Here is a 57,671-nt window from a genome sequence, read left to right on the forward strand (position 1 = left end):
TGGCGCCGCACCCCGGAATCGGAACGGCGTGGGCCGGGACGGGCCGGGGCCGGGCCGAACCGGGGCCGGAGTCGGGCGGCGCGGGAGCCGGGGCCCGACCGGGGCCAAGGCGGACCGGGGAGCCGGGGCCCGACCGAGGCCGGGGCCGAGCCGCGCGGGAGCCGGGGCACGACCGGAGCCGGACCGGACCGGGGAGCCGAAGCCCGACCAAGGCCGGGTCCACCGGGGGCCAGGGACGAACCGGGGCCGCACCGACCAGGGCCGCGTCCGGGCCTCAGCCTTTCGTGGCGCCGCACCCCGGAATCGGAACGGCGTGGGCCGGGACGGGCCAGGGTCGGGCCGAACCGGGGCCGGAGTCGGGCGGCGCGGGAGCCGGGGCACGAGCGAGGGCGGGCCGGAGCAGGGGGCCGGGGTCGACCAGGGGCCAGGGGCGAACCCGGCCGAGTCGGGCCGGGGCCGGAAGCCCAGCGGCACGGAGCCGGACCCGACCAGGACCGCGTCCTGACCTCAGCGCTCCGTGGCCCGCCCCCCGGACTCGGACGACGCGGCCCGGTCAGTGCACCCGCCCTACCCAGGAGCCGAGGGATGCCGAGGAATGCCAAGGGATGCCGAGGAACACCCGCACCCGCTGTGCAGCTTCGCCCGGCTCGACACCCGCGCGCGGTCCGCCCCACCGCACGCCGAGGCCGCACACCAGGACCACCCACGGCACACCTCGGGGCCACGCCGGCTCAGTTCGCCGTGCGGGAGACCGCCGCCGGCTCGGGACCGGTCGCCCGCTCGGCGCGGCTCGGTACCCGGACGCCCCGGGGGACCGCCACCGCCGCCAGGGCCAGCGCACCCGCCACGGTCCCGACCCCGCCGACGGCGGTGCCGATCCCCGCCGCGTCCGGGCCCCGTGCGCCCAGCACCGTCTGGACGACGGCCAGTCCGAAGGCGCCGCCGATCTGCTTGGCCAGCATCGCCCCGGCGGTCGCCGCGCCCATGTCGGAGCGCGGCACACAGTTCTGGGTCGCGATCATCAGCCCGCCCATCGCCGGGCCCGACCCCAGCCCCGCCACCAGCAGCCGACACGTCAGGGGCACGGCGCCGGTCGCCGGGTCCAGCCACAGGAAGCCCGCCGTCCCGCCGAGCAGCAGGCAGGCGCCGGTCACCAGCGCCGGTTTGGTGCGCCCGGTGCGGAGCGCGGCGGCGGCCGTCAACCGGTTGCCGACCACCGAACCGATGAGGAACGGCAGCAGCGACAGCCCGGAGACGGTGGCCGTCTGGCCGCGTACGTGCTGGAAGTACAGCGGCAGCAGGACCCCGACGGGCAGCGCGGCGAGCTGGAAGAAGAACCCGGCGAGCAGCAGTGAGCCGTACGTCGGCCGCCGGAACAGGCGCAGCGGGAGCACGGGCACGGCCGCGCGCCGCTCGACCGGCAGCAGCGCCCCGAGCAGCGCCACCCCCGCGACGAGGCTCCCGGCCACCGCGGGGTCCGCCCAACCCGCGCCGCCGTCCGGCGCGTTGCCCCGCAGACTGAACGCGACGAGCACCAGCGACAGCCCGGCGGACAGCAGCAGCAGACCGGCCACGTCGAGCCGTCCGCCCCGCGCCCGCTCCGGCCGGCGTTCGGGCAGCAGCAGCCACAGCACAGCGGCGGCGGCCGCACCGAGCGGCAGGTTCATCCAGAACGCCCAGCGCCAGTCCGCGTGGTCGGCCAGCACCCCGCCCAGCAGCGGCCCGCCCACCATGCCGAGCACGAGCATGGCGCCCATCGCCGTCTGCATCCGTACGAGCCCGCCGCCGCGCTCGGGCGGATGCAGATCCCGCACGAGTGCCATGCCCAGCGTCAACAGGGCGCCACCGCCGAGCCCCTGGACGGCGCGGGCCACGATCAGCACCGGCATGGACCCGGCGAGCCCGCAGGCCAGCGAGCCCGCCAGGAACACCCCGAGCCCGCCGAGCAACAGCAGCCGCCTGCCGTACAGATCGGAGAACCTCCCGTACACCGGCACGCTCACCGACGAGCTGAGCAGATAGGCGGTGACGAGCCACACGTACCAGGAGTCGTCGCCTCCGATCCGCTCCACGATGCGCGGCAGCGCCGTCCCGACGACGGTGCCGTCCAGCATCGCGAGGAACGCGCACCCCAGCAGCGCGACGGTGGCCGCCCGCCGCCGCACCGCACCGAGTCCCTCGTACGGGTCGGCGTGCCCGCCGCCCGTCACGCGCCCCCCTCGGGCGCCCCGGGCGCACGCACCGCCCCGTGCAGGAAGAGCCCGACCAGTTCGTCGTTGTCCAACGGCTCGGCCGTACCCGGGCGTCCGCTCGCCAGCAGCATCATCTGGAAGACGGCGGCGAGCCGTTCGGGCGGCTGCCGCAGCGCATCCCGGTCCGGCTCGAACAGCGCGGCCAGCGCCGCCCGCGGCCCGGCCAGCCCGGCCTCCCGGTCGGGCATCTCCCCCTTGGCGCCCGCCTCCGGACGCCGCATCCGATCGAGCTTGCCCACCGCGGCCAGCGCCCCCGCGACCTGCCCGATCCGGTTCATGTGCCCCCGCAACACCTCGCACGCCTGGTGCAACCGTTCCTCCAACGGCTGCTCCAGCGCGATGGCTTCGAGGTGCGCGACGGTGTCGTCCGGCCGCACGGCGGCATCCATGCACGCCGCCAACAGCGCGTCCTTGTCGGAGAAGACCCGGAATATGGTCCCCTCCCCGATCCCGGCCGCCCGCGCGATCTGCGCCGTGGTGACGGCGGCCCCGTACTCGACGACCAGCGGCAGCGCGGCCGAGACGATCATCTCCCGCCGCCGCCCCGCCTCCATGGCAGGCGCCCGCTTCCGCCCCGAACTCCCCTGCTTCTCCGCCTTGTTGCTGTTCTCATCCATACCCGCACAGTACGGAGTGAGCACTCACTCCGTCAATGAGTGAGCACTCACTCCGCTCAGCGCCCTCTCGACGGCCACCCGTCACGTGCTGTTGCTTACCGAGCGGGGAACGGGAAACGGTCCCCTTCGCCTTGTTGATCCGGGCCCGGCTGCCCCACGCTTCTGGGTGCCGGCTGCTGCCCGGAGCGAGAGCCATGGAGGTCCCAGTGGATCAGCAGCCGCTCCTGTTCGGTCCCGAACTGCGTCGACTGCGAGTGGCCTCGGGGTACACCCTGGGCCGCTTCAGCGATCGCGTGCACTACAGCAAGAGTCACCTCAGCCAGGTCGAACGGGGCCTGAAACCCGCGGGCCCCGAACTGGCCCGTCTGTGCGACTCCGCTCTGGGTGCCGGTGGCCGGCTGGCCCGGCTCGTGCCGCAACGCCCCTCCGGAACAGCTCCGGAAACGCTCCCCGACCCCTGCGACGAAGGTGAGGAATGGCACATGCACCTCTCCCCCGACGGCGACAGCTGGTTCCGCCCCGTCGACCGCAGGACGCTGGTGGCCGGCGGCGCCGCGTCCGTCGTGGCCCTGGGACTGGGGTCGGGACCGGCACACACCCAGGCTCCCCACGCCCTCCGCAGCGCCCGGCTCCTCTTCGACCAGTACCGCGCCCTGGGGCAGTCCGCCCCGCCCGGAGCCCTGCTGCCCACGCTCGTCGCCCAGACCCACACGCTACGGACCCTGGCCCGGCGCGCGGCCGCCCCGCTCCGCGCGGAACTGCTCCAACTGGCCTCCCGCTACGCCGAGTTCGTGGGCTGGCTCGTCCAGGAGAACGGGGACGACACCGGCGCCCTGTGGTGGACCGAGCGCTCCGTACGGCTGGCCCAGGCCGGCGGCGACCACGACCTCGCGGCCTACGCACTGGTGCGCAAGGCGCTGATCGCCTTCTACCGGGACGACGCCGCACACACCGTGGAGCTGGCACGGCGGGCACAGGAAGCGCATCCCCCGCCGCGCATCGCCGGGCTGGCAGCACAACAGGAGGCGCAGGGCCACGCGTTGGCCGGGGACCACTCCGCCTGCATGCGGGCACTGGAGCGGGCACGCGAACAGCTCGCCACGGCGGATTCCCCGGACGGCCCGGTGATCGGCACCGTGCACCTTCCCGACCCGGTCTCCATGATCACCGGCTGGTGTCTGCACGATCTCGGCCGGCCCCGCGCCGCCGCCGCGGTCCTGGACGAGCAGATCGCGCGGCTGCCCGAACACGCCCTGCGCAACCAGGCGCGCTACGGGACGCGGCGCGCGCTCGCCCACGCGCAGGCGGGCGAACTGGACCACGCCTGCACCCTGGCCGGCCCCCTGCTGGACCACGCGGAGGCCGTCGGCTCGGCCACCATCCGCACCGACCTCCGCAAGCTCAAGCGCACTCTCGCCCGCCACACCACACACCGCGCGGCCCGGGAACTGGACCAGCGGCTGACGGCCGTACTGCACCCGGAGCCGCACGGCTGACCACCACCGACCACCGCTGATCACGGCGGGCCACAGCTGACCACGGCCGAGCACCGCGGAGCGCCGGCCGACGCCGGTCGACGACCCCGGCACGGGATCCGACAACCCCGAGACCAGAAAGGTGAAGATTCATGGCAGATCCGGATATTTTCGTCAATTACCGCACAGATGACGAAGGTTCGGCGGCAGCACTCATCGCGGACGGCATCGCGGCGGCGTACGGCCCGGAGCGCGTCTTCTACGACCACGGTTCGATCAGCGGCGGCCGGCACTACCCGGAGCAGCTGGAAACCGCCGTCGGACGCTGCACCGTACTCCTCGCGGTCATCGGCGACCGCTGGCTCGACGCCCGGGACGCCCGGGGCCGACGCAGGCTGGACGACGAGGAGGACTGGACACGGCGGGAGATCATCTCCGTGCTGCAACGCGGCGCCCATGTGATCCCGGTCCTCGTCGCACCCCGGCAGCAGCCGCTCCAGCGCTCCGAACTCCCCGAGGCACTCGGCGAATTGGCGGAGCTCCAGTTCCGGACGTTCAGCCCGCGCACCAAGGACAGCGACCTGGAGGTACTCTTCCGCGACCTGGCGGAGCTGGTGCACGCGCCGCCCGCGCTGCCGGGCTCCCGCACGGAGGGCGCGGCGCCGGCACCGCCCACGTACGCCACGCACAACACCTCGCACGGCGACCACGACGGCCACATCGTCCAGGCCCAGGACATCTCCGGGAACATCGGCCCGCTGATCAGCAACCCCACCGGCAACCTCCACACCGGCTCCGGGCCGCAGAACAACACGACGCACAACACCCACATCGCGGGCGACCAGCACAACGCGACCACCCACGTGGCCGGCGACCAGCACACGGCCGGCCCCAGCCACACGACGAACACCTTCTCCGGCGGCGTCGGCAACTACCTGAACGGCAGCAACAGCGGCGGCATGCACCAGACGACGCAGCACGCCCCGGCAGCCGAGCGGGCCGCGGACCCCGAGGAGGACGGCGGCCGGTGACCACCGAGAACCACACCACCCTCGGCGGCCCGATCGGCGCCACGCACACCGGGTCGGGCCCGCAGACCAACCTCAACTTCCTTCTCGGGGCCGAGAACCTGCTGGATCCGGCCGCACTGCTCACCGGCCGCGCGACCCGCCGCTTCCGCACCTTCACGGACGACGAACCCGCCCGGCTCCGCGCACGGTTCGCGGCACCCCCCGGGCTCCAGGCCGCCCGGCGCCGGCTCGGCGAGCACGGCACCGTCCTGCTGCACGGAGCACCGGGCACGGGCAAGCACACCGCCGGCGTGGCCCTGCTGTCCGAGAACCCCTCCGCCACCGGCCGGCTGCACCGGCTGGACGGCCAGGCCAGCGGCGACGAACGGGCCCTGGATCCCGGGCTGGTGGAAGAGGGGGACCGGCTGCTGCTCGACCTCACCGGCGTCGACACGGCCCGCAAGGAGAGCCTCCTGACGGCGCTTCCCTCCTTCCGTGCCGAGGTCCGGTCGAAGTCCGCGATCCTGGCCGTCGCCCTGCCCGATACGCCGCAGCGCCTGATCCCGTCGGCGCTGCTGCCCTGCCTCGCGCCGCTGCAACGGCCCGACCCCTGGCGCGCGCTGCGCATGCACCTCCGCGCGGACGGCATCCACCCCGGGCCCGACGATCTGCGAGACGCCTGGCTGGCGGACTTCCTGGCCCACGCCGCCATGGCGGACGTCGCCGCGCTCGCGGCCGGTGCCCTCCACGCCCGGGAGCGCCCCGGTTCCGGAACCACGCACTGCGCGCAGTGGCTGCGCGAGGCACTCGACACGCTCACACCCGGCAGCGCGGACATCCGACCCGTCCTCGCCGGCCTCCCGGACGCGGGCTCCCTGTCGCTGTACCTGTGCACGGCCCTGCTGGAGGGTGCCCGCTCCGACGTCGTCGAGCGGGCGACGGAACGGCTGCTGTCGGCCGTCGGTCATCCCCGTCTCGACACCCCGCTCCTGCACCGCCGGGCGCTCAGCGACCGGCTGGCCGACCTCAAGGGCACCGTCCACGCCGACGGCACCGTCCACCTGCCCGACGGCCACGCGGCAGCGGTCCGGGAATACTTCTGGACCAACTACCCCGCGTTGCGGGACACCTTGGGCACCTGGGCGGAGAAGACGGTCGACGCGGACCGGGTCGGCCCCGCCGACCGTTACGCGCTGATCGAGCGCTTCGCCGAGCAGACCCTGCGCACGGACCGGCCCGACGTCCTCGTCCGGCTCGTCGAGTCCTGGACGGAGTCGCGGGAGTCCGCAGAGCCGCGGTACACCACCGCACGGGCCTCCAGCGCCGGCAAGGCCCTCACCCTCGGCCTCCTCGACGAGCGCCACGGAGGCTACTTCCGCCGCCGGACGTACGAGTGGTCCCGCTCGTCGGGAACCGGCCCGAGGCTGGCCGAGGTGCTCGTCGAGGTGTGCGCACGGGTGCTCGCCGCCGACTACCCCCACCAGGCGCTCGTCCGGCTCCTGCACCTCGCCCGCAGACAGCGCGGCCCGGCCGGCCGCAAGGCACAGGAGGCGCTGGCGCGGCTCACCGCCGACGACCACCGGCTGTTCCGCCGCCTCCTGGCCCAGCTCACCGACGCGCACGGCGCGGACCGGGCATCCGACATCCGGCTCTTCCTCGCGCTCGTCGCCCCGGAGAGGCCCACGGACACCGCTCCGCGCTACCGGACCCTGCTGTCCGACGGCGACGTACGCCGCCGGCTGACCGACGGCTGGGACACCGTCTGGCGGCTGCTTCCCGAACGCGACCGGGCCGGAGCGCTGCGCACCTGGCTCGACACCGCGCTGGAGGAACCGGACACGACCGGGGACCGGCTCCTCGGCATCCTCGTCAACTCCTGCCGGGGCCGGGGCACGGACCTGAGCCGGCTCCATCTCCAGGTACGGCAGCGGTCGGCCGGCCATCCACGAGGCCCCGCCCTGTTCGAGAAGTTCTGGGAGCGGTGCGCCGTCGCACTGGGCCTGGAGCCCGCCCCGAGGGAGAAGGTGCCGTCATGACCTACGGACGCCGGACGGTGGCGGCCTTCGCGACCGTGCTCACCGCCTTGCTCACCACCGTGATCGGGCTGGCCTTCCACTGGCCGCTCCCCCTGTGGTTCTTCGCCACCTCCGCGCTGGGATCGCTCGCCCTGCTCCTGGTGCGGGCCACCGGCTCCCGACCGGATCCGCTCGCCCGGGAGTTCACCCCCGAACCGGATCTGCCCATTCCGCCACCGGAGATCCGGGCACACGACGTCCGGGACGTCGCCCTGCCCAGCGCGTGGCCGGACTACGACTTCCGGTTCTCCGCGACCGTGCGCTGGCACCCGCTCGCCGCACCACCGCACGCGCCCTCGGTCAACCCGGCGGGGCTCGCGGTCCAGGCGGTCCTCGAACGGGCGGCAGAACTGACCGAGGACCTGGAACCGCACCGTTTCGCCCTGGCCCAGTACCGGTTGAGCGGCGAGCTGGGCACGATGCGCCCCGACCCGGCCGGCCGGCTCGACGTGATGGCGGAGAACGTGACGCTGACGCTGACGGACCAGGACAGCGCCCGGCTGGACGACCTCTCCACCGTCCGCAAGGAGAAGGACGTCTGGGAGCACAAACGCCGGCACGAACAGAACCTTCGCGAATACCTCAGCGACGACGTGCTCAAGACGCCGGGCAGCGCCGTCGTCTGGTGGCTGGCGCAGAACGAGAACGAACCGAAGCGTGCCGTCGACGACATCGGCATGCTCGCCCAGCTCTCGTCCGTCGCACACGACACGGACGTCCCCGACCGGCTCAAGCACCTGATCCCCTACCCGGAGCCGCCCACCGACCCCGGGGAGCCCCCGGAACCCTCCGCTCCCGGTCCGTTCGATCCGGACCCGTTCGATCCGGACCCGTCCAACGGCAGCGGCCCCACCGGTGCTCCGCCCTTCGCCATGCCGATGAACGACGGCGCCGCCTCCGCCGAACCTCCGGAGGAGGACGCGGCCGATCTGTTCCGGCGCTGGGTGGCCCGCCTGAAGCTCGACCCCGACGGTCCCGAGGCCGCCACGCTCGCCCAGAGCCTCGTCCACGTCGCCCAGCGGTGCGGAGCCGACGCCGAGGCGGCCCGGTATCTGCTCTCCCGTATGGGGATCCATGTGCCCGGCGGCGACACCGGCCCACAGCCGGCCGAAGCCGGGAGCACGGAGGCAGAGGACGGCGCACGGCACCGCACCGCGCCCTCCGACGCCCCCAACGGGTCGCACCCCGGGCACGACGACGCACCCGGACCGTTCGTCGCGCCCGAGCCGCCGCCCATGCCCACCCGTCCCCCGACCGTGCCCCCACCCGGCACACCGCCGGCCTGGAACGGAGCGGCCGACGGCCACGGCACCGCCTGAACACGCCGCGGGCCCGGCACCCTGCCAGCGTGGGGTGCCGAGCCCGCGGGCCGGAGATGGGGGATTACAGGCCGACGGCCTTACGCAGGGCGTCGACGCGGTCCGTGCGCTCCCAGGTGAAGTCGGGCAGCGCGCGGCCGAAGTGGCCGTAGGCGGCGGTCTGCGCGTAGATGGGGCGCAGCAGGTCGAGGTCGCGGATGATCGCGGCCGGGCGGAGGTCGAAGACGTCCGAGATGGCCTGCTCGATCTTCTCGACGTCGACCGAGGCCGTGCCGAAGGTCTCGACGAACAGACCGACCGGCTCGGCCTTGCCGATGGCGTAGGCGACCTGGACCTCGCAGCGGGAGGCGAGCCCCGCGGCGACGACGTTCTTGGCGACCCAGCGCATGGCGTACGCGGCGGAACGGTCCACCTTGGACGGGTCCTTGCCGGAGAACGCGCCGCCACCGTGGCGGGCCATGCCGCCGTAGGTGTCGATGATGATCTTCCGGCCGGTCAGGCCGGCGTCGCCCATGGGGCCACCGATCTCGAAGCGGCCGGTCGGGTTGACCAGCAGCCGGTAGCCCTCGGTGTCGAGCTTGATGCCCTCGTCCACGAGGGCCTTCAGCTCCGGCTCGACGACGAACTCGCGGATGTCGGGCGCGAGCAGCGAGTCGAGGTCGATGTCGGCGGCGTGCTGGGAGGAGACCACGACGGTGTCCAGCCGCACGGCCTTGTCGCCGTTGTACTCGATGGTGACCTGCGTCTTGCCGTCGGGCCGCAGGTAGGGGATGGTCCCGTTCTTGCGGACGGTGGAGAGCCGCTCCGAGAGCCGGTGCGCCAGCGTGATCGGCAGCGGCATGTACTCGGAGGTCTCGTCGCAGGCGTAGCCGAACATCAGGCCCTGGTCGCCCGCGCCCTGCTCGTCGAGCTCGTCGACGTCCTTGCTGTCGCTCTCGACGCGGCGCTCGTAGGCGGTGTCCACGCCCTGCGCGATGTCGGGCGACTGGGCGCCGATGGACTCGGAGACGCCGCAGGAGGCGCCGTCGAAGCCCTTCTTCGACGAGTCGTAACCGATGTCGAGGATCTTGTTGCGTACGAGCGTCGAGATGGGCGCGTAGGCCTTGGTGGTCACCTCGCCCGCGACGTGCACGAGGCCGGTGGTGATCAGCGTCTCGACGGCGACCCGGGAGTGCGGGTCCTCCTTGAGGAGGGCGTCGAGAATGGTGTCGCTGACCTGGTCAGCGATCTTGTCAGGGTGACCCTCGGTCACGGATTCCGAGGTGAACAGACGGCGCGACACATCGCTCCCTGGGGTTGCAGCGGCTGCTGGCTGAGCATGGGGCGGACCGTCGGGGCTGCGCCCGGAGCACGGTCCGCGGCCAGTTTATCCATCTCCACCGGCATCCAATCACGGACTCTCGAACTCCGAGACGACCATGCGGACCTCGATTCGAACTCGCGTGCCACTTGGGGGGCGGAGCGTATCCGGCAAAATCCCGCCGTGTCGGTCACCGTCGATCACGGTCAAGAGTGCGATCCCGGCCCCGTTCGACCGCGTACGACGAAATCCGGCCCCGTGCTCATCGCGCACGGGGCCGCCCGCCCGGCCACCGGCTCAGCCCTGTCCCGCCGCCGGCATCCGCTGCGCGATCAGATCCCACACGGTGTCGGCAAGCGCTTCCTTCGGCCCGTACGGCACCGGTGTCTCGCTGCCGTCGGCACCCAGAACGACCGCTTCGTTCTCTTCCGCGCCGAACGTCCGCTTCTCCCCCACCTCGTTGACGACGAGCAGGTCACAGCCCTTCGCGGCGAGCTTGGCCCGTCCATTGGCGAGGACGTCGTCGGTCTCGGCGGCGAAGCCCGCGACGACGGTGCCGGGGCGCGGGCGGTCCGCCGACAGCTCGGCCAGGACGTCCGGATTGCGCACCAGCGTCAGCGGCTCCGGCTCCTGGCCGGCCCGCTTCTTGATCTTCCCCTCCGCGTACACGGCAGGCCGGAAATCGGCCACGGCCGCCGCCATGACGACCGCGTCCGCGTCCCGCGCCGCCTCCACGACGGCCTCCCGCAGCTCCCGCGCCGTCCCCACCGGCACGACGTCCACGCCTGCCGGGGCGGGCAGGGCGCTGTTCGCGGCGACGAGCGTGACCCGAGCGCCCCGCGCGGCGGCCGTGCGCGCCAGCGCGTACCCCTGCTTGCCCGAGGAGCGGTTTCCCAGATACCGCACCGGATCGAGTGGTTCCCGGGTACCGCCCGCGCTGACGACGACGTGCCGTCCGGCCAGATCGGTGTGCGCCCCGGTGGCGCCCCGGGCGAGCACCCGGCGGCAGAACTCGAAGATCGCGTCCGGGTCCGGCAGCCGGCCCTTGCCCGTGTCGACACCGGTCAGCCGGCCGACGGCGGGCTCGATGACATGGGCACCGCGCTCACGCAGCGTGGCGACATTGGCACGGGTCGCCGGGTGCTCCCACATCTCCGTGTGCATGGCGGGCGCGAACACCACGGGACAGCGGGCGGTCAGCAGGGTGTTGGTCAGCAGGTCGTCGGCGAGCCCGTGCGCCGCCTTGGCCAGCAGGTCCGCGGTCGCCGGAGCCACGACGACGAGATCCGCTTCCTGCCCGATACGGACGTGCGGCACCTCGTGCACGGACTCCCACACCTCGGTGGCCACCGGATGCCCGGTGAGCGCGGACCAGGTGGCGGCGCCGACGAAGTGCAGCGCCGCGTCCGTCGGGACGGCGCGTACGTCGTGGCCGCTCTCGGTCAGCCGGCGCGCCAGCTCGCACGCCTTGTACGCGGCGATACCGCCGCTCACGCCCAGCACGACCTTCGGCCGCGCCCGGCTCACCTGCTGGTTCGTCACTCGTCTCTCCCCACTGCCACCGCGCCGGCCGGCGCTCCGGTACCGGATCCATGACACACCAAGGGCCCGGCAGCCGCGCTGCCGGGCCCTGTGAAGCGGTGTGCGCCGTTACGGAGTGACGGCCGCGGGGGCCTCGACGGACTCCGAGGTGAGCAGACCGGCGTTGATCTCCCGGAGGGCGATCGACAGCGGCTTCTCGTGCACGTGCGTGTCCACCAGCGGGCCGACGTACTCCAGGAGGCCCTCACCGAGCTGGGAGTAGTACGCGTTGATCTGGCGGGCGCGCTTGGCCGCGTAGATCACGAGGCTGTACTTCGAGTCGGTGGCCTCGAGCAGCTCATCAATCGGCGGGTTGATGATGCCCTCGGGCGTGGTGATGGAAGAGGACACTCTCTGCCTTCCGAAGGGGTAAGAAGTGGGATCGTCCGTTGCCGGGTCCTGCCCGGAAGTGTTCCGTTCCGGTTCCCGGCCGGACCGTACCGGGACGGAGGCGGGGAGGAATCAGCAATCGATACGCATCAAGGCTAGCAGCTCGGCGCTGACCTCCTCGACGGAGGTGTTGACGAGGCTCACATCGAACTCCGCCTCGGCGGCCAGCTCCGTGCGGGCCGCCTCCAGCCTCCGCTCGATCACCTCGGGCGCCTCGGTGCCCCGGCCGGTGAGCCGGCGGACCAGCTCCTCCCAGGAGGGCGGCGCGAGAAAGACGAGCCGGGCCTCGGGCATGGACTCCTTGACCAGACGGGCGCCCTGGAGATCGATCTCCAGCAGGACGGGTTCGCCCTGGTCCAGATGTTCCAGCACCGCCTGGCGGGGTGTGCCGTAGCGGTTGCCGGCGAACTCCGCCCACTCCAGCAGCTCGCCGTTGGCGATCAGCTTGTCGAACTCCTCGTCGTTGACGAAGAAGTACTGCACCCCGTGGCGCTCGCCGGGGCGGGGCTTTCGGGTGGTGGCGGAGACGGAGAGCCAGACCTCGGGATGGGCCTTGCGCATATGTGCGACGACCGTGCTCTTGCCGACCCCGGAGGGGCCGGAGAGCACGGTCAGTCGCGACGTGGCGACCGGGGGTACCGGGGTCTCCCCCCGGGGAACTGCGGAACTCATGCAGCGATTATCCCGGTTCACGTGAGTGCCTGAGACCGTCAGGCGTTGGCGCCGCCGAACTCGCGCTCAAGGGCAGCGATCTGGTTGGAACCGAGGCCACGCACACGGCGGCTCTCGGAGATGCCCAGCCGCTCCATGATCTGCTTGGCGCGGACCTTGCCGACGCCGGGCAGGGACTCCAGGAGTGCGGAGACCTTCATCTTGCCGATGACATCGTTCTCCTGGCCCTGCTTGATCACGTCATGGAGCGAAGCGCCGGAGTGCTTCAGCCGGTTCTTGACCTCGGCGCGCTCCCGGCGAGCCGCGGCGGCCTTCTCGAGCGCGGCTGCGCGCTGTTCAGGGGTAAGGGGCGGAAGAGCCACGCCTACGTCACCTCGGATGTCGAACTGTCGGATACGGACCGGTGAGGAACCTAGTAGCCCTACACCTGCGGAGCAACGAGCAACGCGCCTGTTCGCGCTGCTCTCGACGGAGACTAGCGTCCGGTCGCTCCACAGTCAGCGAGAACAGACGAAAAGTCCAGGTCAGCCTCCGTGCAGGCCCGACGTTTCAGGGCAATTGCGACGCTTTTCCCCGGCTACTCGGGAGTTGGCACGGGCCTAACCGAGAGCCGTACGGATCTCGTCGGCGAAACGCGCGGCGGAATCGCGAAGTCCGGTTGTATCGGGACCGTGCAGAAGCACCCCGCGGCTCACGCTCGGTACGACGTTGTGCACCGCGTCGCCGAACACGGCCGGGAGATCGGCGGGTGTCGCCCCCTGGGCACCGATCCCCGGGGCCAGCAACGGCCCGTTGACGGACAGCGGGAAGGCCGACAGATCGCCGAGCGTCGCCCCGACCACCGCGCCGAAGGAACCCAGCGGTTCGGCGCCCGCGTTCTCCTCGGCCAGGTGGTGCAGCACCGTCTCCGCGACCGTCCGGCCGTCCGCGTCCGCCGCGCGCTGCACCTCGTGGCCCTCCGGGTTGGACGTCAGCGCCAGCACGAACAGTCCGGCGCCGCTCTCGCGGGCCGCCGCGAGCGCCGGTGACAACGCTCCGTATCCCAAGTAGGGGCTCACGGTGAGCGCGTCGCTGAACAGCGGGCTGCCGGCATCGAGGAAGGCGGAGGCGTAGGCGGCCATCGTGGAACCGATGTCGCCGCGTTTGGCGTCCATCAGCACCAGGGCGCCCGCCTGCCGGGCCTCGGCGACCGCCGTCTCCAGGACGGCCAGACCGCGCGAGCCGAACCGTTCGAAGAAGGCGGCCTGCGGCTTGAGTACGGCGACCCGGTCGGCCAGCGCCTCGACGGTGGTCCGCGCGAACCGCTCAAGACCGGCGACGTCGTCGCTCAGCCCCCACGCGGTCAGCAGGGACGCGTGCGGGTCGATGCCCACGCACAGCGGGCCGCGGGCGTCCATGGCCGCGCGCAGCCGGGCGCCGAACGGGACGGGATCCGGGGCGTGCGAGGTGTGGCCGGCGTCGGCCGGGGGTCCGGGGTGGTGCGTCATGCTGCCGCCTTCCGGTCGTGGGGGCCGCCGTCCGGTGTGCGGTGTTCGGCGCCGACCGCCTCGGCGAGGGTCGCGTACGGGCTGGCCTCCAGCAGTGCGGCGAGGCCGCGGTGCATCCGGCGCATCCAGCACGGGCCCTCGTAGAGGAAGGCGGTGTAGCCCTGGACGAGGGTGGCGCCGGCCAGGATGCGGCGCCAGGCGTCCTCGGGCGTGGTGATGCCGCCGACGCCGATCAGCGTGATGCGGTCGCCGACGCGGGCGTGGAGACGGCGCAGCACCTGAAGGGAGCGGTCGGCGACGGGTGCGCCGGACAGCCCGCCCGTCTCGGCGGTCAGCACGGCGGGCGAGGTCAGGCCCAGGCCCTCGCGGGCGATGGTGGTGTTGGTGGCGATGATGCCGTCCAGGCCCAGCTCCAGGGCGAGATCGGCGACGGCGTCGACGTCCTCGTCCGCCAGATCCGGGGCGATCTTCACCAGCAGCGGGACGCGGCGGCCGGTGACCGCGCGGTCGGCGGCCTCGCGCACCGCGGTCAGCAGCGGCCGCAGATGCTCGGTCGCCTGGAGGTCGCGCAGGCCGGGGGTGTTCGGCGAGGAGACGTTGACGACGAGGTAGTCCGCGTGCGGGGCGAGCGCCTCGGCGGAGGTCACGTAGTCGTGCACCGCCTCCGCCTCGGGCACCGCCTTGGTCTTGCCGATGTTGACGCCCAGCGTCGTACGGAAGGCCGGGCGGCGGGCGGCGAGGCGGGCCGCGACGGCGGCCGAGCCCTCGTTGTTGAAGCCCATCCGGTTGATGAGGGCCCGGTCCTGGACGAGCCGGAAGAGGCGCTTCCGCGGATTGCCGGGCTGGGCGCGTCCGGTGACGGTGCCGACCTCGACGTGGTCGAAGCCGAGCATGGCGAGGCCGTCGATGCCCTCGGCGTTCTTGTCGAAGCCGGCGGCCAGGCCGACGGGTCCGTGCATCCGGCGGCCCAGTGCCTCGACGCGGAGCGCCTTGTGGCGGGGGGCCAGGACGGCGGCGGTCAGGGTGTTGACCACCGGGGTGCGGGCGGCCGCGCGGATCCAGGAGAAGGCCAGGTGGTGGGCGCGCTCCGGGTCCATCCGCGCGAAGAGGGTGCGGAAGAGGAGTCCGTACATGGGGTGTTGGGCTTCCGTGGTGGGTCGGGCCCCGGTGCCGCCCCCGCCCTCCCCGGTCGGGAGGAGGGCGGGGGCGGGGCGGTCAGCGGGCTCGGGCTGCGGTCAGGTGGTGGGCGTGTTCCTGGAGGGAGCGGACACCGACCTCGCCCCGGGCGAGCGCCTCGATGCCCTGCACGGCGGCGGCCAGCGCCTGGACGGTCGTCAGGCAGGGCACCGCGCGGGCGACGGCGGCGGTGCGGATGTCGTACCCGTCGAGCCGGCCGCCGGTGCCGTAGGGCGTGTTGACGATGAGGTCGACCTCGCCGTCGTGGATGAGCTGGACGATCGTCCGCTCGCCGGACGGGCCGGTGCCCTCGCTCTGCTTGCGCACCACGGTGGCGTTGATGCCGTTGCGCTTGAGGACCTCGGCGGTGCCGGAGGTGGCCAGCAGTTCGAAGCCCATGGCGACCAGTTCCCGGGCCGGGAAGATCAGCGAGCGCTTGTCCCGGTTGGCGACCGAGACGAAGGCCCGCCCCTTGCCCGGCAGCGCCCCGTACGCCGCGGCCTGCGACTTGGCGTAGGCGGTGCCGAACACCGAGTCGATGCCCATGACTTCGCCGGTGGAGCGCATCTCCGGGCCCAGCACGGTGTCCACGCCCCGGCCCTGGACGTCGCGGAAGCGGTTCCAGGGCAGCACGGCCTCCTTGACGGAGATCGGCGCGTCCATCGGGAGGTCGCCGCCGTCGCCGTCGGCCGGCAGCATGCCCTCGGCACGCAGCTCGGCGACGGTCGCGCCCAGCGAGATCCGGGCCGCCGCCTTGGCGAGCGGGACGGCCGTGGCCTTGGAGGTGAACGGGACGGTCCGGGAGGCGCGCGGGTTGGCCTCCAGGACGTAGAGGATGTCGCCGGCCATCGCGAACTGGATGTTGATCAGGCCGCGGACGCCGACGCCGCGGGCGATGGCCTCGGTGGAGGCGCGCAGCCGCTTGATGTCGTAGCCGCCCAGGGTGATCGGCGGCAGGGCGCAGGCCGAGTCGCCGGAGTGGATGCCGGCCTCCTCGATGTGCTCCATGACGCCGCCGAGGTACAGCTCGTGGCCGTCGTAGAGGGCGTCCACGTCGATCTCTATGGCGTCGTCGAGGAAGCGGTCGATGAGCACCGGGTGCTGTTCGATCAGCCCGGCGTGCCGCTCCAGGTACGCCTCCAGCGACGGCTCGTCGTAGACGATCTCCATGCCGCGGCCGCCCAGCACATAGGAGGGGCGGACCATGACCGGGTAGCCGATCTCGGCGGCGATGCCCTTGGCCTGCGCGAAGGAGAAGGCCGTGCCGTACTTGGGCGCGGGCAGGCCGGCCTCGGTGAGCACCCGGCCGAACGCGCCGCGCTCCTCGGCCAGTTCGATGGCCTCGGGCGAGGTGCCGACGACGGGCACGCCCGCGTCCTTGAGGTCCTGGGCGAGCCCGAGCGGGGTCTGGCCGCCGAGCTGCACGAGGACACCGGCGACCGGGCCCGCCTGCTGCTCGGCGTGCACGATCTCCAGGACGTCCTCCAGGGTGAGCGGCTCGAAGTAGAGCCGGTCGGAGGTGTCGTAGTCGGTGGAGACGGTCTCCGGGTTGCAGTTGACCATGACGGTCTCGTAGCCGGCCTCGCGCAGCGCGAAGCAGGCGTGGACGCAGGAGTAGTCGAACTCGATGCCCTGGCCGATGCGGTTGGGGCCGGAGCCCAGGATGATCACCGCGGGCTTCTCGCGGGGCGCGACCTCGGTCTCCTCGTCGTAGGAGGAGTAGAAGTACGGGGTGCGCGCGGCGAATTCGGCGGCGCAGGTGTCGACCGTCTTGTAGACGGGGCGGACGCCCAGGGCGTGCCGCACCTCGCGGACGACGTCCTCGCGCAGCGAGCGGACGGCGGCGATCTGTGCGTCGGAGAAGCCGTACCGCTTGGCCTCGGCGAGGAGTTCACCGCTCAGCTCGGGCGCCTCGGCGATCTCGTCCGCGATCTCCTTGATCAGGAAGAGCTGGTCCACGAACCAGGGGTCGATCTTCGTCGCCTCGAAGACCTCCTCCTGGGTGGCGCCGGCGCGGATGGCGGCCATGACGGTCTCCAGCCGGCCGTCGGTGGGCCGCCGGGACTCGGCGAGCAGCGCGTCCTTGTCGCCGAGGTCGCCGGCCGGGGTGCCGAAGTCGAACTGGCTGCCCTTCTTCTCCAGCGAGCGGAGCGCCTTGTTCAGCGCCTCGGGGAAGTTGCGCCCGATGGCCATGGCCTCGCCGACCGACTTCATGGTGGTGGTCAGCGTGTTGTCGGCCGCCGGGAACTTCTCGAAGGCGAAGCGGGGGGCCTTGACGACGACGTAGTCGAGCGTCGGCTCGAAGGAGGCCGGGGTCTGCTCGGTGATGTCGTTGGGGATCTCGTCCAGCGTGTAGCCGACGGCGAGCTTGGCCGCGATCTTCGCGATCGGGAAGCCGGTGGCCTTGGACGCGAGCGCCGAGGAGCGGGAGACCCGGGGGTTCATCTCGATGACGACGACGCGGCCGTCGGCCGGGTTCACCGCGAACTGGATGTTGCAGCCGCCGGTGTCGACGCCGACCTCGCGGATGACGGCGATCCCGATGTCCCGCAGGACCTGGTACTCGCGGTCGGTGAGCGTCATCGCGGGCGCGACGGTGATCGAGTCGCCGGTGTGCACGCCCATCGGGTCGAAGTTCTCGATGGAGCAGACGACCACGACGTTGTCGTTCTTGTCGCGCATCAGCTCCAGCTCGTACTCCTTCCAGCCGAGGATGGACTCCTCCAGGAGCACCTCGGTGGTCGGCGAGAGCGTCAGGCCCTGGCCCGCGATCCGGCGCAGCTCCTCCTCGTCGTGTGCGAAGCCGGAGCCGGCGCCGCCCATGGTGAACGAGGGCCGCACGACGACGGGGTAGCCGCCCAGCTCCTCGACGCCCTTGAGTACGTCGTCCATGGAGTGGCAGATGTAGGAGCGGGCGGACTCGCCGTGCCCGGTCTTCTCCCGGACGACCTCGACGACCTCCTTGAACCGGTCGCGGTCCTCGCCCTTGTGGATGGCGTCGACGTTGGCGCCGATCAGCTCCACGCCGTACTCGGCCAGCGTGCCGGCCTCGTGCAGCGAGATCGCGGTGTTCAGCGCCGTCTGCCCGCCGAGGGTGGGCAGCAGCGCGTCGGGGCGCTCCTTGGCGATGATCTTCTCGACGAACTCGGGGGTGATCGGCTCGACGTAGGTGGCGTCGGCGATCTCCGGATCGGTCATGATCGTCGCCGGGTTGGAGTTGACCAGAATGACGCGCATGCCCTCGGACTTGAGGACGCGGCATGCCTGGGTGCCGGAGTAGTCGAACTCGGCGGCCTGCCCGATGACGATCGGTCCTGAGCCGATGACCAGGACGGACTGGATATCGGTGCGCTTAGGCACGCTGCTCCTCCATGAGGTTCACGCTGTGCTGGAGGTTGTCGCGCATGAGCGCGACGAACCGGTCGAACAGGTAGGCGGCGTCGTGCGGGCCGGCCGCCGCCTCGGGGTGGTACTGGACGCTGAACGCGGGCCGGTCGAGCAGCCGCAGCCCCTCGACGACACCGTCGTTCAGGCAGACGTGGGAGACCTCGGCCCGGCCGTAGGGCGTCTCGCTGACCTCGTCCACCGGGGCGTCGACGGCGAAGCCGTGGTTGTGCGCGGTGATCTCGACCTTGCCCGTGGTCCGGTCCTGGACGGGCTGGTTGATGCCGCGGTGGCCGTACTTGAGCTTGAAGGTGCCGAAGCCCAGCGCCCGGCCGAGGATCTGGTTGCCGAAGCAGATCCCGAACAGCGGGATGCCGCGGTCGAGGACGCCGCGCATGAGCGCGACGGCGTCGTCGGCGGTGGCCGGGTCGCCCGGCCCGTTGGAGAAGAACACCCCGTCGGGCCGGACCGCGTCGATGTCCTCGGGCGTCGCGGCGGCCGGCAGGACGTGCACCTCGATGCCGCGCTCGGCCATGCGGTGCGGGGTCATGCCCTTGATCCCGAGGTCGACGGCGGCGACGGTGTAGCGCTTCTCACCGATCGCGGGCACCACGTACGGCTCGTCGGTGGCGACCTCGCCGCACAGATCGGCGCCCTGCATCGCGGGGACCTCCCGCACCCGGGCGAGCAGCTCCTCCTCGCCGGCCTCGGCGGCCGGGCCGGAGAAGATGCCCACGCGCATCGCCCCGCGCTCGCGCAGGTGCCGCGTCAGCGCCCGGGTGTCGATGCCGCTGATCCCGACGACGCCCTGGTCGGCCAGCTCCTCGTCCAGCGAGCGGCGGGAGCGCCAGTTCGACGGGACCCGGGCGGGGTCGCGGACGACATAGCCGGCCACCCAGATCCGCTTCGACTCGGGGTCCTCGTCGTTGACACCGGTGTTGCCGACGTGCGGCGCGGTCATGACGACGACCTGCCGGTGGTAGGACGGGTCGGTCAGCGTCTCCTGGTAGCCGGTCATGCCGGTGGAGAACACGGCCTCTCCGAAGGTCTCCCCCACCGCCCCGTAGGCCCGGCCGCGGAAGGTGCGGCCGTCCTCCAGGACGAGCAGAGCGTGCGGTGCCGTCCGGCGGACGGCTCCCCTGGCGGCGGTCGTCATGATGCGCCTTCCTGAGTGTGGTGCGAAGTGGCGACGGCGTCGTCGTCACGGGTACTGCTCATCGCGTTGACGCGCTCGACCCAGGCCGCGTGGTCGGCGGCGCGGTCGGAGCGGAAGCCGGAGTCGAGCGTGCGCCCGCCGAGCTGCCAGGTGACGACCAGCAGCCCGCCCTCGGTGAGGACCTTGCCGGCGATACCGGTGTCCAGCCGGGCCCCGCGCAGCCGCGCGGCGGGGACGAAGAAGTCCCGGGCGCCGGGCCGCAGCACGGTCAGCCCCTCCTCGGTGAGGGTCAGCTCGGCACGGCTGCGGGTGCCCAGGCCATGCGCGACGATCCGGTCCAGCCACTGCCCGGCACCGGTCGAGCCGTGGTAGCGGCCGGTCAGGGTCAGCAGCGGCTTCCCGGCCGTCCCGGGCACGGGTTCCGGCTCGGGCAGATCGCCCTGGAGGGTGCCGCGCCACTTCCAGCCCTGGCGCATGAGCCAGTACAGCAACGCGATGAAGAGGATCAGTCCGACGACCCAGCCGATGCGGGCGGCCCAGTCGGTGACTTCCTGGGATTTCTGTGCGGCCGCGAGTGCGACCGCGGGGGTGGTCTCAGTGCTCACTGCAAGTTCCCGTCGACAACCGTCGCGCGGCCCCGCAGCCAGGTGTGGCTGACGCGTCCGGGCAGCTCACGGCCCTTGTAGGGGGTGTTGCCGCTGCGGGAGGCGAAGCCCGCGGGGTCCACCTGTCCACGGTAAGCCGGATCGAGAAGGACCAGGTTGGCGGGCTCGCCGGGGGCGACGGGCCGCCCGTGCCCGGCCAGCCGGCCGATCTCGGCGGGGCGGTGGGCCATCCGGTCGGCGACCTGGGACCAGTCCAGCAGCCCGGTGTCGACCATGGTGTGCTGCACGACCGACAGCGCCGTCTCCAGCCCGACCATCCCCATGGCGGCGGCGCCCCACTCGCAGTCCTTGTCCTCGTGCGGGTGCGGGGCGTGGTCGGTGGCGACGCAGTCGATGGTGCCGTCGGCGAGCGCCTCGCGCAGCGCCATGACGTCGGCCTCGGTACGCAGCGGCGGGTTGACCTTGTAGACGGGGTCGTAGGAGCGGACCAGCTCGTCGGTCAGCAGCAGATGGTGCGGGGTGACCTCGGCGGTCACGTTCCAGCCCTTCGACTTGGCCCAGCGCACCAGCTCCACCGAGCCCGCCGTCGACAGATGGCAGATGTGCACCCGGGACCCGACGTGCGCGGCCAGCAGCACATCCCTGGCGATGATCGACTCCTCGGCGACGGCGGGCCAGCCGGCCAGCCCCAGCTCGGCGGAGACGACGCCCTCGTTCATCTGCGCGCCCTCGGTCAGCCGCGGCTCCTGGGCGTGCTGGGCGACGACACCGTCGAACGCCTTCACGTATTCCAGGGCACGCCGCATGATCACGGCGTCGTCCACGCACTTGCCGTCGTCGGAGAAGACCCGCACACCGGCGGCCGACTCGTGCATGGCGCCCAGCTCGGCGAGCTGCTTGCCCTCCAGCCCGACGGTGACGGCGCCGACCGGGCGCACATCGCAGTAGCCGTACTCCTTGCCCAGGCGCCACACCTGTTCGACGACGCCCGCGGTGTCGGCCACCGGGAAGGTGTTGGCCATCGCGTGCACCGCGGTGTACCCGCCCCGGGCGGCGGCCCGCGTGCCGGTCAGCACCGTCTCGGAGTCCTCCCGGCCGGGCTCGCGCAGATGGGTGTGCAGATCGACGAGGCCCGGCAGCAGCACGGCGCCCTCCGCCTCGACGACCTGTGCGCCGGGCGCCTGGACACCGCGGCCCACCTCCTGGATCGTGCCCTCGGCCAGCAGCACGTCCTGCGGTTCACCGCCGAGCACCCGGGCGCCCCGGATCAGCGTCTTGTCCGATGCGGTCATCTCAGTTGTTCTCCTCGCTGCTGCCGGCGCGGTGCTGCATGCCGGGCTCCTGGGTGGTGGACGGCGACGGTCCGGACGGCGACGACCCGCCGAGCAGCAGGTACATCACCGCCATCCGGATACTGACCCCGTTGGTGACCTGCTCGACGGCGGTGCAGCGGGGCGAGTCGGCGACCTGCGCGGTGATCTCCATTCCCCGGTTCATCGGCCCGGGGTGCATGACGACGGCGTGCTCGGGCATCCGGGCCATCCGCTCGCCGTCCAGCCCGTAGCGGCGGGCGTACTCGCGCTCGGTGGGGAAGAAGGCGGCGTTCATCCGCTCCCGCTGGACCCGCAGCATCATCACGGCGTCCGAGGTGTCCAGCACGGCGTCCAGGTCATAGGAGACCTCGCACGGCCAGCTCTCCACCCCGTAGGGCACGAGCGTCGGCGGTGCGACGAGCGTGACGTGCGCGCCCAGGGTGCTGAGCAGCCGGACGTCGGAGCGGGCGACCCGGCTGTGCAGGATGTCGCCGACGACGGTGACCCGCTTCCCGGCGAGGTCAGCGCCCTCCTGCCCGACGAGCCTGCGCCGCAGCGTGAAGGCGTCCAGCAGCGCCTGGGTGGGGTGTTCGTGCGTGCCGTCGCCGGCGTTGACGACGGATCCGCCGATCCAGCCGGAGGTGGCGAGCCGGTGCGGGGCGCCGGAGTCGCCGTGCCGGATGACGACGGCGTCGGCACCCATGGCCTCCAGGGTGAGCGCGGTGTCCTTGAGGGACTCGCCCTTGGAGACGGAGGAGCCCTTCGCCGAGAAGTTGATGACGTCGGCGGACAGCCGCTTGGCGGCGGCCTCGAAGGAGATCCGGGTCCGGGTGGAGTCCTCGAAGAACAGGTTGACGATGGTGCGGCCGCGCAGCGTCGGCAGTTTCTTGATCGGCCGGTCGGCGATCCGGGCCATCTCCTCCGCGGTGTCGAGGATCAGGACGGCGTCGTCGCGGGTGAGGTCGGCGGCCGAGATGAGGTGGCGCTTCATCTGTTGCCTCGTGCCTTCCATGCAGGGATACGGGTGGGCACCGGGCGCGCGCAGGCGCAGCGGGCGCCGGGGGGCGCGGGCGGGTACGTGCGAAGGCACCCCGGACGTGGGAGACGTGCGGGGGCCGGGGCGGCTGGGGTCAGCCCGCGGGGGCGTTGCCGCCGTGCCGGGCGTCGTCGGCGAGCTGTCCGGCGTCCTGCGCGGCGCGCGCGCCCAGCAGGACGCCGTCGTGGCCGTCCTCCTCGGCGAGCTGCACCCGGACGGTCTCCCGCTGGGAGGTGGGCAGGTTCTTGCCGACATAGTCGGCGCGGATCGGAAGCTCCCGGTGACCGCGGTCGACGAGCACGGCGAGCTGAACGGCCCGCGGTCGCCCGATGTCACCGAGCGCATCGAGCGCGGCACGGATCGTGCGGCCGGAGTAGAGGACGTCGTCGACGAGCACGACGAGCGAGCCGTCGACCCCCTCGGCCGGGATCTCGGTGCGCGCGAGGGCGCGCGGAGGACCCATCCGCAAGTCGTCGCGGTACATCGTGATGTCGAGCGAACCGACCGGAACCGTGCGGCCGGTGATCTCTTCGAGCTTGGCTCCCAGCCGTCCGGCGAGGTGGACCCCGCGGGTGGGGATACCGAGAAGCACCACGTCGTCGGCGCCCTTGGCGCGCTCGACGATCTCGTGGGCGATGCGGGTGAGGACCCGCGCGATGTCCGGCGCCTCCAGTACGGGGCGGGCCGGAGCGGGCTGTGCGGACCCGGCAGACTCCGGGCTGCCGTGGGCGCTGCTGTCGTCCATGAAGAATCGGACCTCCTTCCCCGCCTCACGGGACGGGCCTTAAAGGACGTCGGTTTGTCGTCGGTCAACGCTACCAGGGGCCCGTCGAAGACCCCGCCGGGGGTGGGTGCCAGCCGTCTGGACCCCCTCGGCTTGACGCGGCACATTACGCTGCGTAACCTCACAGTGAGTTACCAAGCGCGCGGCGTCGCCGCTCAGCGAAACAGCCTCCGGGGAGCCATATGTCCAGCGAATACGCCAAACAGCTCGGAGCGAAGCTCCGCGCCATCCGCACCCAGCAGGGCCTCTCCCTCCACGGTGTCGAGGAGAAGTCCCAGGGCCGCTGGAAGGCGGTCGTGGTGGGTTCGTACGAGCGCGGCGACCGGGCCGTGACCGTCCAGCGCCTGGCCGAACTGGCGGACTTCTACGGGGTGCCGGTGCAGGAGCTGCTGCCGGGCACCACGCCGGGCGGGGCCGCCGAGCCGCCGCCGAAGCTCGTCCTCGACCTGGAGCGGCTGGCCCACGTGCCGGCCGAGAAGGCGGGCCCGCTCCAGCGGTACGCCGCCACGATCCAGTCGCAGCGCGGGGACTACAACGGCAAGGTCCTCTCGATCCGGCAGGACGACCTGCGCACGCTCGCGGTCATCTACGACCAGTCGCCCTCCGTCCTCACCGAGCAGCTCATCAGCTGGGGCGTCCTGGACGCCGACGCCCGCCGCGCGGTCTCGCACGAGGACGTCTGAACCTCCCCGCCCCCGCGGGGCCGGACGGCAGCACATACGACGGGGCGCCCCTCCTCGAAGGGGCGCCCCGTCGTGCGTCGTGGGACCGGCTCAGCGCAGAAGCGTCGGCTTCAGTTCCTTCAGCCGGCCCAGCAGGCCGTTGACGAAGCCCGGGGACTCGTCGGTGGAGAACTCCCTGGCGAGCTGAACGGCCTCGTCGAGGACGACGGCGTCGGGCACGTCGTCCACCCACAGCAGCTCCTGGACGCCGAGCCGCAGGATGCTGCGGTCGACGTCGGGCATGCGGTCGAGGGTCCAGCCCACCGCGTAGGTCCCGAGCAGCTCGTCGATGCGGGCCGCGTTGTCCGCGTAGCCCTCGACGAGCGTCATCGTGTACTCGGAGACCGGCGGCTGCCGGGTGTCGGTCCGTGCGTGCCGCAGCCAGTCCGCGAGCACGGTTCGGACGTCCGCACCGCGCTGGTCGGCCTCGAAGAGGATCTGGAAGGCGCGTTTGCGGGCCTTGTTGCGGGCAGCCACGGTTAGCTGTTCACCCGGCCGAGGTATTCGCCGGAGCGGGTGTCGACCTTGATCTTCTCGCCGGTCGTGATGAACAGCGGGACCTGGATCTCGTAACCGGTCTCCAGCTCGGCGGGCTTGGAGCCGCCGGTGGAGCGGTCGCCCTGCACACCGGGCTCGGTGTGCTTGATGACCAGCTCGACGGCGGCCGGCAGCTCGACGTTGAGGACCTCGCCCTCGTGCATGGCCACCGTGGCGTCGAAGCCCTCGATGAGGTAGTTGGCCGCGTCGCCGACGGTCTTGCGGTCGACGTGGAGCTGGTCGAAGGTCTGCATGTCCATGAAGACGAAGTAGTCGCCGTCCATGTACGAGAACTGCATGTCACGTCGGTCCACGGTGGCCGTCTCGACCTTCGTGCCGGCGTTGAACGTCTTGTCGACGATCTTGCCGGAGAGCACGTTCTTCAGCTTGGTGCGGACGAAAGCGGGGCCCTTGCCGGGCTTGACGTGCTGGAACTCGACAACCGACCAGAGCTGGCCGCCGTCGAGCTTGAGCACCATGCCGTTCTTGAGGTCGTTCGTGGATGCCACGGTCGCGGAATCTCCTGAGACTGCTGCTGCGGAGACCAGGGCGCGTGCCCGCGCCCCGTGACGGCCCGTGGGCTGAGCCCCGCGTACGGGGCTAGAGGGCGAGCAGCTCCTTGGTCGTGATGGTGAGTAGCTCGGGTCCGCCGTCCGCCTGCGGGCGAACGACGAGCGTGTCGTCGATCCGGACGCCGCCCCTGCCCGGGAGATGGACCCCCGGCTCGACGGTGACCGGCACACAAGCGTCCAGTTTACCCATGGCCGCAGGTGACAGCCGAGGGTCCTCACCGATTTCCAGGCCCACCCCCTGACCTGTGGTCGAACCCAGCGCCTGACCGTAGCCCGCGCCCTCCAGCACCTGCCGGGCCGCCCGGTCCACCTCACGGCACTCCACGCCCGGCTCCAGGGCCTCGCGGGCGGCCCGCTGCGCCGCGAAGACCAGGTCGTACAGCTCGATCTGCCAGTCGTCGGGCGCCGTACCGATCACGAACGTCCGGCCGATCTGGCAGCGGTAGCCGCGGTAGCGGGCGCCCAACCGCACCGTGAGGAAGTCCCCCTCCTCCACGCGCCGGTCGGTCGGCCGGTGCCCGGCCAGGCCGGAGTGGGGGCCCGTCGCCACCGAGGTGGGGAACGCCGGGCCCTCGGCGCCGTGGTCGATCAGCCGGCGGTCCAGCTCCAGCGCGAGGTGCCGCTCGGTGCGGCCGACCAGGATCGACTCCAGCAGCTCGCCGAGCGCCTGATCGGTGATCTCGGCTGCCACACGCAGCGCGGAGATCTCCTCCTCGTCCTTGACGAGCCGCTGCTGTTCGACCGCCAGCCCGAGGTCGGCCAGACGCAGCGCGGGGGCCGCCGCACCGAGCGCCCGGTGCCGGGCGACGGTCAGATGGTGCTCCTCGACGGCCAGCGCCCGGGCCCCGCTCTCGGCGGCGAGCCGGGCGGCGGCCACGGCTGCATCCCCGGCGGCCCCGGCGGCCCCGGCGGCCCCGGCGGAACCGGCTGACCCGGCTGACCCGGCTGACCCGGCTGACCCGGCGGGCGCAGCATCGGCCGGGCCGGACGGGACGCCGGCGGCGGTGCCGGGCTCCGTCTGCGCTGCGTCCGCCGGCGGGGCCGCCTCGCGCAGATCGTCGGCGGGATGGGCGCCGCCCGCGCTCTCGCCCGGCGGGCAGAAGAGCGTGTCGTGACCGTCGGGTCCGAGCAGCAGGACGCCGCCCTGGACCGCACGGCCGGTCAGATAGCGGACGTTGGACGGGCTGGAGACGAGCACGGCGTCGGCCGGGCCGTCGTGGGCCGTGCTCGCCGCACAGCGGTCGCGCAGTCGTGCGCGGCGGGACACATGCACCTCTGACATACGCCGAGCGTACGCATTCGGGTGCGGACGGGCCGTCCGGGAGGGGCCGTGCGGGCGACATCCGGCCGCGGCACGGGCGTCCGCGGGCGCACGGCGGCCGGCCCCGCGGACGCCCTCGGCGCGCGCTACCAGCGGACGGGGCTGGCGAGGCTGCGGGCGACGGCGCTGTCGAGCATGTGTGCCGTCTCGGCCACGTCCCGGTGCGAGTTGTCGATGATCGGCAGACCGGAGCCGTACCAGCCCGCCATCCGGCCGTGGATGTGCGCGACCTCCTCGTCGGACAGCCGCCGGTTGCCGCTGCGCTGGGCGTTCCGCTCCAGCACGACCTCCAGGCCGGGCAGCAGGACGACCGGAATCAGTCCGGGCCCGACGTGCCGCTTCCAGCCGCCGAGGCCGACGACGGGCCAGTCCGGGAAGACCGCGTCGTCCAGGACGCAGGAGATGTGGTTGGCCAGGAAGTTGCGGGCGGCGAAGCCACAGGTGCGGCGGGCGAGGCGGTACTGCGCCTCGGAGTTGTCGTTCCAGCCGGTCTGCGGATCGGCGAAGCCGGAGCGCACCCACTCGCGGACGTCGTCGAGGCTGATGTGGGCGGTGGGGACCGCCCGGTGCTCGGCCCAGTACCGGGCGACCGTCGTCTTGCCGGCACCGGCGGGGCCGATGAGCAGCACGGCGACGGCGGCGCGGGTGCCGTCGAGCTGTGCCGGGGTGGCGCCGGGCGCCGGCACCTGCACGGGAGCGCCGGACGGCAGCTTGATGTGCCCGGTGGTCTCGGTGGCGGCCAGCGGCGCCGCGCCGGATGCGGGGGCCGCGGGCTGCTGCTGCGGCGGTGCCGGATGCGGCTGGTGCCGGGGGTGCGGGGGCTGCGGGGGTGGCGGCGGCTGATGCTGCTGTGCCGGGCCCGGGTGCGGAGGCGGCGGCGGACCGGGCGGCCGGCCCTGCTGCTGCGGGGAGGGCTCGTGCGGCGGCTGCTGCGGAGGCTGGGCCGCCTGCGCGGGGTGCGGCGGGTGCGGAGGATGCGGGTGCGCGGGGACCCCCGGGGGGAAGGTGCCGGGGGGAGGCGCGGGCCACTGGGTGGCCCGGGGACCTCCGTAGGCGCCATGGGCACCGCTGTGCTGCATCCGGACCCCACTCCGTCTCACGTGTGCGGGCGCCGCGAGGCCGACGCCGTGTGTTTTTCGGACACCGAAGGTACCTCTCCGGGCCGTCACCGTACGAACGGCCGAAGCGGCCCCCGAGTGCCCGACGCAGCGGGGGTGTCCGGCGGTTCCGCTTCCTCTCCGCCACCGGTGGACGGGTTCCGGCGGCGGGGGGCGAGCGGGGCGGCGCCGGCCGCGCGGGGGCACGCGCGGCCGGCGCCGTGCGGACGTCAGTCCGCGATCTCGGCGTGCGCGGCCAGCAGCATGGCCGGGTCCGGGCTCTCCAGCACGGTCGGCTTGGCGAGCCCTTCGAGGACGATGAAGCGCAGCCGGTCGCCCCGGGACTTCTTGTCGACCTTCATGGTGTCCAGCAGCTTGGGCCACTGGTCGCCCCGGTAGGTGACCGGCAGCCCCACCGAGGTCAGCACCGCGCGGTGCCGGTCGGCCGTCGTGTCGTCCAGGCGCCCGGCGATCCGGCCCAGCTCGGCGGCGAACACCATGCCGACCGAAACGGCCGCGCCGTGCCGCCAGTTGTACCGCTCGTTCTTCTCGATGGCGTGCCCGAGGGTGTGGCCGTAGTTGAGGATCTCGCGGCGGCCGGACTCCTTGAGGTCCTCCGAGACCACCTCGGCCTTGACGCGGATCGAGCGCTCGATCAGCTCGGCCGTGTGCGGACCGCGCGGGCTGCGGGCGGCCTCGGGGTCCTGCTCGACGAGGTCGAGGATCACCGGGTCGGCGATGAACCCGGCCTTGATGATCTCGGCGAGGCCGCTGACGTAGTCGTGCGTGCCCAGCGAGTCGAGCGCCGCCAGGTCGCACAGCACACCGGCCGGCGGATGGAAGGCGCCCACCAGGTTCTTGCCCTCGGCGGTGTTGATGCCCGTCTTGCCGCCGACGGCCGCGTCCACCATGGCCAGCACCGTGGTCGGCACGGCGATCCAGCGCACCCCGCGCAGCCAGGTGGCCGCCACGAAGCCCGCCACGTCCGTGGTGGCCCCTCCCCCGACGCCGACGATCACATCGGTGCGGGTGAAGCCGGTCTGCCCCAGCGCCTTCCAGCAGTAGGCGGCGACCTCGGCCGTCTTGGACTCCTCGGCGTTGGGCAGCTGGACGGCGATCGCCTCGTAGCCCTGGTCGGCGAGGTCGGCGCGCAGGGTCTCGCCCGTCTCGGCGAGCGCCTCAGGGTGCAGCACGGCGACGCGGCGGGCGCTCTGCCCGATCAGTGCGGGCAGCTCACCGAGCAGCTGCCGGCCGATGAGGACGTCGTAGGGCGCGGTGCCGGCGCTGCCGCCGACGGCGATCCGGGTGAGGGAGGAGTCCTGGCTGGTCATTGCTGCTTCTCCGGCTGTGGGGTGTCGAGGCCGAGCGCGGCGAGGATCTCGTCCGCGACCTCCTCGGGCGTGCGGTTGTCGGTGCTGACGACGGCGCGGGCCACCTCGGTGTACAGCGGCCGGCGCTCCTCCATCAGCGTGCGCCACTGCTGCCGCGGGTTGATCAGCAGCAGCGGCCGGGGCGCGTCGAGCCCGACCCGCTTGACGGCCTCGGACACGTCCATCTCCAGGAACACCACCGGGTGCGCGGCCAGCAGCGCGCGGGTCTCCTCGGAGAGCACCGCGCCGCCGCCCAGCGCGAGCACCCCGGAGTGCTCGGCGAGCGCGGTCCGCACGGCGGCCCGCTCCAGCTCGCGGAAGTGCCCTTCCCCCTCGTCGAGGAAGATCTCGGAGATCGGCTTGCCGGCCGTCTCGACGATGTCCTGGTCGGTGTCCCGGCAGGTCACCCCGAGCCGCTCGGCGAGGAGCGCGCCCACGGTGGACTTGCCGACGCCCATGGGGCCGACGAGGACGACGGCCGGGCCGGTCACCGGATCTCCAGGTTCTCGCGGAAGCCGGTCACGTTCCTGCGGGTCTCGCCGACGCTGTCGCCGCCGAACTTCTCGGCGACCGCGTCCGCCAGCACCAGCGCGACCATCGCCTCGGCGACGATGCCGGCGGCCGGCACGGCACACACGTCGGAGCGCTGGTGGTGCGCCTTGCTCGCCTCGCCCGTCCGGACGTCGACGGTGGCCAGCGCGCGGGGCACGGTCGCGATCGGCTTCATCGCGGCGCGCACCCGCAGCAGTTCGCCGGTGGACAGCCCGCCCTCGGTGCCGCCGGAGCGGCCGGAGGCACGCCGGATGCCGCCGCCGGGCTCCTCGGGCGCCAGGATCTCGTCGTGCGCCTGCGAGCCGGGCACCCGCGCCAGGTCGAAGCCGTCGCCCAGCTCCACGCCCTTGATCGCCTGGATGCCCATCAGCGCCCCGGCCAGCCGCGAGTCCAGCCGGCGGTCCCAGTGGACGTGCGAGCCGAGGCCGACGGGCACGCCGTGCGCGACGACCTCGACGACGCCGCCGAGGGTGTCGCCGTCCTTGTGCGCCTGGTCGATCTCGGCCACCATCGCCGCGCTCGCGTCCTCGTCGAGGCAGCGCACCGGGTCGGCGTCCAGCCGGGCGACGTCGCCGGGCGCCGGCACGCTGCCGTAGGGGGCCTTCGCCGCGCCCAGTTCCACGACGTGCGAGACGAGTTCGATCCCGGCCGTCTCCCGCAGGTAGGAGCGTGCGACGGTGCCCAGCGCGACCCGCGCCGCCGTCTCCCGGGCGGAGGCCCGCTCCAGCACGGGGCGGGCCTCGTCGAAGCCGTACTTCTGCATGCCGGCGAGGTCGGCGTGGCCGGGCCGGGGGCGGGTCAGCGGCGCGTTGCGCGCGAGTTCGGCCAGCTCCTGCTGGTCCACCGGGTCGGCCGCCATGACCTTCTCCCACTTCGGCCACTCGGTGTTGCCGACCATGATCGCGACCGGGGAGCCGAGGGTGAGCCCGTGGCGGACACCGCCGAGGAAGGTGACCTCGTCACGCTCGAACTTCATCCGGGCGCCCCGCCCGTACCCGAGCCGCCGCCTGGCGAGCTCGTCGGCCACCATGTCGGTGGTGACGGGGACGCCGGACGGAAGACCCTCCAGCGTCGCCACGAGTGCGGGTCCGTGCGACTCCCCCGCGGTCAGCCAGCGCAACCTGCTCAACGGTGTGCTCCTCTCGGCCGCAGAGCGGCCCCTCTCCGTGACTGCTCCCCGATCCTGCCACGTCCGGCCGTACGGCCTGTCGACGGCCCGGGATCCGGACAGAACGGGGCCGCGCGCAGGAAACCGGACGTTCCGCATCCGTGCGGAGAGCCCCGCCCCGTCCGGCCCGGCGGCTATCCGGCCGTGCGCGCGCGCAGCGCCGCCTCACCCGCCGCCCGCATCGCCGCCAGCGGCGCCGGACGGCGGCCGGTCATCTGCTCGACCTGGAGCACGGCCTGGTGCACCAGCAGATCGAGGCCGCCGACCACGGGCCCGTGCCATGCCCGGGCGAGCGCCGTCGGCCACGGGTCGTAGAGGACGTCGAAGAGCGTGCCGGCCCGCTCGGGCACGGCCTGGGCCAGACCGTCGGTCGCGCCGGCCGGGGTCGTCGAGATCACCAGCGGCGCCCGCAGCCCCTCGGCGGCACGGGTCCAGTCCGCCGTACGCACCCGCACCCCGAGCCGCTCGCCCCAGCCGTGCATCTCCCGGGCCCGCTGCTCGCTGCGCACATACGCGGTGACCTCGCCGTCGCAGATCTGGGCGAGCGCCGCCAGCGCCGAGGACGCGGTGGCGCCCGCACCGAGCACGGCCGCACCGTCCACCCGCTCGACCCCGCGCTCCCGCAGCGCGGCGACCATGCCGGGGATATCCGTGTTGTCCCCCAGCCGCCGCCCCTCCGGGGTGAACACGACGGTGTTGACGGCCTCGACGGAGGCAGCGGTCGCACTGATCTCGTGCAGCAGCGGGATGACGGCCCGCTTCAGCGGCATCGTCAGCGACAGCCCCGCCCAGCCGGTGCCCAGGCCGGACAGGAAACCGCCGATGTCGTCCTCGTCCACCTCGTGCCGCTCGTACGTCCACTCCCGCAGGCCGAGCGCGGCGTAGGCGGCCCGGTGCAGATCCGGCGAGAGGGAGTGCGCGATGGGCGAGCCGAGTACGGCGGCACGCCACGCGCCGGAGCGCGCCGCTCCCCCGCCGGTCCCCTGCTGCTCTGTCTGCTCGTGCGCCGGCTCGGGCATCGCTCGCCCATCTCCTCGTCTCGGTTCCGCAGTGACGCCCCGGAACCTACAACGCGTCAGGCGGCCCCCGCTCCGCGCCCCCGGACCGGCGCACCCGGCGCGCGCTACCGCTGCCGGCGCTGCTCGCGGTTGAAATCCTGCACGTTCTTCTGGTGTTCGGACTCGCTGTCCGTGAACCGGGTGTCGCCGGGCTTCACGGTGACGAAGTACAGCCAGTCGCCCTTGGTCGGGTTGAGCGCCGCCTCGATCGCCTGGTGCCCGGGGTTGCCGATCGGCCCGGGCGGCAGGCCGTAGTGCAGATAGGTGTTGTACGGCGAGGGGAAGCGGGTGTCGTCGACGGAGGTGTTCAGCGTCGAGCGGCCCATCGCGTAGTTGATCGTCGAGTCGAAGCCGAGGTGCATGTTCTTGTCGAGCCGGTTGTAGATGACGCGGGACACCTTGCCGAACTCGTGGTCCTGCTGGGCCTCGGCCTGGATGAGCGAGGCGATGGTGACGACCTCGGCGGGCGTCTTGCCGGCCTTCTTCGCCTGCTCCTCCAGCCCCGTCCTGGTGTACTCGGCCTCGGCCCGCTTGACCATCCGCCGCAGCACATCCGCCGGCTCGCTGTTCTTGCCGACGCTGTACCTGGACGGGAAGAGGAAGCCCTCCGGTTTGCCGTCCGCCCACTTCGGCAGGCCCAGATCCTCGCTCTTCGCGGCCTTCGCCGTGGTGCCCTCGGGCACGTCGAGCTTCTTGTCGATCTCCTCGTAGACCTTCTTCGCCCGCCACCCCTCCGCGATGATCAGCCCGTTCTGGCTGGAGGGGGCGAGCATCATGTTCATGGCCTCGGCGGCGGACATCCGCTTGCGCAGGGTGTAGGTGCCCGGCTGGATGCTCTGCGCCTTGCTGTTGTCCTCGGCCGCCTCCGTGAAGGCACCGGCGCTCTTGATGACGCCCTCGCGTTTGAGGACGGTGCCCATGTCGGCCACCGAGGCGCCGTCCGGGATCTCGACCATGACCTCGCCCGAGCCCCCGCCCGAGTAGTCCGGGGCCGCGGCGAAGTGCGACTGGTAGAAGTCGTAGCCGAAATAGCCGACGACGCCGACACCCGCGACGAGCGCGAGCGAGACCACGGCGCAGGCCGCTCCGCTGCGCTTCTTGCCGCCTCCGCGCCGGTTCCTGGCGTCGTCGCCCTCGTCGTCCCCGTCGTCCGCGTCGTCGAAGAAGCGCCGGTCGTCCTCGTCACGGTCCGCGAAGAAGGCGTGTTCGCCCTGGTCGGGGCCGGGGTCCCAGCCGGTCTCCGGGTCGGCGTGCGCGGGTGCGGGCGCTGCGGGCTGGGCGACGGCCTGCTCGTGCGGCTGCGGGTGTGCCTGCGGGTACGCGTACACGTCCTGCTGGTACTGCGGCGGATGCCCCTGCTGGGGCTGCATCTGCTGGGCCTGCTGCTGAGCTTGCTGCGGGGCCTGCTGGAACTGCTGGTGGTGCGGGTCGTACTGGGGTGCGTAGGGGTCGTGCGGCTCGTAGCTCTGCGGGTGGCCGTGCGGCGGTGTGTGGAGGAACTGCTGGTCGCCCATGCCGTACGGGTCGGCGGGCGGCACACCGTACGGATCGGCGCCGGCCTGGCCGTATCCCGAGGGGTCGTAGACCTGCTGATGGCCGGCCGCGCCCCCGTCCCAGCCGCCGTACTGCGGCACGGCCTGCTGCGGGGGGTACGGCTGGTACGCCTGCTGCTGAGCACCGGCCGGGTCCGGGTATCCGGGATGACCGGCGACGGCCCCCTGCTGCGCGGCGTCCCAGTCGGCCGGGTACCCGGTCGGATGGCTGCCGCTCCACCCCTGGTCCCCGTAGAGGGGGTCATCAGGGTGCCACGGTTGGGGGCCATGTCCCCGGCCGTACTCAGTCATCGATCCCCTTGTGAACGCGTGGCGACAGCCGGTTCTCAGAGGGTCCGGCCGTGTGCCGGAGTTGTCCGGGACGTGTGCGAATGCCGTTCATCGGCTGCCGTATCGCGCGGCACGTTACCGTACCGCGATCAGACAACCACTTCGACGCACTGGCCCGGAGGACGGCCGGATACCCGTTCGGTCTCCAGCGCGCTCTGCAAAATGACGACCGCTGCCGCCTGGTCGATACGCGAACGTCCCTTTTTGGAGCCGACTCCCGAGGCCCGCATGCCCTGCGCGGCCGTGACCGTGCTCATGCGCTCGTCGACGAGTCTGACCGGAACCGGTGTGATGTTTTTCGCCAGTTGCTCGGCGAAGCCGCGGACCTTCGCCGCGGCCGGGCCCTCCCCGCCGTGCAGCGAACGGGGAAGGCCGACGACAACCTCCAGCGGCTCGTACTCCGTGACGAGGGCCGCCAGCCGCCGCTGCGCCGCCGGGACGTCACGCCCCGGCACCGTCTCGACCGGGGTCGCGAGGACCCCGTCGGGGTCGCTGCTCGCGACCCCGATCCGGGCGTCCCCGACGTCGACGCCGAGGCGTCTGCCGCGCCGCAGCGTCATCAGGCGTTGCCTCCGGCGTCGGCCACCAGGCGCTCGACGGCCGCGATCGCCTCGTCCACGGCCTCCGGGTTCTGGCCGCCGCCCTGCGCGACGTCCGGCTTGCCGCCACCGCCGCCGCCCAGCGTCTTGGCCGCGGTACGCACCAGGTCACCGGCCTTGAGCCCGTGCTCGCGCGCCGCCTCGTTGGTGGCGATCACCGTGAGCGGACGGCCGTTGCTGACGGCGAAGAGCGCGACGACACCGGCACGGCTGCCGAGCCGCTGCCGTACGTCGAGCACCAGCGTGCGCAGGTCGTCGGCCGAGGTGCCGTCCGGCACCCGTCCGGCGGCCAGTGCGATACCGCGCACGTCCTTCGCGCCCTGCGCGAGCCCGGCGGCGGCCTGGAGCACCTTCTCGGCGCGGAAGCGCTCGATCTCCTTCTCGGCCTCCTTCAGCCGCGTCAGCATCCCGGAGATCCGCTCGGGCAGCTCCTCGGGACGGCCCTTGACCAGCTCCGTCAGCTGCGAGACGACCGTGTGCTCGCGCGCCAGGTACTGGTAGGCGTCCACCCCGACCAGGGCCTCGACGCGGCGCACGCCGGAGCCGATCGAGGACTCGCCCAGCAGCTTGACCAGGCCCAGCTGCGAAGTGTTGTGCACATGCGTGCCGCCGCACAGCTCCTTGGAGAAGTCGCCGATGGTGACGACGCGCACCGTCTGGCCGTACTTCTCGCCGAACTCCGCGAGCGCGCCCTGCTTCTTGGCCTCGTCGATGGCCATGTACTCGGCGTGCACGTCGAGTTCGCGGGAGAGCACCTCGTTGATCTTCTGCTCGACGTCGGTGAGCACCGTGCCCGGCACGGCGGCCGGCGAGCCGAAGTCGAAGCGGAAGCGGCCCGGCGCGTTCTCCGAACCGGCCTGCGCGGCCGTCGGGCCGAGCGCGTCGCGCAGCGCCTGGTGCGTCAGGTGCGTCGCGCTGTGCGCGCGGGCGATGGAGCGGCGGCGGGTGGCGTCGATCTGCGCGAAGGCGGAGGCACCGACGGTGACCTCGCCGACCTGCACGCTGCCCTTGTGCACGCTGACGCCCGGCACCGGCTGCTGCACGTCGCGGACCTCGATGACGGCGCCGCTGTGCAGCCGGATCCGCCCGGTGTCCGCCTGCTGGCCGCCGCCCTCGGCGTAGAACGGGGTGCGGTCCAGGACGACCTCGACCTCGTCGCCCTCGTGTGCGGCCGGCGCGGAGACGCCGTCGACGAGGAGGCCGACGATGCTCGTCTCGCCCTCCGTGGCGGCGTAGCCGGTGAAGTCGGTGGCGCCCGCGCTGTCGGCGATCTCGCGGTAGGCCGACAGATCCGCGTGGCCGGTCTTCTTGGCCCGGGCGTCCGCCTTGGCCCGCTCCCGCTGCTCCTTCATCAGCCGGCGGAAGCCCCGCTCGTCGACGCTGAGGCCCTGCTCGGCCGCCATCTCCAGCGTGAGGTCGATGGGGAAGCCCCAGGTGTCGTGCAGCAGGAACGCCTTGTCGCCGGGGAGGACCGAGCCGCCGGCCTGCTTCGTCTCGGAGACGGCGGTGTCGAGGATGTTGGTGCCGGCCTTGAGCGTCTTGAGGAAGGCGGCCTCCTCGGCGAGCGCGACGGTCTCGATGCGCTTCCGGTCGGTGATCAGCTCCGGGTACTGCTGGCCCATCGTCTTGATCACGACGTCGATGAGGCTCTCGGCCACCGGTCCGGTCGCGCCCAGGATCCGCATGTTGCGGATGGCCCGGCGCATGATGCGGCGCAGCACGTAGCCGCGGCCCTCGTTGCCGGGGGTGACGCCGTCGCCGATGAGCATCACGGAGGTGCGGATGTGGTCGGAGACGACGCGCAGCGAGACATCGGTCTGCTCGGCGGCGCCGTAGGCGATGCCGGTGAGTTCGGTGGCCTTGTCGATCACGGCACGCGAGGTGTCGATCTCGTACATGTTGTGCACGCCCTGGAGGATCATCGCCAGGCGCTCCAGGCCGAGCCCGGTGTCGATGTTCTGGCTGGGCAGATCGCCCAGGATCGGGTACTCCTTGCCCTCGCCGGGGCCGCGCTCGTACTGCATGAAGACCAGGTTCCAGATCTCCACGTAGCGCTCGTCGTTGACCGCGGGGCCGCCCTCGGGGCCGAACTCCGGGCCGCGGTCGTAGTTGATCTCGGAGCAGGGGCCGCACGGGCCGGGCACGCCCATGTCCCAGTAGTTCTCGTCCTTGCCGAGCCGCTGGATGCGCTCGGCCGGGACGCCGACGACGTCGCGCCAGATGCGCTCGGCCTCGTCGTCGTTCTCGTAGACCGTGATCCACAGGCGCTCCGGGTCGAGGCCGTAACCGCCCTCGTCCTGCGCGGTGGTGAGCAGCTCCCAGGCGAACTTCGCGGCGCCTTCCTTGAAGTAGTCGCCGAAGGAGAAGTTGCCGCACATCTGGAAGAACGTGCCGTGCCGGGTGGTCTTGCCGACCTCCTCGATGTCCGGCGTGCGCACGCACTTCTGCACGCTGGTGGCGCGCTTCCACGGCGGGGTGACCTCACCCAGGAAGTACGGCTTGAAGGGGACCATGCCCGCGGGGACGAGCAGCAGGGTCGGGTCGTCGGCGATCAGCGACGCCGACGGCACGACCGTGTGCCCGCGCTCCTCGAAGAAGCGCAGCCAGCGGCGGCGGATTTCAGCCGACTCCATCAGTGGTCCTCTTTCCGGTCGTACGTGTAGGTGGAGGGGATCGGCCGGCCCGGCCGGACGGCACCGAGCTGACGGGGGCCGGGCCGGGCGGGCAGCTCGTCCCGCGGGGGCTCGGCCGGCGCCGACAGGCCCAGCGCGTCCTTGAGTTCGGTCTCGCGCTGCGCCATGCCGGCGCGGACGTCGAGGGCGAAGTCCCGCAGCCGGTGGCCGCCTTCGACGGCCTTGCCGGCGGCCCGCACGGCGAGCGCGTCCGGCGCGAGGCTGCGGATCTTGCGCTGGACCTTGGTGGTTGCCCACACCCCGGCTGCGGCGCCGGTGGTGAACCAGAAGGCGCGACGGAACACGGCGGCCTCAGCCCCTTCCGCGCTTGCGGCCGCGCCGGGCGGCGGGCACGGTGCGGCCGACGACCACGCCGCCGGTCTGCGCTGCACCCTCGGTCTTCTTGCGGCCCAGGGCCCTGCGCACGCCGTAGCCGAACGCGGCGACCTTCACCAGGGGGCCGCCGAACGCGGTCGAGACGGTGGAGGAGAGCGCCGAGGCGTTGGAGGTGACCTCCTGGACGTCCGTGGCGATGGCGTCCACCCGCTCCAGCTGGCTCTGTGCGGAGCGGACGGTGGCCGACGCCTCTCCCAGCAGGGGGACCGCCTGCTCCGTCACTCCCGTCACCAGCTTCGTCGCCGCCTTGAGCGTCTGTGCGAGCCTCACCAGCACCACGGCGAGGAATGACACCAGGATCGCCCAGAAGACGGCCACCAGCAGGCCGGCCACTTCTCCTCCGGACACGCTGCACCGCTTCCCTCGGTCTCGGGCCGCCGCTCGCCGGCTGGCCGACCGCGACGGCGGATGAGCTACGACCTTATCGCGCCGTACGGACCCCTCCGTACCGCATTCCTGGGCGTGAACGCGGGGGTACGCGGCGGGTGCTGTCATCGGTCCGGGCGATTGTACGGTCAGCAAACAGGCCAGTACGCTCCGTGTCTCATGCGATCCTTCGAGCATTCCGGTCCGTCCGACGAGGGTGCCCGCACCTCCCCGCGCACCCGGGCGGGCGGCCGGCTCCCCGCCGAGCTCAACCGTTTCGTGGGGCGGGCGCCCCAACTCGACGCGGTGTGCTCGGCCGTCGGCCGGTCGCGGCTGGTGACCGTCACGGGAGTCGGCGGTGTGGGCAAGTCACGGCTCGCCGTACGGGCTGCGGGGCGGTTGCAGGATCGCTTCTTCGACGGCGTATGGCTCGCCGGGCTCTCGGCCCTGCGGGACGGAGCCCTGCTCGACCACACCGTGGCGGAGGCGCTCGGCCTCGGCGGTGGCACTGTACGCGCTCCGCGCTCGGCGCTGCTGCGTCATCTCGAAGACCGCGAGGCCCTGTTGGTGCTGGACGGCTGCGAACACCTGGTCGCCGAGTGCGCCGGGCTCGCGGACGCGCTGCTGCGCCGCGCACCGGGACTGCGCATCCTGGCGACCAGCAGGCGCCCGCTGGAGACCGAGGGCGAGCAGGTGTTCACCCTGGCACCCATGCCGGTGGACGAGGCCGTGGCGCTGTTCACCGAGCGGGCCCGCGCCGTGCTGCCCGAACCGCCTCCGCCGGACGGGGCCGTCACCGAGCTGTGCCGCCGGCTGGACGGCATCCCGCTGGCCGTCGAACTGGCCGCGGGGCGACTGCGGGTGCTCTCGCTGGAACAGATCGTGGACCGCCTGGAGGACAGGTTCCGGCTGCTGGCCGGGACCAGCCGCAGCGCACCGCCCCGCCACCAGACGCTGCGCACCGCGATCGGCTGGAGCCACGAGCTGTGCACCGCGCCCGAACGGCTGCTGTGGGCCCGGCTGTCCGTCTTCGCCGGGGACTTCGGGCTGGAGGCCGTCGAGTACCTGTGCGCGGACGAGACGCTCCCGGCCGAGCAGGTGCTGGGCGCCCTCGACGAACTCGTCGCCCAGTCCGTGCTGGTGCGCGACGACGGGCCGGACCGCGACGGGCAGGCCCGCTACCGGATGCTGGAGACCGTCCGCGAGTACGGCGCCGGCTGGCTGGAGCAGCTGGGCGAGGCCGACGCGCTGCGCCGGCGGCACCGCGACTGGTATCTGGGCCTGGCCACCTGGTGCGAGCTGGACTGGTTCGGGCCCCGGCAGGCCGAGGTGACCGCGCGGGTGGAGACCGAGCTGCCGAATCTGCGGCTCGCGCTGGAGTACAGCCTGGCCGACCCGCAGGAGGCGCACTCCGTGCAGTATCTGGCGGCCACGCTGTGGTTCTACTGGGTCGGCTGCGGCCGGGTGGCCGAGGGGCAGCACTGGCTGGACCGGGCGCTCGCCCGCGAGGACAGCCAGCCGCGGGCGCGTGCGAAGGCGCTGTGGGTCTCCGGGCTCGTCCTGCTGGTGCGGGGGCGCAGGACGGCGGCGCTCGCGGCGCTGCACGAGTGCCGGGAGCTGAGCGAGGCCGAGGGGGACGAGATCTCGGCGGCGTACGCGCTCCAGATGCTCGGCGGGCTGGCCGTGCTCAACGACGAGGTGCCGCGGGCGATCGGGCTGCTGCACCAGGCGCTGGAGCGGTTCCGGCGGCTCGGTGAGCTGTCGGCCCTGGTCGTGCTGGCACAGGTCGAGCTGGCGATGGCGTACGCCTTCGACGGTGAGCTGGAGACCGCGCTGGAGATGTGCGAGGAGGCCCGGGAGCTGGCGGCGGACCGGGGCGAGCGGTGGGCGCAGTCGTATGCGCTGTGCCTGCTGGCGTGGGTGCACATGGCGCGCGGCGAGCGGGACACCGCGCGGGAGCTGACGGCCGAGTGCCTGGCCATCAAGCGGGAGTTCCACGACATCCTGGGGCTGGCGATGGCGCTGGAACATCTCGCCCCGCTGACGGCGGACGAGGACCCCGAGTGGGCGGCGACCATGATGGGCGCGGCCGAGGGCGGCTGGCGGCTGCTGAGCGCGCAGCGCTTCGGCTCGCGGCACTTCGAGGAGCTGACCCAGGCGGCGCGTGCGCAGCTGGCGGACACGCTGGGCAGCGTCGTCTACCGCGCGGCGTTCACCCGCGGCAGGGAACTGGGGCTGCTCACCGTCGTCGACAGCACGGTGCTGGAGGGCCGGGCCGGGATGCGGGCGGTACCGGCGGGCGGCCCGGCCGGACCGCTCGCACCGGGCGCACCGGCTCCGGACAGGCCGCAGCCCGCCGTGCCGCCGCCGGGTGGCCCCGACGGAAGGCAGGCGGGCTGAAGGCGGGCCCGTCCGGAGGCGGACTCAGCGCGCGTAGTACTCGACGACGAGCTGCTCGTCGCAGACCACCGGGATCTCCTTGCGGTTCGGGTCCCGGTCGAGGCGGAACGCCAGCGCCTGGAGGTTGACCTGGAGATAGCGCGGGGTCTCGCCCTCGCCCGCGTAGCCACCCTCACGGGCGACCTGGAACGGGTGCTTGCTGCGGCTGCGCTCGCGGACCATCACCACGTCGTCGGGGCTGACCCGGAAGGACGGCTTGTCGACCTTCCGGTCGTTGACCGAGATGTGGCCGTGCACGACCATCTGGCGCGCCTGGTAGATCGTGCGGGCCAGGCCGGAACGCAGCACGAGCGCGTCGAGCCGGCGCTCCAGCTCGACGACGAGCGCCTCACCGGTCTTGCCGCCGGTCTTGCGCGCGCGGTCGTAGGCGCGGCGCATCTGGCTCTCGCTGATGTCGTACTGCGCGCGCAGGCGCTGCTTCTCCAGCAGACGGACCTTGTAGTCGCTGTTCTGCTTGCGGCCCCGGCCGTGCTCACCCGGCGGGTAGGGGCGCTGCTCGAAGTACTTGACGGCCTTCGGGGTCAGCGCGATGCCGAGGGCACGCGACTTCTTGACCTTGGGACGCGACTGGTTCACGTTGAACGGACCTCCGTGTAAGTTAGGTGAGGCTTACCTTAGCTGAGGAGTACGCATGTTTCGACCTGGGATTTCCCTGCCCGGCACCGACGCCGAGGGGGAACAGCCGCGTCCCATGGAAGACGCCCGGCAACCGACCGCCGCCGAGCGCGTACGAACTCTCGTGCAGTCCAGCGTATCGGCCGTGCTGACCATTCCCGGAGCCGAGGCCGGTCCCGGAACACCCGGCGACGGAGACTGCGCGGCACGCGCCGTGACCCCGGACGGGGACGTGATTGTGCTGGTCCCGGCCGACTCCCCCGAGGCCAGGGCCTGCGCCTACGCACAGGACGACGACCTGGCGGCGGTGATGGAGATCACGGATGTGGCACCCGTCTCGGTGCCGCACCGCATCCGCGGCCGCGCCTGGGTGGCCGGCTGGCTCACCCCCGTCCGCGGCGAGGAGCGCGCCGCCTGCGCACGGTTGCTCGCGCAGGCGCATCCCTCCGTCCCGGCCGCCGGTACGGCCCGGCGCATGCTGCGCCTGGAGGTGGGCGAGGCGTACGTCGACGATCTGTGGGGCGCCGAGGGCGTCGAGCCGGACGAGTTCGCCGCCGCCGCTCCCGACCCCCTCGCGCCGCACGAGGCCGAACTGCTCCAGCACCTCGCCTCGGCGCACGGCGAACAGATCAGGGCGCTGTGCCTGTGCCGGGCCGGAGAGACGGTCGCGCCGCTCGCGCTGGACCGCTTCGGGCTGCGGGTGCGCGGCTGGTCCGCCGAGGCCGGATGCATGGACGCGCGCTACGACTTCCCCGAGCCGGTGGGCGGCGTCCCCGAGCTGCGGCACGCCATGCACGCGCTGTTCACCGCCGCCGGCTGAACGGCCGCGGCGACACGGCACAGCGGCGCGGCTCAGCGGCACCGAGCAACAGCGCGGCTCAGCGGCGCGATTCAGCGGCACGGAACAGCAGCGCGGCTCAGCGGCGCACGCTCACTCCGCCTCGCCGCGCAGCCGGGCCCGGACCCGCTCGGCGACCTCGGCGTACCGCGCCTCCGCGCCGTACCGCGTCGGCTCGTAGTACCGCTTGCCGTGCACCGCGTCCGGTGCGTACTGCTGTGCGGCGATACCGCCCGGCAGGTCGTGCGGGTACTGGTAGCCCTGGCCGTGGCCCAGCTTCTGCGAACCCTTGTAGTGGCTGTCGCGCAGATGCGGCGGGACGGGGCCGGCGAGGCCCGCGCGGACGTCCGCCAGCGCGGCGTCGACCGCGAGATAGGCCGCGTTCGACTTGGGCGCCAGCGCGAGCGCGACCGTGGCCTGGGCGAGGGTGATCCGGGCCTCCGGGAAACCGATCATCGCGACGGCCTGTGCGGCGGCCACCGCCGTCTGAAGCGCCGTCGGGTCGGCCATGCCGACGTCCTCGCTGGCCGAGATCATCAGACGGCGCGCGATGAACCGCGGGTCCTCGCCCGCCTCGATCATGCGCGCCAGATAGTGCAGCGCGGCGTCGACGTCGGAACCGCGGATGGACTTGATCAGCGCGCTGGCCACGTCGTAGTGCTGGTCGCCGTCGCGGTCGTACTTGACCGCCGCGCGGTCGACGGCCTCCTCGATGGTGGACAGGGAGATCTCCGGCTCGCCCTTGGCCAGTGCGGCCCCGGCGCCGGCCTCCAGCGCCGTCAGCGCCCGGCGCGCGTCACCGCCCGCGATCCGCAGCAGATGATCCTCCGCGTCCTGCGGCAGCGTCACCTCGCCGGACAGCCCCCGCTCGGCGCTCACCGCGCGGCGCAGCAGCCCGCGCAGATCGTCGTCGGTGAGGGGCTCCAGGGTGAGCAGCAGCGAGCGGGACAGCAGCGGGGAGATCACCGAGAAGTACGGGTTCTCCGTCGTCGCGGCGATGAGGGTGACCCAGCGGTTCTCAACGGCGGGCAGCAGGGAGTCCTGCTGGGCCTTGCTGAAGCGGTGGATCTCGTCGAGGAAGAGGACGGTGTCCTTGCCGTAGGCGCCGGACGAGCGCCGGGCGCCGTCGATGACGGCACGGACCTCCTTGACGCCCGCGGTGATCGCGGACAGCTCCACGAACCGCTTGTCCGTGGCCTGGCTGACGACATAGGCGAGCGTGGTCTTGCCGGTGCCCGGCGGGCCCCACAGCATCACCGAGGACGTACCGGCCGGGCCCGCGCCGCCCTCGCCCACCAGCCGGCGCAGCGGCGATCCGGGGCGGAGCAGATGCTGCTGGCCGACGACCTCGTCCAGGCTGCGTGGCCTCATCCGCACCGCCAGCGGGCTGGCGGAGGGCTCCTTGGCCTGTCGGTCCTCTGCTGCGGCGGTGAAAAGGTCGGGCTCCACGCCGAAACCCTAAGCCAGACGACTGACAGACGCCGAGGCAGCCGGTGCGGGCGGGGCCGGCCGGGGGCGCACAGTGAGCGGTGCCGCCCGGGCGGGCACGCCGAGCCGGGGCGGGCCGCCGGCCGCCGGGCGCGTCAGCTGGTCCAGAAGCTCCACCAGCGGGTCAGGATCAGGATGCCGATCACGCCGATGTGCAGCACCGGCAGCACCCACGGGAACTCGTCGGCGAAGGAGCGCAGCCCGGCGGGGGCCGGCAGGAAGCCGCTGCGGACGTTGTGCGCGGTGACGAACCAGAACATGATGATCGTCGCGACCCAGGCCAGGCAGCACCACAGGCACAGCGAACCGATGTTGTACAGCGACTGGTACATCAGCCAGGTGCAGAAGCCGACGCCGAACAGGCAGCCGGCGTTGAAGGTGAGCCAGTACCAGCGGGGGAAGGTGGCCCGGGTCAGCAGCGTGACGCCGACGCAGATGACGATGCCGTAGGCCACCAGCCCGATCATGGGGTTGGGCGCGCCGAAGGCGGACGCCTGGTCGCTCTCCATGATGTTGCCGCAGGAGACGACGGGGTTGATGCTGCACCCGGGCTTGAAGTTCTTGTCCTCCAGGAGCTTGAACTTGTCCAGGGTGATCACCCAGGCCGCGAGCAGCCCGGCCGCGCCGGTGATGATCAGCGTCCAGGAGAACGCGCGGCTCGCGCCGACGGCACCCCCCTTGTGCCCATCCGCGTCCGTACGCGCCGTATCGAGGGGTGCCGTCGTCGTCATAGCGCTCTTCGTCCTACTCGTCGGTCCCGTCCGTGCGGTCTCATTCTGCCGCACGGCACCGGGAGTTACCGCAGCTTCGCCGTCAGTTCGGCCACCACACGATCGAGGCTGACGGATGTCTGTTCCCCGCTGTGGAGGTCCTTGAACTGGGCCACGCCCTCGGCGAGATCGCGCTCGCCCAGCAGCAACGCGTAGCGGGCGCCCGAGCGGTTGGCGGACTTCATGGCGTTCTTCATGCTCCGGCCGCCGTAGGCGAGATCCGCCGCGACACCCTCCCGGCGCAGCGCCGTGACGAGGGCGAACATCCGGCGGCGCGCCTCCTCGCCGATCGGGACGGCGAACACCTCGGTGGCGGCGGGCAGTTCCAGCTCGACGCCCTCGGCCCGGAGCGCCAGCACCGTGCGGTCGACGCCGAGCGCCCAGCCGACGGACGGCAGCGCCGGGCCGCCGATCATCTCCGAGAGCCCGTCGTAGCGCCCGCCGCCGCCGACGGCCGACTGCGAACCGAGGCCGTCGTGGACGAACTCGAAAGTGGTACGCGTGTAGTAGTCGAGCCCGCGCACCAGCCGCGGGTCGTCCTCGAAGGCCACACCGGCGTCGGTGAGCAGCGAGCGCACCTCCTCGTGGAAGGTCTTGCACTCCTCGCACAGGTGGTCGCGCATCATCGGCGCGCCGGTCAGCTGCCGCTGCACGCTCTCGCGCTTGTCGTCGAGGACGCGCAGCGGGTTGATCTCGATCCGGGCGCGGGTGTCCTCGTCCAGGTCGAGGCCGCGGAGGAACTCCTGGAGCGCGGCCCGGTAGGCCGGGCGGCACCGCTTGTCGCCGAGGGAGTTGAGCAGGATGCGGAAGTCGCGCAGCCCCAGCGAGCGGTAGGCGTCGTGCGCCAGCAGGATCAACTCGGCGTCCAGCGCCGGGTCCTCGGCACCGATGGCCTCGGCGCCGACCTGGGAGAAGTGCCGGTAGCGGCCCTTCTGCGGGCGCTCGTAGCGGTAGTAGGAGCCCGAATACCACAGCTTCACCGGGAGGTTGCCCGCCTTGTGCAGGTTCGCCTCCAGCGCGGCGCGCAGCACGGAGGCGGTGCCCTCGGGGCGCAGGGCCAGCTCGTCGCCGCCCTTGGTGGTGAGGGTGTACATCTCCTTGGTGACGATGTCGGTGGACTCGCCGACACCGCGCGCGAACAGCTCGACGTTCTCGAAGCCGGGCGTCTCGACGTAGCCGTAGCCGGACCTGCGCAGCGGCCGGGCGAGGGCCTCACGGACCGCGAGGAAGTCGGCGGACTCGGGCGGCAGCAGGTCGTAGGTGCCCTTGGGGGCCTTGAAAGTACTCACGAAGCGTCTCGTCACATTCCTCGTCGCGGGGCGGCGGCGCGCTCTGTGCCGCCGTCGCCCGGCCCGTGCTCGGCCACCTGCCGCAGGAAGGGGTTGGTGGCGCGCTCACGGCCGATGGTCGTCTGGGGGCCGTGCCCGGAGAGGACCACGGTCTCGTCCTCCAGCGGCAGGCACACGCGGGCCAGCGAGTGGAGGATCTCCGCCGGGTCGCCGCCGGGCAGGTCGGTGCGTCCGATGGAGCCGGCGAACAGCAGGTCGCCCGAGAACAGGACCGGCGGGATGTCGGCCTGCTCGGGCATCCGGAAGGTCACCGACCCCTTGGTATGGCCCGGGGCGTGCGCGACGTCCAGCCGCAGTCCGGCCAGTTCCAGCGTGGCACCGTCGGTCAGCTCCACGAGATCGTCCGGTTCGCCGACCGTCAGCTCGCCCATCAGCGGCTGCCCGATGATCTGGCCGATCCCCTTCTCGGGGTCGCTCAGCATGTAGCGGTCGGAGGGGTGGATCCAGGCGGGCACGTCGTGGGCCCCGCAGACGGGGACGACGGAGGCGACATGGTCGATGTGGCCGTGCGTGAGGACGACGGCGACCGGCTTGAGCCGGTGCTTGGCGACGGCCTCCTCGACGCCCTGGGCGGCCTGGTGGCCCGGGTCGATGATCACGCACTCCTCACCGGCGGCGGGGGCGACCAGATAACAGTTGGTCCCCCAGGCCCCGGCGGGGAACCCGGCAACGAGCACGATCGTCCTTCATTCGTCCGGCAACGGGAACGGCGGCACGGGCGGTGACGTCGAAGGACGTCGGGGCACCTGTGTCGCCTGTCAGGCAACCGCCAGCCTACCGGCGCCGGTCCGAGGGGGTCGAACCCGTACCCCGGCGTATACCGTACGTGGCCGCGCCGGGTGGCCGGCAGCGCCCGGTCCGGTCCCCTCGCCCGGCCCCTGTGGTCCCTTGGCCGTGATCCCGGGGGCCCCGGGTTCCCGGAAGCCCCGCAGTCCCCCGTACGAGGCCCGAAGGAGACGCGACCGTGGTCAGCAGTGAGCAGCGCAGGAAGCAGCTCGCCCGCGAGAAGTTCGAGCGTCAGCTGAAGCGCAAGGCGGAAGCCCGGCGCAGGCGGCGGATACGCAATGTCGCGATAGGTGTCGGGGTGGTGATCGTCCTGGCGGCCGGCGGTGCCTACGCGGCGTCCGGCGGGCTCAACGGGGACGAGGAGAAGGAGAAGGACGAGGCCGCCGAGAACCCGATGGACTCGCCGACCCCCAGCAAGGCGCCGGATCCCTGCGACAAGCCCGCCAAGGGCGAGCCCAACGGCAAGCAGTGGAAGAAGGAACCGGCCATGGAGATCGACAAGTCGGCCTCGTACTCGATGCGGCTGGACACCACCTGCGGCGGGATCGACATCGAGATGGACGCCGCGAAGGCGCCGCACACGGTCAACTCCTTCGACTTCCTGGCCGGTGAGAAGTTCTTCGACCACACCCGCTGCCACCGCCTGGTCGACCAGGGCATCCACGTGCTCCAGTGCGGGGACCCGAAGGGCAACGGCCTGGGCGGGCCCGGCTACACGCTGCCGGACGAGAACCTCAAGGACAAGCGGCTGAAGGGCAACACGTATCCGGCGGGCACCGTCGCGATGGCCAACGAGTACGACCCGCGGTCGAAGAAGGGCAAGGACACCGGCGGCAGCCAGTTCTTCCTCGTCTTCGAGGACAGCGAACTCCCGCCGTACTACACACCGTTCGGGAAGATCACCCAGGGCATGGACGTGCTGAAGAAGATCGCGAAGGCCGGGGTGTCACCGGATCCGCAGACCGGCGGCAGCCTGCCCAACGCCACCGTCGTGATCGACAAGGCGACGGTGCGCAGGTCCTGACCGCTTCCGCCCGCGAGCGCGCCCCGCGCGTGAGCCGTGCGGGGCGCGGAGGCCGCCGGGCAATTCCGGGTGCGCGGATTGCGGACAGCTCGGGCGGCGGTCGCCTATGTTGGCGTTGTGTAGGGTGCCTGCGCCGACGGCCAGACCATTCTGTCGGCCGGACGAAAACCGTGGACGATGCCGGGGGCCGCGCGCCCCTGCACAGGCATCATGTGGAGGAGGCGCTGTGAGCAGCGACCCGTGGGGCCGCGTCGACGACGCGGGGACTGTGTACGTGCGGACGGCCGAGGGCGAGAAGGTCGCCGGGTCGTGGCAGGCGGGCTCGCCCGATGAGGCCCTCGCCTACTTCAAGCGCAAGTACGAAGGTCTGGTCGTGGAAATCGGTCTGCTGGAGCGCCGGGTCGAGACCACCGACCTGTCGGCCAAGGACGCGACGACGGCGATCGAGCACCTGCGGGAGCAGGTCGACGCGCACCACGCCGTCGGCGATCTCGACGCGCTGCGCACCCGTCTCGACAAGCTCGTCGAGACGGTGCAGGAGCGGCGCGAGGAGCGCAAGGTGCAGAAGGCCCGCCAGGCCGAGGAGGCACGCGCCGCCAAGGAGCAACTGGTGGCCGAGGCCGAGGAGCTGGCGCAGAGCGAGCAGTGGCGGGCGGCCGGGGAGCGGCTCCGCGCGCTCGTCGAGACCTGGAAGGGCCTGCCGCGGCTGGACCGCAAGAGCGACGACGAGCTGTGGCACCGCTTCTCGCACGCCCGGTCGGCCTTCTCCAAGCGCCGCAAGGCGCACTTCGCGCACCTCGACGCGCAGCGCGAGGAGGCACGCAAGCGCAAGGAGAAGCTCGTCGCCGAGGCGCAGGCGCTCTCCGACTCCCGCGACTGGGGGCCCACCGCCGCCAAGTACCGCGAGCTGATGCAGGAGTGGAAGGCCGCGGGGCGCGCGCAGCGGGAGCACGAGGAGGATCTGTGGAGCCGCTTCCGCGGTGCGCAGGACGTCTTCTTCCAGGCCCGCAGCGAGGCGTTCGCGGAGCGCGACAGCGAGCAGCGCGAGAACCTCACGCAGAAGGAGGAGCTGGCCGCCGAGGCGGAGAAGCTGCTGCCCGTCACCGACCTCAAGGCCGCGCGCAGCGCGTTCCGTTCGCTCAACGAGCGGTGGGACGCCATCGGGCACGTGCCGCGTGAGGCCCGGCCGAAGGTCGAGGGCCGGATGCGGGCGGTCGAGCAGGCGATCCAGCAGGCCGAGGAGGCCGAGTGGCGCCGCACCAACCCGGAGGCCCGGGCCCGTGCGGAGGGGCTGACCGGCCAGCTCCAGGACGCCGTCGACAAGCTCCGCGCCGACGCGGAGGCCGCCCGCGCCGCCGGCAACACCGCCAAGGCCGACAAGCTGGAGAAGGAGCTGGCCGGGCGGCAGGCCCTGCTCGACCAGGCACTCAAGGGCCTCCAGGAGTTCGGCGGCTGAGCCGGCGGCCCGCACGGGTCCGGCAGGACACCGGGGCCCCGCGCCCGAAAGCCCGGTCATCGGCCGGGAGTTCGGGGGCGGGGCCCCGCTCCGTGTCGCTTCGTCGGGTCCGCCCGCCGGTGCGCGACGGTCAGGGCCGCCGCGCGGACGTCACGCGGTAGACGTCGTAGACGCCCTCCACACCGCGGACGGCCTTCAGGACGTGGCCGAGGTGCTTCGGGTCGCCCATCTCGAAGGTGAAGCGGGAGGTCGCCACCCGGTCGCGGGAGGTCTGGACCGCGGCCGAGAGGATGTTGACGTGCTGGTCGGACAGCACGCGGGTGACGTCCGAGAGCAGCCGGGAGCGGTCCAGCGCCTCGACCTGGATGGCCACCAGGAACACCGAGGACTGGGTGGGGGCCCACTCGACGTCGAGGATGCGTTCGGGCTCGCGGGAGAGCGAGTCGACGTTGACGCAGTCGGCGCGGTGCACCGAGACGCCGTTGCCCCGGGTGACGAAGCCGATGATGGGATCGCCCGGCACGGGTGTGCAGCAGCGGGCGAGCTTGACCCACACATCGGAGCCGACGCCCTTGACGACCACGCCGGGGTCGGCGGTGTTGCGCCGCCGGGTGCGGGTGGGCATCGGGGGCGCCGTCTCGGCGAGATCCTCCTTGGCCTCGTCCTCGCCGCCGAGGGCCTGCACCAGCTTGTGGCAGATGTTCTGCGCCGAGACATGGCCCTCGCCGATGGCCGCGTAGAGCGCGGAGATGTCCGGGTAGCGCAGCTCGTGCGCGAGGGTGACCAGGGAGTCGCCGGTGAGGATGCGCTGGATGGGCAGGTTCTGCTTGCGCATCGCGCGGACGATGGCGTCCTTGCCCTGCTCGATGGCCTCGTCGCGCCGCTCCCGGGTGAACCAGGCGCGGATCTTGTTGCGGGCGCGCGGGGACTTGACGAAGCCGAGCCAGTCGCGGGACGGGCCGGCGCCGGACGCCTTGGAGGTGAAGACCTCGACGGTGTCGCCGTTGTCGAGCGTCGACTCCAGCGGCACCAGGCGGCCGTTGACGCGTGCGCCGATGGTGCGGTGCCCGACCTCGGTGTGCACGGCGTAGGCGAAGTCGACCGAAGTGGCGCCCGCGGGAAGGGCGATGACATCGCCCTTGGGGGTGAAGACGAAGACCTCGTTGCGGGAGAGGTCGAAGCGCAGGGACTCCAGGAACTCGCCCGGATCCTCCGTCTCCTTCTGCCAGTCGAGCAACTGGCGCAGCCAGGACATGTCGTTGATGGTGTCCTGGTCCTTGCCGCCCTTGGGCACATCGGTGCGCACCTTGGAGGCACCGGCCACGGCCTGCTGCTTGTACTTCCAGTGCGCGGCGATGCCGTACTCGGCGCGGCGGTGCATGTCGAAGGTGCGGATCTGGAGTTCGACGGGCTTGCCGCCGGGCCCTATGACCGTCGTGTGCAGCGACTGGTACATGTTGAACTTGGGCATCGCGATGTAGTCCTTGAACCGCCCCGGAACCGGGTTCCAGCGGGCGTGGACGGTGCCCAGTGCCGCGTAGCAGTCGCGCACGGTGTCGACGAGGACGCGGATGCCGACCAGGTCGTAGATCTCCGCGAAGTCCCGGCCGCGGACGATCATCTTCTGGTAGACGCTGTAGTAGTGCTTGGGGCGGCCGGTGACGGTGGCCTTGATCCGGGCGGCGCGCAGATCGGCCTGGACCTCGTCGGTGACGACGGCCAGATACTCGTCCCGCTTGGGCGCGCGCTCGGCGACGAGCCGGACGATCTCGTCGTACATCTTCGGGTAGAGGATGGCGAACGCCAGATCCTCCAGCTCCCACTTGATGGTGTTCATGCCCAGCCGGTGTGCCAGCGGGGCGAAGATCTCCAGCGTCTCGCGGGCCTTCTGCTCCTGCTTGGACCGCTTGAGGTAGCGCATCGTGCGCATGTTGTGCAGCCGGTCGGCGAGCTTGATGACCAGGACGCGGGGGTCCTTGGCCATGGCGACGACCATCTTGCGGACCGTCTCGGCCTGCGCGGCCTCGCCGAACTTGACCTTGTCGAGCTTGGTCACGCCGTCGACCAGCAGGGCCACCTGGTCGCCGAAGTCCCGGCGCAGGGTGTCGAGGCCGTACTCGGTGTCCTCGACGGTGTCGTGCAGCAGCCCGGCCATCAGCGTGGCCGGGTCCATGCCCAGCTCGGCGAGGATCGTCGTGACGGCGAGCGGATGCGTGATGTACGGGTCGCCGCTCTTGCGCTTCTGGCCGCGGTGCCAGCGCTCGGCGACCTGGTAGGCCCGCTCGATCTGGCGCAGCGTCGAGGACTCGATCTTGGGGTCGTTGCTGCGGACGATGCGCAGCAGCGGCTCCAGCACCGGGTTGAACGGGCTGGAGCGCTGGACCCCGAGCCGGGCCAGCCGGGCGCGTACGCGGTTGGAGGAGCCGGAGCGCCCGGAGACGCCGGAGACGGCACGGGCCGGGGCCACCCGCTCGCGGTCCCGGGAGCCGTCCTGCCCCGGGTCCGGGGCGCCGGACGCACCGGCGGCCTCGGAGCGGGCCTCGGCCGGTGTGCGGGGCGCCTTCTTCGGGGCGGGTTCGTTCCTCGCCGCGCCCTTGGCGCCGCGGGAGCCGCCGGCCACGCCGCCCTGCGCGGACGACGCACCCGTCGCCGCGGCGCCGCCGCGCCCTGCTGCGTCCTCGCGCTGCGCGGCGGCGAGCTGCTGGGCCTCGTCTGGCAAAAGCACTCCTCGATGGACCCCGGGTCGGACTGCCATGGTAGCCACCGCCGTACGGCGGGCCCTCCCGGAGAGGGCGGGGACCCGGCCGGTGGTGGCCGTCCGATGTGTGCAACGTATCCGTCCGCCGCGGTATGCCCCAGTGGTGCGCGGCACACCCGGCGCCCCGGCGCACCCGCGGCCGGGGACGACGGCCTGGCCCCGGCCAGGCACGCGGGGTGGTCAGACGGTGACGAGGGACTCCAGCGGGGCGCCCGCCAGCGCGGGCTCCAGCTTCGCCCGGCCGTCCAGGAAGCCCAGCTCCAGCAGCATGGCGACGCCCGCGACCCGGGCGCCGGCCCGGCGGATGAGCTGGACGGACGCCTCGGCCGTGCCGCCGGTGGCCAGCACGTCGTCGATCACCAGGACGCGGTCCTCGGGCGTGAGGTCCTCGGCGTGCACCTCGATCTCGGCGCTGCCGTACTCCAGCTCGTACGCCTGCGCGAGCGTGGCCCCGGGGAGCTTGCCGGCCTTGCGGACGGGCACGAAGCCGACGCCCGCGCGGACGGCGGCGGGGGCGGCGAGGATGAAGCCGCGTGCCTCCAGGCCGACGACCTTGGTGGCGCCGTGCCGGGCGACGGCCCCGGCGAGCACGTCGGTGAGCGTGGCGAACGCCGTCGGGTCCGCGAGCAGCGGCGTGATGTCCTTGAAGACCACGCCGGGCTTCGGGTAGTCCGGCACGTCGTGGATCCGGTCGGCCAGCAGCGCGCGGGCCTCCTCGGTGATGCCGGTGCTCCCGGCGACGGCGGACGGTGCGGCGGCAGGGGCGCTCCTGTCAGTCATGGGACGAGTCTCTCACCTGGGATTCGCCGGGTCCGACGGGGCCGATCGGGTCGGGGGCCCGGTGTGCGGCCTCAGACGGCGGGCAGGCCGTAGACGCGGCGGGCGCAGTCGCCGAGTACCGCGGTGCGCTCGGCGGCGGAGCAGCCGGCCAGGAGTTCGGCCGTCACCCGGCGCACCGCCCCGTAGCCGCCCGCGAGTTCGCACACCGGCCAGTCGGAGCCGAACATGACGCGCTCGGGCCCGAAGGCGTCGAGGACGTGCTCGGCGTAGGGGCGCAGCTGGGCCGTGTCCCAGCTGTCCCAGGGCGCCTCGGTGATCAGCCCGGAGAGCTTGCAGGTGACGTTGGGGCAGGCGGCCATCGCGGTCAGCCAGGGCGCCCAGCTGTCCCATTCGCCCGCCGCGATGCCCGGCTTCCCGGCGTGGTCGAGGACGAAGGAGACCTCGGGCAGGGCGCGCGCGCAGGCGAGCGCCGCGTGCCGCTGGGGCGCGCGCACGAGGAGGTCGTAGACGAGGCCGCGGGCGCCGAGCGCGGCGAGGGACCGCTGGACGTCGGGGCGCAGCAGCCAGTCCGGGTCGGGTTCGTCCTCGGCCTGGTGGCGCAGTCCGACGAGCAACGGGTCGTCGGGGAGGGCGGGTTCGGGCTCCGTGAGGTCGGCCCAGCCGACGACGGCGGCGACGGAGGGCGAGCCGGCGGCGATCCGCAGGAAGTCGGAGGTCTCGGCGGGGTCGGCGACCGTCTGGACGAGGATGCCGCGGGCCTCGGCGCCGAGGTGCGCCCGCAGGTCGCGCTCCGTCATCGGACGCCGGATCGGGTCGAACCGGGGGCCGTCCATCCAGGGATAGGCGCGGGCTCCCGGGTCCCAGAGGTGGTGGTGCGCGTCCACGGTCAGCTCCACGGGCACTCCTTCGGGCCGGTGCCGGACGCCGGCGAGACATCCGATGACTTCTGCGCGCTCCGGTATAGCCCAGCGCGCCGGTCCGGGACAAGGATGTGAGGCGGCTCCCACGGGGAAACGGCTGGATACATCCGATGTCTATTGCCGATCCACCGGCGCAATCCGTAGGATCCTGCCGTCTGATGGCACAGCCATCCGAGCACTACCCGGCCTGCCCTCGGGCGGGCGACTGCGAAGGAGCCGACGGTGAGACTGATGCGCTTCGGCGCTCCCGGGGCCGAGACCCCGGCCGCCCTGACGGAAGACGGCACGGTGTGGGACCTGCGCGGTCTGACCCCGGACATCGACGGGGCCTTCCTCGCCGGCGGCGGCCCGGACCGGGCCCGCGCGGCGCTCGCCGCCGGCTCCCTGCCCCGGCTGGAGACCGACGGCCTGCGCGTGGCGCCGCCCGTCGCCCGGCCCGGCAAGGTCGTCTGCGTCGGGCTCAACTACCGCGACCACGCGGCCGAGACCGGTGCCGCCGTGCCCGAGCGTCCCGTGGTGTTCATGAAGGACCCGGGCACCGTCGTCGGCCCGTACGACGACGTGCTCATCCCGCGCGGCTCGGTGAAGACCGACTGGGAGGTGGAGCTCGCCGTCGTCATCGGCGCCCGCGCCCGCTATCTGGAGACCCCGGCGGAGGCCACCGCGGTCGTCGCCGGGTACGCCGTCAGCCACGACGTCTCCGAGCGGGAGTTCCAGCTGGAGCTGTCGCCGCAGTGGGACCTCGGCAAGTCCTGCGAGACCTTCAATCCGCTCGGGCCGCAGCTCGTCACCCCAGACGAGGTGGGCGACCCGGGCGCCCTGGGGCTGCGGCTGTCCGTCAACGGCACCGAGCGGCAGCACGGCAGCACCAAGGACATGATCTTCGACGTCCCGTACCTCGTCCGGTATCTGAGCCGGTACATGGTGCTGGAGCCCGGCGACGTCATCAACACCGGCACCCCGGCGGGGGTCGCGCTCGGGCTGCCCGGGCAGCCCTATCTGCGCGCCGGGGACACCGTCGAGCTCGGCATCGACGGACTCGGCACCCAGCGTCAGACCTTCACCCCGGCATGAGCGGCTCCGGCATGCCCCCGCACCCGCGCGCGGACGCCCCGCGCCGCGGACGAGTACGAAAGGCCGTTCGGTGACCGCCACTTCCCGCACGGACGCCGTCATCACCTCTCTCGACACCCACGACGTCCGCTTCCCCACCTCGCGTCGGCTCGACGGATCCGACGCCATGAACCCCGACCCCGACTACTCCGCCGCCTACGTCGTGCTGCGCACCGACGCCGGGGACGGGCTGGAGGGGCACGGCTTCACCTTCACCATCGGACGGGGCAACGACGTCCAGGTCGCCGCCATCGAGGCGCTGCGCCACCATGTCGTCGGCCGTCCCGTCGCCGCGCTCTGCGCCGACCCCGGCACGCTCTCCCGCGATCTGCTGTGGGACAGCCAACTGCGCTGGCTGGGCCCGGAGAAGGGCGTGATGCACATGGCCGTCGGCGCCGTGCTGAACGCCGTCTGGGACCTCGCGGCCAAACGCGAGGGCAAACCGCTGTGGCAGCTGCTCGCCGACGCCGAGCCCGAATGGCTCGTCTCCCAGGTCGACTTCACCTACCTCACCGACGCGCTCACCCGCGACGAGGCCCTGGAGCTGCTGCGCCGGGGCCGGGAGGGCGCGGCCGGGCGCCGGGCGCGGCTGCTGGAGCGCGGCTACCCCGGCTACACCACCTCGCCGGGCTGGCTCGGCTACTCCGACGAGAAGCTGGTGCGGCTGGCCCGCGAAGCCGTCGCCGACGGGTTCACCCAGATCAAGCTGAAGGTGGGCGCCGATCTGGACGACGACGTCCGCCGCTGTCGGCTGGCCCGCGAGACCGTCGGGGACGCCGTCCGTATCGCCGTCGACGCCAACCAGCGCTGGGACGTGCCGGAGGCGATCCGCTGGACGCGGGCGCTCGCGCCCTACGACCCGTACTGGATCGAGGAGCCCACCAGCCCCGACGACGTCCTCGGGCACGCCGCGGTGCGCCGCGCCGTCGCCCCCGTGAAGGTCGCCACCGGCGAACACGTCCACAACCGCGTCGTGTTCAAGCAGCTGCTCCAGGCCGGCGCGCTGGACGTCCTCCAGATCGACGCGGCCCGGGTCGCCGGCGTCAACGAGAACCTCGCGATCCTGCTGCTCGCCGCGAAGTTCGACGTGCCGGTGTGCCCGCACGCGGGCGGGGTCGGGCTGTGCGAACTCGTCCAGCACCTCTCGATGTTCGACTACGTCGCGCTCTCCGGCACGACCGAGGACCGGGCCATCGAGTTCGTCGACCATCTGCACGAACACTTCCTGACCCCGGCCGCGGTGCGCGACGGGCACTACGTCACCCCGACCGCACCCGGTTTCTCCGCGCAGATGTACGAGACGTCCCTGGCCCGCTACACCTACCCGGACGGGGAGTTCTGGGCGTCCGACAGCGGCGAGGCCGACGAGATCGACGAGATCGACAAGGCCGAGGCCACCGGGAACACCACCGACGGCCCCGACGGCACGGGCGGCAAGGGCAGCAAGGGCAGCAACGGTACCGACAGCGAAAGGGAGGCAGCATGACCTCACTCCAGGGACTCACCGCCGTCGTCACGGGCGGCGGTTCCGGCATCGGGCACGCCGTGGCCCGCGCCCTGTCCGATCTCGGCGCCCGCGTCGCCGTGCTCGACCTCGCCCCGGAGGCCGCCACGGCACCGCTGCTGCCCTACCGCGCGGACGTGTCCGACGACGCCTCGGTACGGTCCGCCGTGGACGCCGCGGCGGCGGACCTGGGCGGGCTGGACATCCTCGTCAACAACGCGGGCGTGGGCGCGGCCGGAACCGTCGAGGACAACCCGGACGAGGAGTGGCACCGGGTCTACGACATCAACGTGCTCGGCATCGTGCGCACCACCCGCGCCGCGCTGCCGTATCTGCGGCGCTCCGCGCACGCCGCGATCGTCAACACCTGCTCGATCGCGGCCACCGCCGGGCTCCCCCAGCGCGCCCTGTACAGCGCCACCAAGGGCGGGGTGTACTCGCTGACGCTCGCCATGGCGGCCGATCACATACGCGAGGGCATCCGTGTCAACTGCGTCAACCCCGGCACCGCCGACACTCCGTGGGTGGGCCGGCTGCTGGACGCGGCGGACGACCCGGAGGCCGAGCGCGCGGCGCTGGAGGCACGGCAGCCGATGGGCCGGCTGGTGACGGCGGACGAGGTCGCCGCCGCCGTGGCCTATCTCGCCGGTCCGGCGGCGGCCTCCGTCACCGGCACCTCGCTGGCGGTCGACGGCGGGATGCACGGGCTGCGGCTGCGCCCGGCGGCCTCGTGACCCCGCCGGTACCGCCGCCCGCTGCGCCGCTGCCGACGACGACGCTGGGGGCGAGCGAGGTCCCGGTCACCCGGCTGTCGTTCGGCACAGCAGCCCTCGGCAACCTGTACACCGAGGTGTCCGAGGAGCAGGCGCGGGGCGCGGTGGACGCCGCCTGGGACGCCGGTGTGCGCTACTTCGACACCGCGCCGCACTACGGGCTGGGGCTCTCCGAGCGGCGGCTGGGCGCGGCGCTGCGGGACCGGCCGCGCGCCGAGTACGTCCTGTCGACGAAGGTCGGACGTCTGCTGGAGCCGGGCGGCCCGGGCGGCCGGGACACCGAGGGCGGCTTCGCCGTCGCCGCCGACCGGCGCAGGGTGTGGGACTTCAGCGCCGAAGGCGTCCGCCGCTCCCTGGAGGACAGCCTGGAGCGGCTCGGCCTCGACCGGGTCGACATCGCCTATCTGCACGACCCGGACGACCATCCGGGGCAGGCGTTCCGTGAGGGCTACCCGGAGCTGGAGCGGCTGCGTGCCGAGGGCGTCGTCGGCGCGATCGGTGTGGGCATGAACCAGTCGGCGATGCCCGCCCGGTTCCTGCGCGAGACGGACGCCGACGCCGTCCTGCTGGCCGGGCGCTACACGCTGCTCGACCACGACGGGGCGCGCGAGGTGCTCCCGGAGGCCGTGGCACGCGGAAAGTCCGTGGTGATCGGCGGCGTCTTCAACTCCGGCCTGCTCGCCGACCCGAGGCCCTCGGCGACCTTCGACTACGGGCCCGTCCCGCCGGAGGTCCTGGAGCGGGCGCTGCACATCAAGCGGGTGGCCGAGCGGTACGGGGTTCCGCTGCGGGCCGCCGCGCTGCGCTTCCCGCTCGCCCACCCGGCCGTCGCCTGCGTACTGGTGGGCGGCCGCAGCGCCGCCGAGATCCGGGACGCGGCGTCGCTGCTGGCGGCACCGCTGCCTGCCGGGCTGTGGCGGGACCTGCGTACGGAGGGCCTGTTGCCGCCCGGGCTTCCGGTCCCGGACGGGCCGTGAGCCGAGCCGAGCCGAGAGACCGACGGAGAGGAGCATCATGAAGGTCGCGCTGCGCACCACCGTCAAGCCGGACCGCGTCGAGGAGTACGAGGCCGCACACCGCGAGGTGCCCGAG

Annotated in this window: 50 protein-coding genes (1 of these 50 running past the window's edge); 14 read left to right on the plus strand and 36 right to left on the minus strand. The window is 72.7% G+C overall.

Going from position 1 to position 57,671, the window contains the following annotated elements; all coding sequences use genetic code 11:
- Nucleotides 1-731: 731 nt before the first annotated feature.
- The gene (locus tag SCA03_RS16575; protein ID WP_086818171.1) at nt 732-2,210 is read right to left on the minus strand and encodes an MFS transporter; all 1,479 of its coding nucleotides are present in this window, start codon (nt 2,208-2,210) and stop codon (nt 732-734) included.
- Nucleotides 2,207-2,869: a TetR/AcrR family transcriptional regulator gene (locus tag SCA03_RS16580; RefSeq protein WP_230988755.1), complete on the minus strand. Its 663-nt coding sequence runs from the start codon at nt 2,867-2,869 to the stop codon at nt 2,207-2,209. Before SCA03_RS16580 ends, SCA03_RS16575 begins: the two co-directional genes overlap by 4 nt.
- 206 nt (nt 2,870-3,075) lie before the next feature.
- On the opposite strand from SCA03_RS16580, the gene SCA03_RS16585 reads away from it, so the two are divergent.
- The 4 genes from SCA03_RS16585 (at nt 3,076) to SCA03_RS16600 (ending at nt 8,748) form a co-directional block, all read left to right on the plus strand.
- Nucleotides 3,076-4,365 carry a helix-turn-helix domain-containing protein gene (locus SCA03_RS16585; RefSeq protein ID WP_086818170.1) on the plus strand — a complete coding sequence of 430 codons (1,290 nt, stop codon included), beginning with the start codon at nt 3,076-3,078 and terminating at the stop codon, nt 4,363-4,365.
- Nucleotides 4,366-4,496: 131 nt separating this feature from the next.
- Nucleotides 4,497-5,375, plus strand: a complete 879-nt coding sequence (locus SCA03_RS16590) for a toll/interleukin-1 receptor domain-containing protein (protein ID WP_086818169.1) — start codon at nt 4,497-4,499, stop codon at nt 5,373-5,375.
- Entirely contained in the window at nt 5,372-7,390 is a 2,019-nt protein-coding gene (locus tag SCA03_RS16595; RefSeq protein WP_030893251.1) for a hypothetical protein, read from the plus strand. Before SCA03_RS16590 ends, SCA03_RS16595 begins: the two co-directional genes overlap by 4 nt.
- The gene (locus tag SCA03_RS16600) at nt 7,387-8,748 is read left to right on the plus strand and encodes a hypothetical protein (RefSeq protein WP_141275474.1); all 1,362 of its coding nucleotides are present in this window, start codon (nt 7,387-7,389) and stop codon (nt 8,746-8,748) included. Before SCA03_RS16595 ends, SCA03_RS16600 begins: the two co-directional genes overlap by 4 nt.
- Nucleotides 8,749-8,812: 64 nt before the next feature.
- On the opposite strand, the gene metK is transcribed toward SCA03_RS16600, so the two are convergent.
- The 13 genes from metK to pyrR all read right to left on the minus strand — a co-directional run bounded on the left by metK (nt 8,813) and on the right by pyrR (nt 23,593).
- Complete coding sequence (gene metK / locus SCA03_RS16605; RefSeq protein ID WP_030875690.1) at nt 8,813-10,030, minus strand: methionine adenosyltransferase; 1,218 nt, start codon at nt 10,028-10,030, stop codon at nt 8,813-8,815.
- Between the two features lie 315 nt (nt 10,031-10,345).
- Nucleotides 10,346-11,590, minus strand: a complete 1,245-nt coding sequence (gene coaBC / locus SCA03_RS16610; protein ID WP_030875688.1) for a bifunctional phosphopantothenoylcysteine decarboxylase/phosphopantothenate--cysteine ligase CoaBC — start codon at nt 11,588-11,590, stop codon at nt 10,346-10,348.
- Nucleotides 11,591-11,698: 108 nt separating this feature from the next.
- Complete coding sequence (rpoZ, locus tag SCA03_RS16615) at nt 11,699-11,980, minus strand: DNA-directed RNA polymerase subunit omega (protein WP_030875685.1); 282 nt, start codon at nt 11,978-11,980, stop codon at nt 11,699-11,701.
- A gap of 111 nt (nt 11,981-12,091) precedes the next feature.
- The gene (gmk, locus tag SCA03_RS16620; RefSeq protein WP_051846755.1) at nt 12,092-12,691 is read right to left on the minus strand and encodes a guanylate kinase; all 600 of its coding nucleotides are present in this window, start codon (nt 12,689-12,691) and stop codon (nt 12,092-12,094) included.
- A gap of 38 nt (nt 12,692-12,729) precedes the next feature.
- On the minus strand, nt 12,730-13,053 hold the full coding sequence (locus tag SCA03_RS16625) for an integration host factor (RefSeq protein ID WP_030875679.1): 324 nt from the start codon (nt 13,051-13,053) through the stop codon (nt 12,730-12,732).
- Nucleotides 13,054-13,290: 237 nt separating this feature from the next.
- Nucleotides 13,291-14,178 (minus strand): orotidine-5'-phosphate decarboxylase, encoded by an 888-nt coding sequence (gene pyrF / locus SCA03_RS16630; RefSeq protein WP_086817393.1) that lies wholly within the window; start codon nt 14,176-14,178, stop codon nt 13,291-13,293.
- A complete protein-coding gene (locus tag SCA03_RS16635; RefSeq protein ID WP_086817395.1) occupies nt 14,175-15,311 on the minus strand; it encodes a quinone-dependent dihydroorotate dehydrogenase in 1,137 nt (378 codons plus the stop codon). The genes pyrF and SCA03_RS16635 overlap by 4 nt, the downstream gene beginning before the upstream one ends.
- Before the next feature lie 82 nt (nt 15,312-15,393).
- Entirely contained in the window at nt 15,394-18,714 is a 3,321-nt protein-coding gene (gene carB / locus SCA03_RS16640; RefSeq protein WP_030893242.1) for a carbamoyl-phosphate synthase large subunit, read from the minus strand.
- A complete protein-coding gene (carA, locus tag SCA03_RS16645) occupies nt 18,707-19,894 on the minus strand; it encodes a glutamine-hydrolyzing carbamoyl-phosphate synthase small subunit (protein ID WP_086817397.1) in 1,188 nt (395 codons plus the stop codon). The genes carB and carA overlap by 8 nt, the downstream gene beginning before the upstream one ends.
- Nucleotides 19,891-20,499, minus strand: coding sequence for a PH-like domain-containing protein (locus SCA03_RS16650; protein WP_030875661.1), 609 nt, complete (start codon nt 20,497-20,499; stop codon nt 19,891-19,893). Before SCA03_RS16650 ends, carA begins: the two co-directional genes overlap by 4 nt.
- The gene (locus SCA03_RS16655; RefSeq protein ID WP_030875658.1) at nt 20,496-21,791 is read right to left on the minus strand and encodes a dihydroorotase; all 1,296 of its coding nucleotides are present in this window, start codon (nt 21,789-21,791) and stop codon (nt 20,496-20,498) included. The genes SCA03_RS16650 and SCA03_RS16655 overlap by 4 nt, the downstream gene beginning before the upstream one ends.
- A gap of 1 nt (nt 21,792) precedes the next feature.
- Nucleotides 21,793-22,803, minus strand: a complete 1,011-nt coding sequence (locus tag SCA03_RS16660; RefSeq protein ID WP_030893240.1) for an aspartate carbamoyltransferase catalytic subunit — start codon at nt 22,801-22,803, stop codon at nt 21,793-21,795.
- A 139-nt stretch (nt 22,804-22,942) separates the two neighbouring features.
- A complete protein-coding gene (gene pyrR, locus SCA03_RS16665) occupies nt 22,943-23,593 on the minus strand; it encodes a bifunctional pyr operon transcriptional regulator/uracil phosphoribosyltransferase PyrR (RefSeq protein ID WP_030875655.1) in 651 nt (216 codons plus the stop codon).
- A gap of 221 nt (nt 23,594-23,814) precedes the next feature.
- Between pyrR and bldD the strand changes: the two genes are divergently transcribed.
- Complete coding sequence (bldD, locus tag SCA03_RS16670) at nt 23,815-24,315, plus strand: transcriptional regulator BldD (protein ID WP_030875652.1); 501 nt, start codon at nt 23,815-23,817, stop codon at nt 24,313-24,315.
- A 90-nt stretch (nt 24,316-24,405) separates the two neighbouring features.
- Here the strand turns inward: bldD and nusB are convergent, their stop codons facing one another.
- From nusB to SCA03_RS16735, 13 genes are all read right to left on the minus strand, one after another.
- Nucleotides 24,406-24,831, minus strand: coding sequence for a transcription antitermination factor NusB (gene nusB, locus SCA03_RS16675; RefSeq protein WP_030875651.1), 426 nt, complete (start codon nt 24,829-24,831; stop codon nt 24,406-24,408).
- A gap of 2 nt (nt 24,832-24,833) precedes the next feature.
- Nucleotides 24,834-25,400: an elongation factor P gene (efp, locus tag SCA03_RS16680; RefSeq protein WP_030875649.1), complete on the minus strand. Its 567-nt coding sequence runs from the start codon at nt 25,398-25,400 to the stop codon at nt 24,834-24,836.
- Nucleotides 25,401-25,491: 91 nt separating this feature from the next.
- Nucleotides 25,492-26,745: an aminopeptidase P family protein gene (locus SCA03_RS16685; protein WP_086817505.1), complete on the minus strand. Its 1,254-nt coding sequence runs from the start codon at nt 26,743-26,745 to the stop codon at nt 25,492-25,494.
- A gap of 125 nt (nt 26,746-26,870) precedes the next feature.
- Complete coding sequence (locus SCA03_RS16690) at nt 26,871-27,863, minus strand: AAA family ATPase (protein ID WP_030893234.1); 993 nt, start codon at nt 27,861-27,863, stop codon at nt 26,871-26,873.
- Between the two features lie 248 nt (nt 27,864-28,111).
- The gene (aroB, locus tag SCA03_RS16695) at nt 28,112-29,212 is read right to left on the minus strand and encodes a 3-dehydroquinate synthase (protein ID WP_086814526.1); all 1,101 of its coding nucleotides are present in this window, start codon (nt 29,210-29,212) and stop codon (nt 28,112-28,114) included.
- The gene (locus SCA03_RS16700) at nt 29,209-29,742 is read right to left on the minus strand and encodes a shikimate kinase (RefSeq protein ID WP_030893233.1); all 534 of its coding nucleotides are present in this window, start codon (nt 29,740-29,742) and stop codon (nt 29,209-29,211) included. The genes aroB and SCA03_RS16700 overlap by 4 nt, the downstream gene beginning before the upstream one ends.
- Nucleotides 29,739-30,932: a chorismate synthase gene (aroC, locus tag SCA03_RS16705; protein WP_030875638.1), complete on the minus strand. Its 1,194-nt coding sequence runs from the start codon at nt 30,930-30,932 to the stop codon at nt 29,739-29,741. Before aroC ends, SCA03_RS16700 begins: the two co-directional genes overlap by 4 nt.
- Nucleotides 30,933-31,105: 173 nt before the next feature.
- Nucleotides 31,106-31,990, minus strand: a complete 885-nt coding sequence (locus SCA03_RS16710) for a shikimate dehydrogenase (RefSeq protein WP_086814527.1) — start codon at nt 31,988-31,990, stop codon at nt 31,106-31,108.
- Nucleotides 31,991-32,094: 104 nt separating this feature from the next.
- Entirely contained in the window at nt 32,095-33,873 is a 1,779-nt protein-coding gene (gene mltG / locus SCA03_RS16715) for an endolytic transglycosylase MltG (RefSeq protein ID WP_086814528.1), read from the minus strand.
- Between the two features lie 128 nt (nt 33,874-34,001).
- Nucleotides 34,002-34,472: a Holliday junction resolvase RuvX gene (gene ruvX / locus SCA03_RS16720; protein WP_030875629.1), complete on the minus strand. Its 471-nt coding sequence runs from the start codon at nt 34,470-34,472 to the stop codon at nt 34,002-34,004.
- A complete protein-coding gene (gene alaS, locus SCA03_RS16725) occupies nt 34,472-37,144 on the minus strand; it encodes an alanine--tRNA ligase (protein WP_030875626.1) in 2,673 nt (890 codons plus the stop codon). The genes ruvX and alaS overlap by 1 nt, the downstream gene beginning before the upstream one ends.
- Nucleotides 37,144-37,488, minus strand: coding sequence for a DUF6167 family protein (locus tag SCA03_RS16730; RefSeq protein ID WP_030875622.1), 345 nt, complete (start codon nt 37,486-37,488; stop codon nt 37,144-37,146). Before SCA03_RS16730 ends, alaS begins: the two co-directional genes overlap by 1 nt.
- Before the next feature lie 7 nt (nt 37,489-37,495).
- The gene (locus tag SCA03_RS16735; protein WP_078872767.1) at nt 37,496-37,927 is read right to left on the minus strand and encodes a DUF948 domain-containing protein; all 432 of its coding nucleotides are present in this window, start codon (nt 37,925-37,927) and stop codon (nt 37,496-37,498) included.
- A gap of 198 nt (nt 37,928-38,125) precedes the next feature.
- Here SCA03_RS16735 and SCA03_RS16740 point away from each other — a divergent pair, with 198 nt between their 5' ends.
- A complete protein-coding gene (locus tag SCA03_RS16740; RefSeq protein WP_086814529.1) occupies nt 38,126-40,345 on the plus strand; it encodes an ATP-binding protein in 2,220 nt (739 codons plus the stop codon).
- Nucleotides 40,346-40,369: 24 nt separating this feature from the next.
- Here the strand turns inward: SCA03_RS16740 and rpsD are convergent, their stop codons facing one another.
- Nucleotides 40,370-40,981: a 30S ribosomal protein S4 gene (rpsD, locus tag SCA03_RS16745; protein ID WP_030875614.1), complete on the minus strand. Its 612-nt coding sequence runs from the start codon at nt 40,979-40,981 to the stop codon at nt 40,370-40,372.
- 55 nt (nt 40,982-41,036) lie between these two features.
- Here rpsD and SCA03_RS16750 point away from each other — a divergent pair, with 55 nt between their 5' ends.
- Entirely contained in the window at nt 41,037-41,840 is an 804-nt protein-coding gene (locus SCA03_RS16750; RefSeq protein ID WP_030875610.1) for a hypothetical protein, read from the plus strand.
- Between the two features lie 111 nt (nt 41,841-41,951).
- Here the strand turns inward: SCA03_RS16750 and SCA03_RS16755 are convergent, their stop codons facing one another.
- The 4 genes from SCA03_RS16755 to SCA03_RS16770 form a co-directional block, all read right to left on the minus strand.
- Entirely contained in the window at nt 41,952-43,307 is a 1,356-nt protein-coding gene (locus SCA03_RS16755; RefSeq protein WP_030875608.1) for a replication-associated recombination protein A, read from the minus strand.
- Between the two features lie 134 nt (nt 43,308-43,441).
- On the minus strand, nt 43,442-44,077 hold the full coding sequence (locus tag SCA03_RS16760) for a vitamin K epoxide reductase family protein (protein WP_030875605.1): 636 nt from the start codon (nt 44,075-44,077) through the stop codon (nt 43,442-43,444).
- Nucleotides 44,078-44,142: 65 nt separating this feature from the next.
- Complete coding sequence (hisS, locus tag SCA03_RS16765; RefSeq protein ID WP_030875603.1) at nt 44,143-45,405, minus strand: histidine--tRNA ligase; 1,263 nt, start codon at nt 45,403-45,405, stop codon at nt 44,143-44,145.
- Between the two features lie 11 nt (nt 45,406-45,416).
- On the minus strand, nt 45,417-46,142 hold the full coding sequence (locus SCA03_RS16770; protein WP_030875601.1) for an MBL fold metallo-hydrolase: 726 nt from the start codon (nt 46,140-46,142) through the stop codon (nt 45,417-45,419).
- Nucleotides 46,143-46,429: 287 nt separating this feature from the next.
- Here SCA03_RS16770 and SCA03_RS16775 point away from each other — a divergent pair, with 287 nt between their 5' ends.
- The gene (locus SCA03_RS16775) at nt 46,430-47,275 is read left to right on the plus strand and encodes a peptidylprolyl isomerase (protein WP_030875599.1); all 846 of its coding nucleotides are present in this window, start codon (nt 46,430-46,432) and stop codon (nt 47,273-47,275) included.
- 226 nt (nt 47,276-47,501) lie between these two features.
- Nucleotides 47,502-48,731 (plus strand): DUF349 domain-containing protein, encoded by a 1,230-nt coding sequence (locus tag SCA03_RS16780; RefSeq protein WP_030875596.1) that lies wholly within the window; start codon nt 47,502-47,504, stop codon nt 48,729-48,731.
- A gap of 130 nt (nt 48,732-48,861) precedes the next feature.
- Here SCA03_RS16780 and SCA03_RS16785 read toward each other — a convergent pair whose 3' ends face one another.
- The 3 genes from SCA03_RS16785 to SCA03_RS16795 all read right to left on the minus strand — a co-directional run bounded on the left by SCA03_RS16785 (nt 48,862) and on the right by SCA03_RS16795 (nt 53,165).
- A complete protein-coding gene (locus SCA03_RS16785; RefSeq protein WP_187767568.1) occupies nt 48,862-51,450 on the minus strand; it encodes a RelA/SpoT family protein in 2,589 nt (862 codons plus the stop codon).
- A gap of 219 nt (nt 51,451-51,669) precedes the next feature.
- Nucleotides 51,670-52,269 carry an adenine phosphoribosyltransferase gene (locus SCA03_RS16790; RefSeq protein ID WP_078872766.1) on the minus strand — a complete coding sequence of 200 codons (600 nt, stop codon included), beginning with the start codon at nt 52,267-52,269 and terminating at the stop codon, nt 51,670-51,672.
- A gap of 71 nt (nt 52,270-52,340) precedes the next feature.
- Nucleotides 52,341-53,165: an amidohydrolase family protein gene (locus SCA03_RS16795; protein WP_308697908.1), complete on the minus strand. Its 825-nt coding sequence runs from the start codon at nt 53,163-53,165 to the stop codon at nt 52,341-52,343.
- Between the two features lie 246 nt (nt 53,166-53,411).
- On the opposite strand from SCA03_RS16795, the gene SCA03_RS16800 reads away from it, so the two are divergent.
- From SCA03_RS16800 to SCA03_RS16820, 5 genes are all read left to right on the plus strand, one after another.
- On the plus strand, nt 53,412-54,263 hold the full coding sequence (locus tag SCA03_RS16800; protein ID WP_086814531.1) for a fumarylacetoacetate hydrolase family protein: 852 nt from the start codon (nt 53,412-53,414) through the stop codon (nt 54,261-54,263).
- Nucleotides 54,264-54,333: 70 nt separating this feature from the next.
- Nucleotides 54,334-55,788 carry an L-fuconate dehydratase gene (locus SCA03_RS16805; protein WP_086814532.1) on the plus strand — a complete coding sequence of 485 codons (1,455 nt, stop codon included), beginning with the start codon at nt 54,334-54,336 and terminating at the stop codon, nt 55,786-55,788.
- A complete protein-coding gene (locus SCA03_RS16810) occupies nt 55,785-56,540 on the plus strand; it encodes an SDR family NAD(P)-dependent oxidoreductase (RefSeq protein WP_086814533.1) in 756 nt (251 codons plus the stop codon). Before SCA03_RS16805 ends, SCA03_RS16810 begins: the two co-directional genes overlap by 4 nt.
- Nucleotides 56,541-56,569: 29 nt before the next feature.
- Nucleotides 56,570-57,556: an aldo/keto reductase gene (locus tag SCA03_RS16815; RefSeq protein WP_086814540.1), complete on the plus strand. Its 987-nt coding sequence runs from the start codon at nt 56,570-56,572 to the stop codon at nt 57,554-57,556.
- A gap of 37 nt (nt 57,557-57,593) precedes the next feature.
- Nucleotides 57,594-57,671, plus strand: partial view of an L-rhamnose mutarotase gene (locus SCA03_RS16820; protein WP_086814534.1) — the beginning only. 234 nt of this gene lie beyond the right edge of the window; only the first 78 of its 312 coding nucleotides appear in the window; it begins with the start codon at nt 57,594-57,596; its stop codon lies off the right edge, out of view.

This window comes from Streptomyces cacaoi, from assembly GCF_006539165.1.
Taxonomy (GTDB): Bacteria; Actinomycetota; Actinomycetes; order Streptomycetales; family Streptomycetaceae; genus Streptomyces; species Streptomyces cacaoi.

Bases quoted from the DNA above. Each gene is read 5' to 3' on its own strand.
- SCA03_RS16580 (WP_230988755.1), bottom strand. From the start codon at position 2,869: ATGGATGAGAACAGCAACAAGGCGGAGAAGCAGGGGAGTTCGGGGCGG.
- SCA03_RS16590 (WP_086818169.1), top strand. From the start codon at position 4,497: ATGGCAGATCCGGATATTTTCGTCAATTACCGCACAGATGACGAAGGT.
- SCA03_RS16600 (WP_141275474.1), top strand. From the start codon at position 7,387: ATGACCTACGGACGCCGGACGGTGGCGGCCTTCGCGACCGTGCTCACC.
- gmk (WP_051846755.1), bottom strand. From the start codon at position 12,691: ATGAGTTCCGCAGTTCCCCGGGGGGAGACCCCGGTACCCCCGGTCGCC.
- pyrF (WP_086817393.1), bottom strand. From the start codon at position 14,178: ATGACGCACCACCCCGGACCCCCGGCCGACGCCGGCCACACCTCGCAC.
- SCA03_RS16635 (WP_086817395.1), bottom strand. From the start codon at position 15,311: ATGTACGGACTCCTCTTCCGCACCCTCTTCGCGCGGATGGACCCGGAG.
- carA (WP_086817397.1), bottom strand. From the start codon at position 19,894: ATGACGACCGCCGCCAGGGGAGCCGTCCGCCGGACGGCACCGCACGCT.
- SCA03_RS16655 (WP_030875658.1), bottom strand. From the start codon at position 21,791: ATGACCGCATCGGACAAGACGCTGATCCGGGGCGCCCGGGTGCTCGGC.
- SCA03_RS16660 (WP_030893240.1), bottom strand. From the start codon at position 22,803: ATGAAGCGCCACCTCATCTCGGCCGCCGACCTCACCCGCGACGACGCC.
- pyrR (WP_030875655.1), bottom strand. From the start codon at position 23,593: ATGGACGACAGCAGCGCCCACGGCAGCCCGGAGTCTGCCGGGTCCGCA.
- bldD (WP_030875652.1), top strand. From the start codon at position 23,815: ATGTCCAGCGAATACGCCAAACAGCTCGGAGCGAAGCTCCGCGCCATC.
- SCA03_RS16685 (WP_086817505.1), bottom strand. From the start codon at position 26,745: ATGTCAGAGGTGCATGTGTCCCGCCGCGCACGACTGCGCGACCGCTGT.
- SCA03_RS16690 (WP_030893234.1), bottom strand. From the start codon at position 27,863: ATGCAGCACAGCGGTGCCCATGGCGCCTACGGAGGTCCCCGGGCCACC.
- aroB (WP_086814526.1), bottom strand. From the start codon at position 29,212: ATGACCAGCCAGGACTCCTCCCTCACCCGGATCGCCGTCGGCGGCAGC.
- SCA03_RS16710 (WP_086814527.1), bottom strand. From the start codon at position 31,990: ATGCCCGAGCCGGCGCACGAGCAGACAGAGCAGCAGGGGACCGGCGGG.
- mltG (WP_086814528.1), bottom strand. From the start codon at position 33,873: ATGACTGAGTACGGCCGGGGACATGGCCCCCAACCGTGGCACCCTGAT.
- ruvX (WP_030875629.1), bottom strand. From the start codon at position 34,472: ATGACGCTGCGGCGCGGCAGACGCCTCGGCGTCGACGTCGGGGACGCC.
- alaS (WP_030875626.1), bottom strand. From the start codon at position 37,144: ATGGAGTCGGCTGAAATCCGCCGCCGCTGGCTGCGCTTCTTCGAGGAG.
- SCA03_RS16740 (WP_086814529.1), top strand. From the start codon at position 38,126: ATGCGATCCTTCGAGCATTCCGGTCCGTCCGACGAGGGTGCCCGCACC.
- SCA03_RS16750 (WP_030875610.1), top strand. From the start codon at position 41,037: ATGTTTCGACCTGGGATTTCCCTGCCCGGCACCGACGCCGAGGGGGAA.
- SCA03_RS16760 (WP_030875605.1), bottom strand. From the start codon at position 44,077: ATGACGACGACGGCACCCCTCGATACGGCGCGTACGGACGCGGATGGG.
- SCA03_RS16790 (WP_078872766.1), bottom strand. From the start codon at position 52,269: ATGACTGACAGGAGCGCCCCTGCCGCCGCACCGTCCGCCGTCGCCGGG.
- SCA03_RS16810 (WP_086814533.1), top strand. From the start codon at position 55,785: ATGACCTCACTCCAGGGACTCACCGCCGTCGTCACGGGCGGCGGTTCC.